We start from the raw sequence: 57,671 nt of genomic DNA, 5'->3' as shown, positions 1-57,671 counted from the left end.
GTCGTTATGACGTCGTTCTGTTTGTAGGCATGCGGGCTGATGTGATTTTGAGCAATGGCGAGCCAGCAATCGATATTCACCAACAGATTGGCGCGAGTTGCAGCCAATAAAATCCCCAACGCAACTGCCGAACCATTCATATCCTCATGCATGCCGTGCATGTGGCGGGCAGGCTTCAGATTATGGCCACCGGTATCAAAGCAGATGCCTTTTCCTACCAGCGCCACGGTTTTGTTCGCCTTCTTCACGCGTCGTTGCAAATGCACGATGGCGGCATCTTCGGGATCGCTACCCTGCGCCACGGCAACAAACGCCCCGGCACCCATTTTACGCAGCGCCTTGACATCGAATTCCTGATACTTCCAGCCTTCGGTGCCAGCGAGCTTCTTGACATGCCTGCGATAGAGCTCCGGCGTTAATTCGTTGGGTGGCAGTATCGTAAGTTCACGCGTAAGCAGATTACCTTCCGCTTTGGCGGCTAATAGCGCAAAATTATCCGCTTCCTTATATCCGTGCACGACAATTCTGGCGAGCGGCCGCCGCCGCGTGTTTTTTTTGTCCGTTTTCCGGGAGGGCAGCACCGGGCCATTAATCCAGGCCGCATATATCGCCAGGTGCGCGAAAGCGCGCCTTTGGCCATCATCGCCATAGACCGCAATATTTATTTCCGCAGGGGTTTCCTCCAGCAATAATTGCACGGCTTTGCGTATGGATGTTTGCTGCTCGAATACAGATTTGCTCAAATCCACCGCCACCCAAACGCATAAAGAACCGCTCTCGATATTGGCCGCCACTGGATTACCCGTGATCTCCCCCAACTGTATTTTTCGACGTGATAATAAAGTTTCCAGTACGTTTTTCCCCAAAAAATCAGGCTTATTCCGAAGCTTATCCGATGGGGCGGACTGCGCCAGTACGACCAGAATATGCGTTGCCTTGGTAGACGAGCTTATGGATGAAGCGTTTTGTGTCAATGATGCAAGCATTGGCTGTCCTCGAAATAAGTTATAAGCGATACTAGCAGCAGCCTGTCGGACTCAAAGGAAATCGGCTGCAAAAGCGTCTGGCGGGTTCATATTTCGCTGCTTTTTCGACCAATAGAATAACTATTGGTCTTCAAAATCCCCAAAATCTGCCCTCACCCAGTCACTTTTTCGCTGCGATTCTTCAAGTCCGACAGGCTGCTAGGTATGAATGCTATTATAATACAGGGAATTCTCTTGAATTCTCTATGCAGGTTCCGTTGATCCGGACTTTCTCCTATCATTCCCACCGTTCTATCGTTCGCCCGTAATGCGCCAATATCTTGAACTCATGCAGCACGTGCTCGAGCACGGACACAAGAAATCGGACCGCACGGGTACGGGCACGCTTTCCGTATTTGGTCACCAGATGCGCTTTGCGTTATCGGAAGGCTTTCCGCTGGTGACGACCAAGAAATGTCATTTGAAGTCCATCATTTATGAACTGTTGTGGTTTTTGCGCGGCGATACGAACATCCGGTACCTCAACGACAACGGCGTTTCCATCTGGAACGAGTGGGCTGACGAGAATGGCGATCTGGGCCCGATATACGGCCGCCAGTGGCGATCCTGGCCGATCGAGGGCGGAGGCCATATCGATCAGCTTACGCAGGTGATCGAGCAGATCAGGCGTACCCCTGATTCGCGGCGCATGCTTGTTTCTTCCTGGAACGTGGGTGAACTGCCTGAGATGAGATTGGCGCCGTGCCATGCCTTGTTTCAGTTCTACGTGGCTGACGGCATGCTCTCCTGCCAGCTTTATCAGCGTAGCGCGGATATCTTCCTCGGTGTGCCATTCAATATTGCGTCGTACGCTCTGCTGACCTTGATGGTAGCGCAAGTCTGCAATCTAAAACCCGGTGATTTCGTGCACACCTTGGGGGATGCGCACCTTTACCTCAACCATTTGACACAAGCCCGGGAACAATTAAACCGGAAGCCGAGGCTTCTGCCCGTAATGAAATTGAATACGGCGGTCAATAGCATTCTTGATTTCAGGTATGAGGATTTTATGCTGGAAGGTTATGACCCTTATCCGGCCATCAGGGCGCCAGTCGCGGTATGAGCGTTCGACTCTCCGCTTTGGTGGCAATGGCACAGAACCGAGTCATCGGCAAGAACAACGAAATGCCGTGGCGGTTGCCGCCCGATCTGAAGCGCTTCAAGACGCTTACCATGGGGCATCCCATTATCATGGGGCGCAAAACCTATGAATCCATCGGCAAACCTCTGCCTGGGCGCACCTGTATCATTGTTACAAGCCAAACCGGGTACGAAATTCAGGGCGCTATCGTGGTGCATTCAATAGCTGAAGCGTTGAGAGCCTGCCACGATGACAAAGGAAACGAAGATAAGCCTGTAACGACAGGTGATACGGAAATCTTTGTTATCGGCGGGGCCAAAATATTCCAGCAAATGTTGCCGCTGTGCGACCGATTGTATATTACAGAAATTCAGAGGGATTTCGATGGCGACGTGCTATTTCCTGAATTCAATCACGAAGAATGGAAGGAAACGTCTCGGGAGAAATACCGCTGGGATGACAACGGCCTGGAATACCATTTTGTGGTATTTGACCGAAAAACAGGCAAGGGAACTTTGCCCGGCGGTTATGACTGGATGATGCTGAAACAATGACGGGACCACTCGTTGGGTCCCGTCATTGTTTACCCGACAATCAGTAGTTAGAGAACAACCACATCCGGTAGTGGAAAACCATTGAAATTGCTGGCGTAGGCAGTCGTGTAAGCACCGGCGTTGGGAATATAGATGAAATCCCCTTCCTGGATATCTTCCGGCAGCATTTCATCACGCATCAGAATATCCACCGAGTCACAGGTCGGCCCGGCGACACACCATGGAATGTCGTGCCCGCTGCGGTCAGAAAGAATTTCATAGCGTAGACCTTCGGTGACTTCGATCACGCCGCCAAACATACCCGCGTCCCAGTACATCCAGCGCTTACCATTGCGGGTGGCTGTGCCTACCACGCGGCAAACAAAATAAGCTGCATCGGATACCAGATAACGCCCCGGCTCGGCCATGATACGAATTTCCTTCGGCAGATCCGCGATGGCTGCATTCACCACGTCACCTATTATCTCTATTGACGGGATGGGCTTGATATGACGAACGGGATAGCCGCCGCCGATATTGAGCAGACGGGGCGATAAGCCAACCCGGCGCATGTCCGCAAAAACCTTTTTGGCCCGCTCGATGCCCACTCGCCAATTCTGCGGATTACGGCATTGTGAACCGACATGGAAAGTCACGCCCGCAAGATCGGCCTTGAGTTTTACCGCTTCATTGATGATGCCCTTGATCTCGGCGGCGTGCGTACCGAATTTGCCGGCCAGTGGCCAATCGCTGCCGATGTTCGGCGTGTCTATGCGCAGATACATCTTCGCGTCAGGCTTGACGCTCACAATCTTGCGTAGTTCCTCGACACTATCCAGCACATACCATTCCACACCTTTTGATGCCGCATATTCCAGATAGGCGCGCGACTTCATCGGATTACTGTAATAAATTTCCGCAGCGGGAACACCCAGGCTGAGCAGAAGATCCAGTTCCGAGATAGAGGCGATTTCAAACCCGACGCCTTCCTCGATCAGGGCGCTGAGTACGCGCGGATCCGGATTCGCCTTCACCGCATAGTGCGGCTGCACCTGTGGCATGGCAGTTTTGAATCGGCGGGCTTTAGTGCGGACAATATGGCTGTCAACCAGCAGAAACGGCTTGCTGTAGCCTTTTTTCAAGGCTGCCTGGACATGTTCAAAATCCAGTCTGACTTCGGGATGGGTGTCGAATATTTCTTCGGCGTCTACTTTGCGCCGTAGGGCCGTGGTACGCATTTGCATGAGAGTCTTCCTTCTTTAAAGACGCTACGTGACGGGAGTATGAATATTTACCAGGTCAGCCGGGACGAAGTAGTTTGCTTTGCTTTTCATGATGACCTCCTATTCCTGATTACACATTCGTAAAAAAGCGGATTATAAACTTCATTCCGCTGGAATCAAGCGTTTTTTTCGGCTCGAAAAAAAATCATATACCCATCGGGAATGGTCGCAAAAGAACCACCTTGGCAACTCGTCATAATTGACGGCGCCAGGAGAGAATTCACACGCCACATCAGGGTTAAATATTTATTTATAACAAAGACTTGCGATTTTTATGGGACACATCGGGCATAAAGCGGGTTGATCGACCCCTGCTGCATTTATTGCAGGTATCGGACAATTGGCCGAGGTGCGGCCATTGCTGCAAAAAATCAGATTTTCGGTAGCGTCACACCATGCTGCCCCTGATATTTTCCACCCCGATCTTTATACGAAACCTCGCATACTTCATCGGACTCGAAGAAGATCACCTGAGCCACTCCCTCATTCGCATAAATCTTTGCGGGAAGCGGTGTCGTGTTGGAAAATTCCAGTGTGACATAACCTTCCCACTCCGGCTCAAATGGGGTGACGTTGACAATAATGCCGCAACGCGCATAAGTGGATTTGCCGAGGCAGATGGTAAGCACATTGCGCGGGATGCGGAAATACTCAACGGTGCGCGCGAGTGCAAAGGAATTGGGCGGGATAAGGCAAACGTCGCCCTTCACGTCGACAAAAGAATTCGAATCAAAATTCTTGGGGTCGACAATAACGGAGTTTATATTGGTAAACAGCTTGAATTCATCCGAGCAACGGATATCGTAGCCGTAACTTGATGTCCCGTATGAAACGATCCGATGGCCATTGGCGTGCTTGACCTGATTGGGCTCGAAGGGCTCGATCATGCGGTGTTCCGCCGCCATGCGGCGAATCCACTTATCCGACTTTATGGTCATTTTTAAAAAGAAGAAGAGAATGCCGGGAGAATGTCAGTCGGGAATGGGATGAGCGTACGCAGACGCGCGCCCTCATCCATTTCGTTGGTTTTCCTGGGTAATCAGGTATCCTCGATTACGATCTTCGCAAACAGCGCTGAATGATCCAGCGATAATTCATCGACCTTGACTGCGATGCGGCGCGCAATGCTGCGATAAGTCCCCGCTATTTTCCCGCCCGGATCCGCGACAACCGTCGGGGTACCGGAGTCGGTATGTTCGCGGATTTTTATGTCGAGCGGCAAGGACCCAAGAAATTCGACCTCATAATCCTTGCACATTTTCTCCCCACCACCGGCGCCGAAAATATGCTCCTCGTGACCGCATTTTGAACAGATGTGAGTACTCATATTCTCGACAATTCCGATAATGGGAATACCCACTTTCTGGAACATCTTCAGTCCTTTGCGTGCATCGAGCAACGCAATATCCTGAGGGGTGGTAACGATGACAGCGCCCGTAACCGGTACTTTCTGCGCAAGCGTCAACTGGATGTCGCCGGTTCCCGGCGGCATGTCCACGATAAGATAATCCACATCTTTCCACCGGGTATCGTTCAACAACTGTTGCAACGCTTGCGTAACCATCGGTCCGCGCCACACCATCGGCGTTTCAACGTCAATCAAAAAACCGATTGATATGGCCTGAATGCCATGTGCCTTCATCGGTTCCATGGTCTTGCCGTCGAGGGATTCGGGACGGCCGGCAATACCCAGCATCTGGGGCTGCGAAGGGCCGTAAATGTCGGCGTCGAGGATGCCGACGGAAGCGCCCTCCGCGGCAAGCGCCAGTGCCAGATTGACCGCCGTGGCAGACTTGCCCACCCCACCCTTTCCGGACGCTACCGCGATGATATTCTTGACCCCCGGAATGAGCTTTACGCCACGCTGCACGCTATGAGCTACGATCTTGCTCGTGACGTCGACATGCACGTTACCAATACCGGGAATACTTTTGAGCTTGTCAACCGTCTGCTTGCGTATACTTTCCACCACGCTTTTTGCCGGGTAACCCAGCACGATATCAAGCGAGACGTTATCGCCCTCTATTTTGATATTACGTGCTTCATTGCCGGTTACGTAATCCTTACCCGTGCTGAGGTCGATAATTTCCCTGAGGACAGACTGTATTTGCTGTTCCGTGATAGGCACGTCTGCATACTCCTTTATCTGCGGCACAAATGATGACTTCGAATATTAACAAATATCCAGGTCGAGAGTCTGCCGAGATGAAGATAAAGCGTCCACCCGTCATGCAGAACCGACCGGAACCAATTCTTATGGCTTGAAGAAAACAGGGCTCACTCCGCCCTGGTCAATAAACAACTGTTTCCTTCAGTTCAACAGGTTGCCGGGCTTACAGTTTGTTACAATCACGTTTGGTGCAATCTCTATAGGCAATTGATGAACAAGCGAAAAATTCTGGTTACTTCAGCGCTACCCTATGCTAACGGCAGCATCCATCTCGGGCATCTGGTGGAATACATTCAGACCGACATCTGGGTCCGTTTCCAGAAAATGCAAGGCCACGAGGTACATTACGTGTGTGCCGACGACACTCACGGCACGCCGATCATGCTGCGCGCCGAACAGGAAGGCATTACGCCCAAGCAGCTGATAGACCGCGTATGGCAAGAGCATAAGGCCGATTTTGATGGCTTTCATGTTGATTTTGACAATTATTACACCACGGATGCGCCCGAGAACCAGGCATTTTGCGAGGATATCTATCGTCAGCTCGAAGCAAAGGATCTGATCGTCAAGCGCTCCGTCGAGCAGTTTTATGATCCGGTGAAGCGGATGTTTTTACCGGACCGGTATATCAAGGGAGAATGCCCGAATTGCCATGCCAAGGAGCAATACGGCGATTCGTGCGAGGCATGCGGGGCCACATATTCGCCAACCGATTTGATCGATCCTTACTCCGCCGTTTCGGGAGCAAAACCGGAACGCCGCGCTTCCAAACATCACTTCTTCAAGCTTTCGGATCCCCGTTGCAAGGCTTTCCTCAATGGTTGGGTTTTTGAATCATTTTCGAGCCAGTCCGGCGCCAACCCCGAAATGAAGCCACGACTCCAACCCGAAGCTGCCAACAAGATGAATGAATGGCTTTCAGCGGGCTTGACGGACTGGGATATTTCCCGCGATGCGCCCTATTTCGGCTTTCCGATACCCGGTACCGCCGGCAAGAAATTCTTCTATGTCTGGCTGGATGCACCCGTCGGCTACTTCGGCAGCTTCGAAAATTACTTCAAACAGAAGCAAAAATCTCAAGCCGAGATCGATGAATTTCTTCGGCCCGGCGGCAACACCGAAATGGTGCATTTTATCGGTAAGGATATTCTCTACTTTCACGCGCTGTTTTGGCCCGCGATGCTGGAATTCTCGGGTTATCGCACGCCTACCCAGATTTATGCTCATGGATTCCTTACCGTCAACGGGCAAAAAATGTCGAAGTCGCGTGGGACGTTCATTACTGCGGACAGCTATCTGAAACAGGGCTTGAATCCAGAATGGCTACGCTATTATTACGCTGCCAAGCTCAACGACAGCATGGAAGATATCGATCTCAATTTCGATGATTTCATCGCGCGGGTCAACAGCGACCTGGTAGGCAAATACATCAATATAGCCAGTAGATGCGCCGGATTTATCACCAAGAAATTCGATGGGAGGCTTACACACACTATCTCCGAAGCGAACCGAAAATGGTTCAATCAGTTTCTTTTCTGCCAGCTTGGCGAAGGGGATACGTTCCTGGGGCGTCATATCTCCATTGCGAATTTTTATGATCGCAGGGAATTCGGCAAAGCCATAAAGGAAATAATGCTGGCAGCGGACGTTGCCAATCAATACGTGGATCGAACGAAGCCATGGCTTCTGGCAAAAAATGATGAAAACGACCGAGAATTGCATGAGGTGTGCAGTGTTGCGTTGAACATGTTCCGCATTCTCACCGTTTACCTGAAACCGGTCCTGCCGAAACTTGCCGCACAAGCGGAGCAATTTCTGGGGATAAACCCTCTCATCTGGAAGGATGCAAATTCGCAGAACAGACTGTTAGCGGACGGGCACCGGATCAACGACTACAAACATCTGATGACTCGCCTCGACGCCAAACAGATCGAAATGCTTATCGATGCCAATAAAGAAAGCCTGAAGCCAACAGTACAGCCACAAACCACACAAACTGTGCAAGCGGTGGAAAAAAGCCCAGTCGCTCCCTCCATCCCTGCAACGAATGGAACGGGTATCAAAAGCACCGCAGCGGCATCGATTACAATTGATGATTTCGGCAAGATCGACCTCAGGGTGGCGAAAATCATCAATGCCGAACACGTAGAAGGCGCGGATAAACTATTGAAGCTCACGCTGGATATCGGAGCAGAACAGCGTACCGTCTTCGCAGGGATAAAATCCGCCTACGATCCTGAACAGCTCACAGGCCGCCTGACTGTCATGGTAGCCAACCTTGCGCCACGCAAGATGAAATTCGGCATATCCGAAGGGATGGTGCTGGCCGCGGGTGATGGCGATGGGCCTTATCTTCTCTCTCCCGATGAAGGCGCACGGCCGGGAATGAAAATAAAATAGCGCTGCAGCTGGCGATAAAGAAAAAGATCAAGCGTCGAGATTGAAGGTCATACGCTCGAGCGGAATCATAGGGCGCGCATGATACCCGAGCGCGTCCCTTATGCCATATGATCTTTAGTAACGACGTGACGAACATCGCTTCACTCCGGCTGATTCACAAAAATCCCAAAAATTCGGCCCACTGACCCAATCCGCTGATTCATTCCCAAGCGGGATCGCACTCCCCTGCTTCTAGCAGCCTCTCGGACTTAAAGGAAATCGGCTGCAAAAGCGTCTGGCCGGTCCATATCCTCACCCAGTCACTTTTTCGCTGCGATTCTTCAAGTCCGAGAGGCTGCCAGGACATCCCAAACCCATAAAGTCACTCTTGGCCACGGCTATTCCCGGTAATACCCATTTGAAATTTTTGAGTAAAGCATAGCGCTAGAACGCATGTCGCCAGCAAGTGCGGCAATATGCCACATGCGACAATATGCCACATTCCTAATTTCATAAATTTGTTTTACATTTCCCATCAGCACGCATATGAGCGTTTTGCGGTAGCGCTCCGGGAGGCTGGGATCAGCCCGGCATATGGCGCTTCTCGGCCTCGCCGCCGTAAGCTGTTTTTCTGGCACCGCGAAAAGTACATTCCAATTGATGACGATGACATACTATGAGTCATTACAGGATATGGTAATGACATTAGCTGGCTGCGGCTTTTGACGCAGCCATTCAAGAAAAAGAATAAAAATGAGAATGAGAAAGATTGCATCGACCATAACATTCATAACAATAAGTTTTTCAGGGTTTACGATGGCACAGACTACGACGCAATCCTCAACTACCGCGCTGACTCCCGTCGTTGTGACGTCCAATCCAATCATTGATCGCGTGCGCATCGATCCGTTTTCAAGCACATCCGCGGTGGTCACCGAAAGCCAGCTTCGCGATCAGAATGCGTTCGATCTCGCGGCCGCGCTGCGCCGCACCCCAGGGGTGCAAATATCACGGTACAACCCGGTGGGTGCTTTTGGTGGCGATCAAGGCGGCGCGGTCTTTATACGCGGAATGGGTGTCAGCCGGCCCGGCAGTGAAATCAAGACTTACATTGACGGCGTTCCATTTTACATGGGCGTCTGGAACCATCCATTGCTCGATCTGTTGCCGGTCAATGGCATGCAATCCATTACCGTCTACAAAAGCCCCCAACCTCAAATCAACGGTAATAACTTTGCGTCGATCAATCTGGAAACCAAGCGCGCAACCGAGGATGGCATACAGGCAGGCGCAAGGATTTCCGGAGGCTATTTCAATACCTTTATCGAGCAAGCGGATCTGGTTGGCCGCAAAGGTGATGTGGATTTCATGCTGGCGCAAGGTCACGCCCAGTCGGATGGCCAGCGACTCAATGCGAGCGGCGAACTGAATAATGTGATGGGCCGCATCGGCATGCGGCTGGGTGCAAACTGGTCGGTTGGCACAAGCTTTCTTTTTGTCACCAACACCGCGCGCGATCCAGGCGATAACCGGTTGCCGAGACCCGCCGTGGCACCGCAATACAACACCCAGGCAGGATTGGTCTCCGCTTTTATATCGCATCGTCACAATGACTGGCGCGGTGACTTACGTTTTTATTACAGCAAGGGAGAAGGTAACTGGCTGCATCAGTCCGGCCTGGATGGAGATACGCTCACCAATTTCGAAACGATAGGCGTGCGCTGGAAGGAGCAATTCTCTCTATGGAAGGGCAGCGCCATTGTTGCCGGACTGGACAGCGACTGGATTTCGGGCAATGCGCGATTCAATAGAGTAGCCCCGGCGCCGCAGGATAGTTTTAATGCACCCGCTTTCCGCGTCACGTCCCCTTACATGGCGTTGAGCCAAACGATAGAGCTGGGTAAAGGCTGGTCGCTTGTGCCGGCGGTTGGCATCCGGGTCTATGACCACAATATGTTCCGGACAAAGACGTCGCCACATGCGGGTCTCTCTCTGATATCAGACTGGATCACCCTCTTCGGCAATGTATCGCGCGGCATCAATTATCCGGGATTGGAGGCCCCCGTACTTTCCTCCGTGATACCCGCACTGGGGCAAAGCTGGAGACAGCTTGCCGCGGAAGAGCTCGATCACGCCGAAGTCGGCTTCAAGCTGAATCCTTTCGAAACAACACAGATTGATGTCAGCGTATTTGCCGATCAGGTAAAAAACCGCTACATCTTCGGCTTCCCGCCCAACGTTCCGCCACCGCCGCAGTTTCTGAATCTGGGTACCTATACCATACGCGGCACTGAAGTTGCGATTCGACAAAACATTACGGCCAACTGGACGGTTTTTGGTGGAATGACATTGCTTGATCCCAGCATCGATAATTTGCCGTATACGCCAAAGAGAGCCGTCACGGCCGGCTTGAATGGGCAAATGGGGCCCATTCGCCTGACAGTCGACACCCAGTACCAATCAAGCGTACTGGCGCTCAATCGGCCGCGTGCGGCGGGAGCTGTCAACAGCGAGAGCGTTCATTCATTTGCGATCATGAATGCCCGCGTCTCTTACCAGTTGCCGCAGCTTGGCAAAAGAGGCGAAATTTTCGTGGCTATGGAAAATCTTCTGGATGCCCGTTACGCCTATCGTCCAGGGTATCCGATGCCGGGGCGCTGGGGGCAGATCGGCTTTTCCGCAAGCTTCTGAATGGCAAGAGTAATGGATTCCTGTTGAACCTGTCGAATGTTGGTGATGAGCTTCGTGAATTAAACGTGGAGGTTTTTATGCAATTACTACCATTAGTACACCCTTCGGAAGAATTAACCAGAGATGAAGTTTCACGGTACAGCCGCCATCTGCTGATCCCAGATGTCGGCGTGGAAGGACAAAAACGCCTCAAGAACAGTAAAGTTTTAGTGATAGGTGCCGGTGGTTTAGGGTCACCCGTGCTGCTGTATCTCGCGGCAGCCGGCGTCGGAACACTGGGAATCATCGACTTCGATGTCGTCGACGAATCCAATTTGCAAAGGCAAATCATTCATGGGCAATCGGATATCGGCAGGCTCAAGTCCAGGAGTGCGAAAGACTCGGTTAACGAGTTAAACCCCCATATTCATGTCCAGCTCCATAACGAACGCCTTGAAGTGACAAATGCCGTTGAGATAATTTCAGGGTACGACCTGGTTGTAGATGGGACGGATAATTTTTCTACCCGGTATCTTGTCAACGATGCCTGCGTGCTTGCGAAAAAACCATATGTATGGGGATCCATTTTTCGATTCGAAGGACAGGCCTCCGTCTTCTGGGAGGATGCGCCGGATGGAGTGGGCTTGAACTATCGTGATCTGTACCCCGAGCCACCCCCATCGGAGATGGCGCCCTCATGTGCCGAAGGTGGCGTGTTAGGCATTCTCTGTGCCTCGATCGGCGCGATCATGGCGACAGAAGCCATTAAATTGATCACCGGCTTAGGCGAAACCCTGCTTGGAAGACTCGCTGTCTATGACGCCCTGGACATGACATACAGGTTTATTCCCTTGCAGCGCGCACCTGCGAGAACGCCTATAACCGGATTAATGGATTACCAGGAATTTTGCGGAGTGAAGCCGGTAGCCACGGAAAACATGACGAACCCCTTCATAATCAGTCCGCTGGAACTCAAGAAGATGCAGGACAGCGGTAAGGATATGCGGCTCATCGATGTTCGTGGAATCGAAGAATGGAACATTGTCCGCATAAAAGGCGCCAACCACATTCCCAAAAATAAAATCATGACCGAAGAGGTTTTATCTCAGCTCAACAAAGAGGATTTCATCGTAGTGCATTGCAAAATGGGCATCCGTTCGAGAGATGTTCTCGTGGAGATGAAAAAGCAAGGCTTCACCAACGTCAAAAGCCTGGACGGTGGAATTCTAGCGTGGATCAGGGACGTCGATCAGTCGTTGCCCAGTTATTAGCCGAGCGGCCAGCAGAGGGGCTGACCGCTACCCCAGGCTGGTATCCAAACCATAAACAAAACAAATCGTTATTGGTTTTAGACCGGATTTCGGGCCCAAGCCTGGAATAACCAATCCTCGTGTTTTCCCGCTGCCTGAATAAACAATGTCATGGAGGTTAAAAAAATATGCTGACCATACACACCAAACTCGTTGAGGCAATGATTGCTCAAGCACATAAAGATCACCCCATCGAGACCTGTGGAATCATCGCTGGTCCCCAGGGATGCAATCTTCCATTGCGCCTGATCCCGATGCGTAACGCGGCTCGGTCGGCGGTATTTTTCAAGTTCGACCCCAATCAGCAATTGCAGGTCTGGAGAGAAATGGAGGCGCGGGACGAAGAACCTATCGTTATCTATCACTCCCACACTGATACGCAGGCCTATCCAAGCCGAACCGACGTCAAGTTTGCAGCCGAACTTCGGTCCCATTACGTCATCATTCCAACAAATCCCATTTACGGGGACGAAATTCGCAGTTTCCGGATTTGTGACGGCATGGTGACCGAGGAGCGGGTCAGAATGCTGGATTCATATAAATCGGAATGGGAACTGGCAATGGTGGCTTGAGCAACCTGCCTGGCAGCCTGCCTGGAATAACCAATCCTCGTGTTTTCCCGCTGCCTGAATAAACAATGTCATGGAGGTTAAAAAAATATGCTGACCATACACACCAAACTCGTTGAGGCAATGATTGCTCAAGCACATAAAGATCACCCCATCGAGACCTGTGGAATCATCGCTGGTCCCCAGGGATGCAATCTTCCATTGCGCCTGATCCCGATGCGTAACGCGGCTCGGTCGGCGGTATTTTTCAAGTTCGACCCCAATCAGCAATTGCAGGTCTGGAGAGAAATGGAGGCGCGGGACGAAGAACCTATCGTTATCTATCACTCCCACACTGATACGCAGGCCTATCCAAGCCGAACCGACGTCAAGTTTGCAGCCGAACTTCGGTCCCATTACGTCATCATTCCAACAAATCCCATTTACGGGGACGAAATTCGCAGTTTCCGGATTTGTGACGGCATGGTGACCGAGGAGCGGGTCAGAATGCTGGATTCATATAAATCGGAATGGGAACTGGCAATGGTGGCTTGAGCAACCTGCCTGGCAGCCTGTCGGACTTGAAAGAATCGCAACGAAAAAGCGGCGAAATATAAACCGCCCAGACGCTTTTGCAGCCGATTTACTTTAAGTCCGACAGGCTGCCAAGTTCCGCAATACGCTTTAATTTCAATGCTGAAAGGCAACATCCAGCCGCACCACATCCAATTGCCGTTTCTTCAAAATCATAAAATCAGAAAAAGGAAAAAGCATGCAAATCACCGTAAATATCCCAACCATATTAAGGCCACTTACCGACAATCAAAAACGTCTCACAATTACCGGTTTCAGCGTACTCGAAGTTATCGAACATATGGAGCAGCGGTATCCCGGCGTCAAAGAGAAACTGATCGCCGGAGGAAAGGCACACCGCTTCATCAATATATACGTGAACGACGATGACATTCGTTTTGCCAACGGCCTTTCAACCAGCCTGAGCGACGGCGACTCGTTAACCATTTTGCCTGCGGTTGCCGGTGGGTGCTGAACCGGCCTTGCTCCACACATGAGGAATGAGTATGAATCGCCCATTAACCAGTTGTGCAATAACGGGCCCGCTAAAAAGCGCTGCCCCGGATTTTGCCGAGATAGCGTCCTCACTTCTTTACCAGTCCGGTGCGCTGGGCATGAAAATCGAGACAACCGAAAATTGCTCGAACAATGCAGCGCTTTCTTTTGAATTCAAGACTCCGCATACCACACCCATAACATGTAATGTAACCAGATGGGGTGATAGCTCCAAACAAGCTTCTGTGACAGAAAATATAATGCAGGCAGCTTGCGGATTGATGTCCGTCCATGGGCGGGCCAGCGGTGGATCCCAACCGCTGGGGTTGAATTACATTTCCACCCTGACCGCCGCTTTGGCGCTTCAGGGCGGGATTAGCGCTTCCATTGGCCAACTACGCGGCCTTTCGGTATCGAACAGTGACGTCTCGATGGCGTCCGCAGCCCTGTTAAGCATGGGGCAATATATCGCGGGTGCAACGGCTTCAGAGTCTCACGAGAGCCCAAGGCCAAGCCATGTCCCACAGTCGGCCTGTCTCCCTTTCATTTCGCTGGATGGCGTCATCTTTGAACTTGAAACACTTGACGCCGGGCCTTGGCAAAAATTCTGGTCCGAGATCGGTGTAAGTTCAACAGTCGCCGGCAAAGGATGGACTGCTTTTTTGCTGCGATATGCCAAAGCCATTTCCCCTCTGCCTGATGAGTTATTCAACGCTATATCAAACATTACGTATCACCGCATCTCCCAGATATGTGCCAGAACCGGTATGGCTATTTGTCCCGTGCGATCCATAAATGACAGAGCCCAGGACGAAGACAGCCGGCATGTATGGCTTCAAGGCCCGTGGGAGTTCCTTTTCGAGACGCGTCTCAAGAACGGATGGGACGGATGGTCAAGTCGTTCCACGGGTAATTTACCGTTAAGCGGGCTCACCGTCATCGAATCGTGCCGGCGGATCCAGGGCCCTCTTGCCGGGCACCTGCTGGCGCTGCTGGGCGCGGAGGTCATCCGGATAGAGCCACCGGGCGGAGACCCTCTGCGAGGCATGCCACCAATGGCAGGTGATTGTTCAGCACGATTCGATGCGCTCAACCGTTTTAAAACTATTCGAGAAGTCGATATCAAATCCCTGGCGGGACAAACAGAAGTCAAGGAACTGGTGCAACGTGCCGACGTCTTTCTGCATAACTGGGCACCTGGCAAAGCGGTACTGTTAAATCTCGACCATGAAGATCTGGCTGCAACCAATCCATCCCTGATTTACGCCTATGCCGGCGGTTGGGCAACGGACAGCGCGACACATTCTCCCTCCAGCCAGATGCCCGGCACAGACTTCATGGCGCAAGCCTACTCCGGGATTGCCAAAAAGATCGCGGAAACCTCCGATACGCGTGGCGGGTCCTTATTTACGATACTCGATGTGCTCGGAGGCGTTGTTGCAGCACAAGGGATCACTATCGCGCTGCTCAATCGATGTATGAATAATATGAGCGCGAAGGTCACGTCATCGTTAATGAGCGCGGCAACGCTTCTGTGTGCGGATGATTTTCAGCGCCTATATGCGTTGCCGAACTCCGGTCCAGCTTCAAAAAGCATTATTGACGCCATCTATGCCACTAAACGGGGGGAAATTGCGGTTGAATGTCGCGATTTAAAGACTGCGGTGCGATTAGCCGAAGCCCTGGGTGCCGCTATCGTTATTGAAGAAGACAATTTTCAGGATTGCTTGAGCGACTGGTTCCTTTCAAGAACGGCGGATGAGTGGGCAGGTATCCTTGAACATGCAGGCGTCCCCTCAGCCGTTGTCATTGAAGACCTTGCAGACCTGCAAACCATGGCACATCTGCAGTCGACCCTGACCCCCGGTGCTTATACGAAAGTCAACTCCCCCTGGAGCTTCAAATGAACCATTCCGGGATCACGGATCTGGTTCCTGCCGAGGTTCGCAGCCTGTGGGCCCGGAATGGAACCTATCCCAATAAATCGTTGTACGAGTTGTTCCGCGAGCATGTGAGGCAGCATCCCGACACCCCGGCGGTGATGTCCCTCGACCACACCATCACATACGAAGGGTTATCGAACAAGGTGCTTCGCCTTGCTGCAAGTTTCAAGGCGCTCGGAATCGTTCCCGGAGATGTCGTTGCGTACCAGCTCCACAACACCTGGCATAGCTGTGCCATCGATCTCGCCGCTGCCGCGCTGGGTGCGATCGTAGCGCCCTTCCCGCTCGGTCGCGGTCGCCTCGATATCCAGTCTTTGCTGAGAAGGTGTGATGCACGTGTAATTATTATCGAAGGGCAATATGCCAAGATCGACCTGTGCGAACTTATCGAATCGCTGCGCCCCACCCTGCTGTCACTTCGTATTCTCATCGTTGACGGTAAAGTCACCCGGGAAGGCTGGCACACGCTGGATGATCTATTTCTAGCCGAGCCCATTGAAACTGATAAGTTGCCGACGATTTCCCCCGATTCGCCCGTTCGCTTCCTGATCTCATCCGGGACGGAATCCGAGCCAAAATGGATTGCTTATTCTCACAACGCGCTGGCTGGTGGACGAGGACGCTTTCTACAACACATACATCCTGACGGCAGTTCTTTCAGAGGCCTTTACCTGATGCCGCTAGGCACGGCATTTGGTTCAACCGCGACATTCGGTATTTTATCCTGGCTTGGCGGATCCGTTGTCGTCATGCGGCAATTCGATGTCGCGGCTGCCATTCAAACTATTGCGGAACTGAAGCCTACCTATATATTTGGGGTTCCGACAATGTTTCAGCGCATCGCCGCCGACCCGGCATTATCGAAAACCGATACTTCCAGCCTGATCGCCATCATCAGCGGTGGCGCGAAAATCGATTCCGCCTCGATTCGCCGCTGTACCGAGGCGTTTGGATGTGGTTTTATCAGCCTATACGGTTCAGCGGACGGCGTTAATTGCCACACCACGCTTGATGACGATCTGGAAACCGTTTTTTTCAAGGCGGGCCGGCCTCAACCCGACGTTTGTTCCATCCGGATAGTGGATGACCAGAAACAGGAAGTTCCGCAGGGTTGCGTGGGGGAAATCACAGCCAGGGGGCCGATAAGCCCAATGCAATATGTCAATGCTCCCGATCTGGACGCCCTATATCGAGACAAGGATGGATGGGTTTATACCGGAGACCTGGGACTTATTGACGATGACGGGTATCTGGTGCTTTCGGGGCGTAAAAAAGACATCATTATTCGCGGCGGCGTCAATATCAGTCCTGCACAAATCGAAAACATCGCCGTTTCCCATCCGGCTGTCGTGAGCGCTGCCTGTATACCGGTTGCCGATCCGGACCTGGGGCACCGCGTTTGCCTCTGCCTCGCATTGCGGGATGGAGCAGAACGTCCCTCGCTGTCGCAATTCACCCGCTACTTGTGCAACCAGGGTCTGGAGACCGCCAAGCTTCCGGAATACTTGCGCTATTACCGGCAGTTACCGCTCAGCCCAGCGGGAAAGATCGATAAAAAACAGTTGACCGCGGAAATAGAATTTACCCGGCCTATTGCTGACCCGGGCGTTACTCATGGAACGAACCAATGTTGAGCGCACGTGAAAAATCAACTCATACGGAGTCGGCGAGAGCGCTGTCGAGCAAGGTGAGAAAGTTTGTCGATGAAATGATTATCCCGAACGAATCACGATTGGCTCAAGATGGCGAAGGGTCAACCCGGCTGCAATCGGAACTGACTGAAAAGGCAAGGCATGCCGGACTATGGGGTTTATTTTATCCGCTCTCGCATGGTGGAAAAATAGCTTCACTTGAAGACTACCTGATCGTTGCTGAACAGGAGGGACGAACGGAATTCTCCCCGGCAATCTTCGGCAACCACTCCGCGCTTGATGCGCATATGCTCCTGAAATTCGGAACCGATGAAGTCTGCAAGCGCTTCCTCGAACCCATGGCCCTCGGGAAAGCCGTCCCCAGTTACGGCATGACGGAACCGGGGCATGGCGGGTCCTTTCCCGGCCTGATAACGACATACGCATATCTGTCAAACGGGAGCTGGACTATCAATGGCAGAAAATGGTTTGTCAGCAATACGGACCGGGCGACATTCATCACTGTGCTGGCACGTACTGACGGGGAAGACATCGCACTCGGCAAAGCGCTATCGATGATTATCGTCCCGACTGATTCGCCGGGATTCAGGATCGAACGCAGGATCACCATGATGGGCCGCTCTCTGGATCAAGGCGAGATTTCTTTTAGCGACGTACAGGTCCCTGAGCATAATCTGTTGGGAGCCTGCGGCAGCGGTATCGAATTAATGGGGCAGCGGCTGAGCATCGGCAGATTGCTTCGTGCGATGAACTGGGTGGGGCTGGCACAGCGATGTTTCGATTTGATGGGGGCTCGAATCAATTCGGAGCGTGGCAGATCCGCTCGATTACCTGAGAAACAGCTGGTGCGCCAACATATTGTCAACGCGTATCAGGCTATTGCGAGTGCGCGTGAACTGATTCGGGTCGCCGCGAGAGGCGTCGACGCCCAACGTTCAAATAATGTCGAGATCAATGTCGCCAAAATAGCAGCATCACAAGCTTTGTGCATCGCATCGGACTCGGCGGTACAGATTCACGGTGCTGAAGGCATCAGTGATCTGACCCCGCTTTCCGGTATTTATAGAATCGCACGCACGTCACGCATTCTTGACGGTACAGACGAGTCGCTTATCAGTTCCGTGGGCCGCCGACTCATCAATTTATATAAAGAAGAGGGCGCATATCATTTTGCCTGATTCAATCTTGGTAAATCCGTCAAATTTCTCCAGCGACTTACTGTGCGGGTGCAGCATGCAGCGTGAGTGTCATTACCCGCTTGTATCAGCATATGGGGGTCGATATCCATTCGGCAGCGCAAGGTGCGAACCATGTCGGTAACGACCCGCGACGCTCGTCATGCAAGCATTGCGGGCATTTGGCTTCGAGTAGTCCTGGTGTTCGCGATGACCTTGCCAATGCTGATTTTATATGCCATCAGCACGCTTGGGCCCCTCATTGGCCATGACTTGCGCTTTGAGCCCGCATTACTGGGTTATCTGGTAATGAGCTCATTTGGCCTGGCAGCAATTTTGTCGCTATGGGCGGGAATTTTCGTAGACCGTATTGGTTCACGTTATGCATTGATAGCGCTTTTCTTCACCATCGCATCGGCTTTTACGCTGATGGCATCGGTTGAAAATTTTTATGGCTTGGTCGCGGCCGCCGCTGTTTGCGGCATCGCCCAGGCCCTTGCAAATCCGGTCACGAATTTATTGATCGCGCAGCAGGTTCCGCCGGAAAAAAGAGCACAGGTCGTAGGACTCAAGCAATCCGGCGTTCAGGTCGCGGCCCTTTTCGCCGGCCTGGTGCTTCCCGGCATCGCAATCCAGTATGGCTGGCGTGTCGCATTAGGCATGATTGTGCCGGCGGCAATATTGTTCGGGATAACGGCACCTTTCGTCACCCCTAAAATACATGCAAGGACGGGCAGGAGATTCATGTTTTTGCCACCGAATTCGCTGCTGCTGCGGCTGATGGGCATTCAGTTCTGCGTGGGCATATCGCTCTCCGCCTTCGTCACATTCTTGCCTACCTTCGCTACCCAGCAAGGCATGCCGCTATCCATGGCCGGCACCTTGATCGCCGTTTTCGGTGTAATGGGAATAATCTCGCGCATGGTATTGACTCCGATGGGCGCAAAACTTGCAGACGAGTCGCTACTTTTACTCGTACTGATCGCTATTGCGGCTTGCGCGGTGATGGCGACGATGCAAGCGGGGCCGGCAAAGCTTTGGTGGCTGTGGGTTGGTGCAGCGGGCATGGGGCTCACCGCGGTAGGCACTAACGCGATCGCAATGAGCATGCTGATCAGAGATCCAGCTTTTGGTCCTGTAAGTGCCGCGTCTGGCCTCGTTTCGGCTGCTTTCTTCGGCGGTTTCGCGCTGGGCCCGCCGCTTTACGGTGCCTTGTCCAATTATTCCACCGGCTTGCCGCTTGGCTGGAGCATGCAGGTTAGCTCCCTTTTACTCGCATGCGCCCTATCTTTGGTATTGGCGTCCGCCCGTCGCCGCAAAGTACAGGCACCCACTTGCTGATCCTTCATCAACCGGAATCCGGTAGTACCGATATGGCTTACGAACCGCTATTAAGCCGTAAAGAATTGATAAATGCGCTTGAATTGATGATGCACCGTATGGAGATCATTGACTCTCACGTTATGGGCGGCTTTCCCCTTTATTCACCGGGACATACTGATCGCTGGATTGTCTCCCCGGGGGGTTCCTGGACCGGAGGATTCTGGGGGGCATGGTGGTGGTTGCGATCGCGACTAACCGGATCAACCGCGGATCAACGCAAAGCATCGGATATCTGTCAGCGCTTATCCTCGAAAATCAGCGTCGATTCCGTTAATCGAAGCCTGATTTTTTGGTATGGCGCATCCCTGGGAGCGCTCTGGTTTGACGATACCAATGCACACAAGCTTACAGGAGAAGCCATCGCCGCACTTGCGGCTTCCTATGATCCGGAAATAAATTGCATACCCCTTGGTACCGGTATGGGCGGCGGAAAAGACGGAAACAAACTCATTACGACGGATACCTTTGCTTCCTTAACGCAGCTTCTCGGCCACAGTGATCGTGATGATTACGCACACATCTCGCAATGTCATGCAAATACGATATTGACGGCATGTCATGCAGATGATGGCGTATTTCATTCCGTCGCACATTTTGAACAAGAGCGTTTTTGTCCCTCCGATCGAGCAGGCATGTGGTCTCGTGGTCAGGCTTGGGCCATGTTGGGATTGAGCCGGGCGGCGGCGCGATGGGGAGAACCTTACTTGACCCATGCCCAGTCTGCCTGTGAATATTGGAAGCGTTCTCGTCTGGAACCTCTGCCTCCAAACCGGCTCGACAATCCCTTGGGTCTTTCCGATCCATCGTCTACCGTGATCGCGTCTCTGGCAATGCTGTCGCTGGCTGATATCGTACCGGATGGCACTTCATGGCGCATTCATGCCCATCAGCAGATCGCTGCAATCGTTCGCAGCCGATATTTCACGGGTCTTGACGAAAGTAAAACAATTTCACGCAGGACCGCGCCGGGAAAATTCTGGGGCTGCTGTTACAAAACCAATGAAGGAAAGGATGCGCTGGTCGAGTCGGCCTGGGGCAGCTTTTTTCTCATGGCGGCACTCTGCGTGCTTATTGGCGCCATCGAACCGAACCACTGTTAAAGGATCTGAAATGGGATATGAAATGATGAAATACATGCGCTTCCGCTTGATCAGCCACATGATGTCCTGTTTATTGCTGATCCTGACAATCTCTGTTTCGTCTGGAGCCGTCGCCGAGAAAACGGAGCACGAATCTGTTCTGCTGCACGCAGCAAGAGTTTTCGATGGCTATAACATCAGAACCAACACGTCGGTATTAGTGATAAATGGGCGAGTTGCACGAATTGATACGCGTGAATCACTTGAGTCCAGTCATGTGAGGGTCATCGATCTGGGCGATTCAACGATACTACCCGGCTTTATCGAACTGCATGCGCATCTTTCATTTCAAAATATTCCGGCCGATACTGTCCTGAAGCATGGCATTACGACCATCCGGGACGTCGGCGGGCCCCTACATAAGCCATATGGCGGAGATGGCGCTTTACGTGTACTCACCTCCGGACCAATAATTACCGCACCGAACGGCTACCCTATCCCGATGTTGGGAGATACCAACATCGCAACAGCGGTTTCAACGGAAGAAGAAGCACGCGCAACCGTCCGCGATCTTATCAGGGGGGGCGCTGTCGTGATCAAAATCGCGCTGGAACCCGGCGGTGAAGCGGGCGCTCCGTGGTCCTCCGGTCACGGCCATTCCAGTCACGGCCATGATTCCAGTCATGGTCATCATGATCCAGCGGTTATCGAACATGCAGAGGCCCGGCATCCACATGCGCATGATTCTTCCCATGCAAAACATGCATGGCCACTGCTACCGGAAAATATCGTCAGAGCGATCGTGGATGAAGCACATAAAAACAATCGTCAAGTGACGGCACATATTGCTGAGGTAACAGGCGCGCAAATTGCAATCAATGCAGGTGTTGACGAGTGGGCTCACATGCCATGTAACGTTATTCCCGAATCGCTGCTAAAGCAGGCAGTGGCGCAGAATGTAAAAATAGTCGGTACGCTGGATACGCTATCGAAATGTTCCGGGATTGCAGGTAATGCCCGCAACTGGGCAGCGCTTGGAGGAGAACTTTTATACGGCGCCGAGGTTGCGCATCCGGATATTCCGAGGGGTATCGATGCGCAAGAGCTTATGTACATGATGCAAATGGCGAAGCTGGGCGTAATGGACGTGTTGCGCGCTGCGACTTCGAAAGCAGGCCAGCATCTGGGTTTACCGCTGCTGGGTACACTGCAAAAGGATGCGCCCGCGGATATCATTGCAGTCCGGGGAGATCCTGCTCATAACCTGAAAATCTTGGAATATCCTGATCTCGTTATGTCCGGCGGTCAAATTGTAGTAAATAACTTCAAGAAGCCGCGTGTTTCGCCATGATCGTCATCAATTTTTTCTGATGCCCGATTCCTGATCCCCATCGAGCTTAAGTGGTCCTTCGCCGGAAAAACGGTCCAGATAAAGATAGATCACCGGCGTAATGAAAAGCGTGATTACCTGCGAAAACAGCAAGCCTCCTACCACGGCAAGTCCCAGAGGTTGACGCAACTCCGCACCCGCACCCAAACCAAGCGCGATAGGAAGCGCGCCCATCAGTGCTGCCAGCGTAGTCATCATTATCGGCCGGAAGCGCAGCAGACACGCGGTCCGGATCGCCTCATACGGCTTCAGGCCGTCGTTGCGCTGGGCATCGAGCGCAAAATCGATCATCATGATCGCGTTCTTCTTGACGATGCCGATCAGCATCAGGATACCGATCATGGCGATAATCGACAGTTCCATATTGAACAGCCACAACATCCCCAGCGCACCGACGGCAGCGGAAGGCAAGCCGGACAGGATCGTGAGCGGATGGATATAGCTCTCATATAGCACACCAAGCAACACGTAGATTACCAGCAATGCAGCGACAATCAGGACCACCTGGCTCGTTTGGGAAGACTGGAACGCCGCAGCGTCTCCCGCATAACTGGTGAGAATGCTGGCTGGCAGATTCAGCTCGTGTTTGAACTGGTCGATATGGGCGGAAGCGTCGCCCAGGGATGCGCCGGGAGCCAGGTTAAACGATATCGTCATCGCTTCGAGCTGACCCGCATGATTGATTGCAATCGGCCCCACTTCACGCTCGACTGTCGCAACGCTTGATAATGGCACCAGCATGTCATTTTTGGCGCGAAGATAGATTTTGCCGAAAGCGCTCTCGTCGAGCTGATGCTCAGCGGCAACCTGCAAGATAACCTGATAGCTATCGCTGGAGGTATAGATTGTCGAGACCTGGCGTTCACCGAAGGCGCTATAAAGGGCGGAACGGATATCGGCCATTTGCACGCCCAGCAGATTGACCTTGTCGCGATTGATATTGACCCTGGCTTCCAGGCCCTTCAGTTGCGCATCGCTGGTCACATCCCGGAAGATGGCATCCTCGCTCATGCGTGCAATAAGACTATCGGCTGCGGCGCGCAGTTCCTCGGCTCGAACGCTACGCATGACGTATTGATAGCGGCTCTTGCTCATGCGGCCGCCGAGCCTGAGATTCTGGATGGGGTTGATAAATACGTTTACGCCCGGGATCGCGCGCACATCCCGCCGCAGCTCTTCCGTTATTTTTTCAATGGACGAGCGTTCGCTGCGCGGCTTGAGCGTCATGTACAGCCGCGCGCTATTGCTTTCGCTGGCGTAAATAATCAGCGTATCGACCGCGGGATGGGCGCTGATCACCTCGCCGGTACGTTGCAACAACTTGGTCATGGCGGGGAAGGAAATATCCTCGACAGCATCCACTGTGATCAGCGCCTGACCAATATCCTCATTAGGGAAAAAACCCTTGGGCAAGACCATGAATAATACGCCGGTGGCGAAGAAGGTGCCAAATGCAATGCCCAGCACCGTGCGCCGGTATATCAACGCCAAATCGAGCAGACGCTCATAGGTCGCCAGAACTTGATTGAATCCACGATCGAACCATTCAGTCCATCTCAGGCTGAAACTTTCGGCTTCGTGCCGGGCAAGGTAGCGGCTGGTCATCACTGGCACTAACGTAAGCGATACGACAGCCGACATCAGAACAGCGATTCCCACAACAGCGGCAAACTCATGAAAAAGCAGACCAATCACGCCGGGCATGAAGAAAATAGGAATAAAGACGGCAACCAGCGAGAGTGAAATGGAAATGATGGTAAAGCTGACTTCCTTTGAACCCTGCAAAGCTGCCTGCACAGGCGAAAGGCCCTTCTCGATGTGGCGAACGATATTCTCGAGCATCACGATGGCATCGTCCACCACTAACCCGACCGCAAGGGTGATCGCCAACAGGGAAATGTTGTCCAGGCTGTAATCGAGCACGCGCATCATCGCTACGGTTCCCAGCAGGGAAATCGGGAGTGACAACGCAGGGATCAGGGTGGCGGAAGCCTTGCGCAGAAACAGGAAAATCACCAGCAAGACCAGGAAAATAGTGATTGCCAGCGTAACCTGAACATCATGTATGGAATCGCGAATAGAAACCGAGCGATCGGTGGTAAGCTTAAGCTGAACGGACGACGGCATCTGGGCAACCAATCGGGGTATTGCTGCCTTGACGGCATCGACAGTCGCCACGGTATTAGCGCCCGGCTGGCGCTGCACCGAAAGCGTAATTGCGCGCTCTCCGTTAATCCAGCTTGCTGTCTTGAGCGATTGGACGCTGTCTTCAACCTCCGCGACTTCCGAAAGCCTCACGGGATTTCCATTGGGTGACGTCGCAACAATCAGTCTCGCAAATGCAGCCGCATCGCTGAGCTGGCGATTGGCCTGGATGGTGAGCGCCTGGCGCGGCCCCTCCAGTGTACCAATCGGAGAATTGGCGTTGGCGGTTTGCAGTGCGGCAGCAATGTCATCAAGCGTCAAATTGCGTACCGCCAGGGCTTCGGGGTTCGCGAGCACGCGCACAGCATATTTTTTCTGGCCGTTGATTTGCACCTGTGCGACACCGGCGAGCGTCGACAACGTTGGAGAGATAAGGTCCTCAGCAAAGCTGTTCAGCTCCGGCAATGACATGGAAGGCGACGTCAGGGCCAAAAAAATGACAGGTGAATCAGCCGGATTGATCTTGCGGTAGGACGGCGGGGCGGTCATTTCAACTGGAAGCGATCGCTGGGCACGCAGTAGCGCTGCCTGCACGTCTATGGATGCACTGTCGATATCACGGTTCTGGTCGAACTCCAGTGTGATCGTGGTATTGCCCAGCGTACTCGTCGAACTGATTACCGAAAGGTCGGAGATCGTGGCAAATTGACGCTCGAGCGGAGCCGCCACCGACGAGGCCATTGTCTCCGGGCTCGCCCCAGGCAGCACTGCGCTGACGGAGATGGTGGGTGAGTCGTAACTCGGCAGTGCGGCGATGGATAAGCCACCGTAGGCGATAATGCCGGCCACGACCGCGGACGCTGACAACAGCACCGTCATTATCGGACGGCGAATACATAATTCGGAGAGATTCATTACTTACTTATGCGCCCGCTTTAACGGCCGGCCAGATAAGCTCCTATACGCTGACTTGCTCATCTGGCCTGTGGAACGGTTGACACCATGGCCGACCTCCTGGCCGCGGCCTCAGCTACCAGACCGCCCGGCCTGAGATTCTGTGCGCCTTCCACGACAATGCTGGTGCCGGGAGCGATGCCTTCCCCTTCTATTACCGCGAGCCCATCCTGGACTAGCGCCACGCTGATTGGAATGGAATTCACCTTGCTATCGCCGCCGACCACATAAATGAATTTTCCTTCCGGTCCATTCTGCACCGCCTGGACCGGAACCGTCAGTGCGTGCTCCAATGTGCGCGGAGAGAGCGCCACCGTGACGAACATGCCGGGCCACAGATGTTTGTCCGCATTGGGGAATTCCGCCTTGAGGGCAATTGTGCCGCTTGCCGTATCCACGGCGTTATCAATAAATATGAGCCGTCCCGTTCTTGTCTGCGTCCCCGCGGGATCAAGTTTCACAGTCACAGGTACTTCAACTTTTGCGCGCGCTTGTTGCAGGGGAACAAGCTCCCGCTCCGGCAAAGTAAAATTGACATTGATCGGATCGATCTGCGTGATGCTCACTAACGCATCGGTCGGCTGCACCAGACTTCCCTGGTAAACAGAGATAGCTCCGGTCCGCCCGGCAATGGGCGCAGTGATCACGCTGAAACCGCGCGCAACGAGATTAGCCTGCACGGTGGCCTGATCAATCGCAAGCTGGCCGCGCATCGCATCAGCCTGATTCTCTGCCACGTCGAGCGCAGCCTGCGAAATGAAGTTTTGCCGATACAGCTCACGCTGGCGTTCAAGGTTGCGCTCGGCATTTCTCAGGTCAGCCCTGGTTTTTGCGAGTTGTCCCTCGGTCTTGCTGAGATTGGCATCCTCGGTACGTGCATCAAGCGAAAATAGCGTCTCACCCTTTTGCACGAATTGTCCTTCCTTGATATGCACTGCCTTAATGACCGCGCTAAGCTGAGGCCGAACCACAACCGTTTGCTGCGCGGATACCGTGCCGTTTGCGGTAAGTCTCACCGGTACATCGCTTTGCGCAACCACTGCGGTCACTACAGTCGTCACCTCCGCCGGCTTGCTCTTCGCTTCAGTCGCAGCACCGTGGTTACGCCAGACCCAGGAACTGGCGATCAATGTCGCCAGCACAAGGCCGGATATCATCACTTTCCGGCGGGACCTGGCCGGTCTTGCAGGCTTTGTTCGAGCAATAGTTTCCATCGGCGATGTCTCACTTACCTGCAATTGAACCAGCAGCAAAAAGCGAAGCAGTATGCCATAGTCCCATTATTGTTTCCCTATGCCAATCATGCGCCCTGCTACATTCCCTCAATCCACGACCCTCCCCCCAGCCAGGCGTATCCGCCACGCACAACGGCTTGAAATAGCTTCGTCATGCGTCACGAGAACCAAAGTGGTGCCACGCTCGCGGTTCAGCTCAAACATGAGCTCGATGATTTGCGCCCCTGTGGTGGAATCGAGGTTACCGGTCGGCTCATCAGCCAGCAACAATTGCGGTTGCGTCACGAAGGCGCGTGCAATAGCGACACGCTGTTGCTCACCGCCGGACAGTTGCCGGGGGTAGTGCGTCAGACGCATTCCGAGGCCGACTCGTTCAAGCAGCTTCAGCGCGGCAGCCTCTGCATTGCCTGTACCGATCAGTTCCAGCGGCAGCATCACGTTTTCAACTGCGGTCAAGGCAGGTAGTAACTGGAATGACTGGAATACGAACCCCAGCATGCGCCCACGCAGCGCCGCTCGCGCATCTTCATCCAATAAAAAAATATCTTCTCCGTAAAGATGAACCTTACCGCTGGAGGGCGTATCTAATCCTGCGAGCAGCCCCAGTAGTGTCGACTTACCCGAGCCTGACGCCCCCACCACAGCAACCGAGTCACCTGCATTTATCTCCAGATGGATATTCTCCAGAATGGTAAGCTGTTCACTGCCCGTACTTACTTGCTTGGTCAACCCGATTGCCTGCACAATAGGCCGCACAATAAAATTATCTGTCATGAAAAATTTCCTGGTTATTCTGTATATCCTGTCAAGTATCGGAGTTACTGGCTCAGGCGCGGCAGCACCGCCGGAGCCTGCGACCACAGCCGGAACCACTACTATCATGGTATTTGGGGACAGCTTGTCTGCTGGCTATGGCCTGCCGCACAATGCGGGATGGGTCAGTCTGCTGAAGAGGCAGCTGCAAACAAAATCGCAGGCAACGCTGATCAACAATAGCATCAGTGGCGAAACGGCGGCAGGAGGACGAAATCGGATCGTGCAAGCGATCAAGACCCATCGACCGGACATCGTAGTCATCGAACTTGGTGGCAATGATGGGTTGCGAGGGGCGCCTATCGAATCCATCCGTGATGATCTCGAAGCCATCATTGAAGCGTGTTTGCGAAATAAAACCGCGGTACTGCTGGCCGGGATGCAATTGCCGCCTAATTATGGCATAGCCTATACGCAAAAGTTTCAGGATATATACCCGCAACTGGCTAAACGCCATGGGCTCAAACTGGTGCCTTTCCTGCTGGATGGATTTGGCGACAAACGGGAATTTTTTCAGGCAGACGGGATACATCCAAGTGCCCAGGCGCAAGAAAAAATTGTGGATAATGTGTGGAAAATTTTAAGAACGATGATCAAATCCCCCGAAGCCGTTGCTTATGAAGAACCTGGAACTTCACGCTGATCAGCTACTCGGGTTACCAGCAATTATACTTTCAATAATCCAAATCCGCATCATGCTATTCCGGGTATTGCAACCGTTTGACCAATTTTAATGTAGTTTTCCTCTCTCCCCGGCTCGCACCATGAATAATGGAAACTATCGGCATATTTTACTCGCAGTGGATTTTTCGGAGCACGGAAACCATGTCGCGCGGAAAGCAGGCCATCTAGCAGCACTGTTCCACGCCAAATTGAGCATGATTCATGTGCTGGATGATATACCCATGCCCGATACAGCGTATGGAACCGAAATCGCCCTGGATGAATATTCAACATATGAATTGCTGGAGGCGGAAAAATTCAAGCTGAAGCAGGTCGGTAACCAGCTGAATGTGGATCCTGCCCGTCGATGGATGGTTTGGGGCGTGCCTGGACAGGAGATTGTACGGATTGCCGAGCGGGAGCATATCGATCTAATCGTCGTGGGGTCGCATGGCCGTCATGGCCTTGCCTTATTGCTGGGATCAACAGCAAGCAGTGTGCTGCATCATGCCGGATGCGACGTCCTGGCAATTCGTTTGCAGGACGAAGCTGCGCATGAACGCCCATCGGAGGATGTGGCGTTTAACCCGTTAGGCTAACAGCCTGTCGGATTTAAAGGAAATATCCAGGACTGCCCGCCTGCCGCCTATGCCTGGTATTACCAGAATCTCCACCAGGGTTCAGCGCTTTTTCCAGTTGAATCCTCGAAGAATCGGCTATCGGGGAAATTTTTTTTCATCACGCGATGCGCATCGTCACGCAAATCGGTCATGCCCAGCGCATCGTACGATTTCATCATGATGAATAACGCTTCTTCCGTGGCCGGAGTCTGCGGGTATTCCTTCAGCGCATATTGAGCACGGTTGGCAGCGGCAACGTAACCGCCCCGCTTGATGTAATAACGTGCCACCTGGACTTCATTCAAAGCCACTACATTAACCAGATGCTTCATTCGCTGCACCGCATCGGCCGCGTATTTGCTTTTGGGATAGCGGGACACTAATTCCTTGAAATTTTCAAATGATTCGCGTGACGCTTTCGGATCACGCTCGCTCATATCCTGATTGAGAATTTTTTCCGACACGATGCCCATCAATCCGAGATCGTCGTTGAAATTCGACAGGCCCTTGAGGTAATACGCATAATCGACATTGGTATGATTGGGGTGAAGCTTGATAAAGCGGTCGGCAGCCGCAATAGCCGTGGCCGGTTCGCCATCTTTATAATAGGCATACGCGACTTCAAGCTGCGCCTGCTGCGCAAAGCGGCCGTAGGGATAACGTGCCTCCAGCGCTTCGAATAGCTTGATGGCGCCTCCATAATTCCCTTCGTTCAATTCCGACTTTGCTTCAGAGTAGTACTTGCTTGCGGACCAATTCTTGGAGTCCTTCACCTCTTTGGACAACAGCCCGCATGCGGATAGCAGCAACACCAGAAATAAAGCTACACTACGTGACATGATGAGTTATTTGGAAACCAAAAATGGATTTGGCCATTATAGCGCAAAGCCCATACGGTCTGAATCGACTGAAACCACGATCGAGCTGATAATCCCCCGGCATTTTGCCGGAGCGCGGCTTGACCAGGTTCTGGCGCAATTGCTGCCTGATTGGTCTCGCAACCGCCTGCAGGCATGGATACGGGAAAAACGTATCAGCGTTGATGGTAGAGATGCTATTCCCAGACAAAAAGTGTGGAGTGGAGAAAAGATCGAGGTCAAGCCAGCGCATTGCTTCATCGAAACCAGCCACGCAGCCGAGGCTATCTTGCTGGATATCGCCTATGAGGATGACGAACTGATTGTCATCAACAAGCCAGCCGGGCTGGTAGTTCACCCCGGCAGCGGCAATTGGCAGGGAACCATGCTGAACGCGCTGTTGCATCACGCCGCGCAACTGGCCGCAATACCCCGCGCCGGCATTGTTCACCGGTTGGATAAGGATACCAGCGGCCTGCTGGTCGTGGCGAAAACGCTTGAAGCCCAGACCAGTCTGGTGCGGCAACTGCAAAAGCATACTGTAACGCGCAATTACCTGGCGCTGGTGCTGGGCCAGGTGTCGGTGGGGGGATGGGTCGATGCCCCGGTAGGACGGCATCCGGTACAGCGGACGAAAATGGCTGTGATTGCGAGCGGCAAAGAAGCGCGCACCCATTACCGCGTACAGGAAAAATTCGACGAAAGCACTTTGCTCCAGTGCAGCCTGGAAACCGGACGCACCCACCAGATTCGCGTGCATATGCACTCCATCGGTCACCCACTTATGGGAGACCCCGTATATGGCGGCAAGCCCAAAAAAAGCATTCTCGAGGCCATGCGGCTGATTGGTTTTTCGAGGCAGGCACTGCATGCGCAAAAACTGGAACTCACCCATCCACAAAGTGGCATGAGGATGGGCTGGGACGCGCCATTGCCCGAGGACATGAGCAGCCTCCTGCTGAGGCTGCGGCAACACCAATGATCAATTCATGAGCGGTATGAGCGATTGGATCACCCCTGGCTGGCCCGCGCCGAGCAATGTCAAAGCACTGTTCACCACGCGTAATGGCGGGGGCAGCAGTGCACCTTATGCCAGCCTCAACCTGGGCGATCATGTTGGCGATGATCCATTAATCGTCAAACAAAACCGTGCCCTGCTACGCCGGTTTTTGCCAGGCGAACCCGGATGGCTCAAACAGGTGCACGGCACAGAATCGATAGACTTTGATGAGCATGATTGCACATCCTCATGTGAGAGCGATGGAGCGTTCAGCCGGCGCCCGGGAGTTGTCTGCGCGGTACTCGTGGCAGATTGTCTGCCGGTACTATTGTGCGACCGCGCGGGCACCACGGTTGCCGTAATTCATGCAGGGTGGCGCGGAATGGCCGAGGGAATTATCGAACGCACAGTATCGGCGATAGGTACGTTGAACAGTCCGCTCATGGCCTGGCTCGGCCCGGCAATCGGACCCGATCATTTCGAGGTCGGTGAAGAGGTACGCAAGGCCTTTATCGAACGTGATGAAACATCCGCTTTCGCCTTCATTTCCCGCAATAATGGCAAATGGTTAGCCGATCTTTTCCTGCTGGCGCGACAGCGACTAACGGACGCCGGCGTGGCGGAAATTTACGGTGGCGGAGAATGCACTTTCAGCGACCCGGCGAGATTTTTTTCTTATCGTCGCGATGGCAAGACCGGGCGCATGGCGGGACTGATCTGGCTGGAGCAGTAGGTCAGCGTTGGAGCACCAAGGAAGCGCGGCTGAAGCGGCATTATGAATATGCCATCGCAGGTTCGTTGCAGCCCTACCGCGCTAACGCCTGAATTCACGTCTTGCAAAAGCGTATAATCCCGCATTTTTCACGAATCGCAGTAAATGTCCATTCTTGCCTGGATCATAGTCACCAGCCTTTTCGGCGGTATGTTGAGCGTGCTGTTCGCCGCCGCGCTGACGCTTAATACCCGCGCCTCGTGGGTACAAATGCTGGTCTCATACGCTATCGGCGCGCTGCTGGGGGCCGCTTTTCTCAATGCGCTGCCGGAGGCGCTCGAGCTTTCAAAAAATCCGGCGCAGATGACCGGCACAGTGCTGTTCGGTATCCTGTTATTCTTCATTCTGGAAAAACTGGTATTGTGGCGCCACTGCCACGCGGAGGAATGCGAGGCCCATGATCGTCTGCCCGGCGCTGCCATCGTTGCAGCACCGAGCCCTGATCAGCATGATCATGGCCGTAGCGGTATGATGATCATGCTGGGCGATACGTTTCACAATTTTGTCGACGGCATACTCATTGCCGCGGCATTTATGGCGGATGTGCAATTGGGCATTGTTACATCCATTGCCATCATTGCCCACGAAATCCCGCAGGAAGCCGGTGATTTTCTGATTCTGCTCAATTCGGGCTATACTCGCCGGCAGGCACTTCTCTTTAATCTTTTTTCCAGCGCCGCCACTTTGCTCGGGGGATTGTCGACCTATTTCATGTTGCAAGACATGAACCACTTCATCCCCTCGCTGCTGGGACTGGCTTCGGCCAGCATGATTTATGTGGCAATGTCGGACTTGATTCCCGGGTTGCATAAGCGCCCGGAAATCGGCGCGACTGTCCAGCAGGTCGCACTCATCACGCTGGGTATCAGCTCCATTTGGCTGGCTGGCAGCCTCTTCACTCACCCAGCATAATTTGTAAATACTTGGAAAGTCTTGATGCCGACCTTCCGGCGTGGACATAATTCTTCCGACTGTTTTTCCTGTTTATCTTGAATTTCATTTATTCTTAGAAATCCCTCACATGGCAGCTCTCAAGCAACCTCCCCCCAAAATCGGCTTTGTCTCGCTTGGTTGTCCCAAGGCGCTGGTGGATTCCGAGCAAATTCTTACTCAACTACGCGCGGAAGGCTATGAAACTTCCTCTACGTATGAGGACGCCGATCTGGTGGTCGTCAATACCTGCGGCTTCATCGACAGCGCAGTAGAAGAATCGCTGGATGCCATCGGCGAGGCGCTGGCGGAAAATGGCAAAGTTATCGTCACCGGCTGCCTCGGCGCCAAAGGCGGCGGCGAGGTGGTAAAACAAGCCCATCCACAGGTGCTGGCGGTTACCGGTCCCCATGCTCTGCCGGAAGTCATGGCAGCGGTACACATGCATCTGCCGCAACCGCACGATCCTTACACCAGCCTGATTCCCCCGCAGGGAATAAAGCTCACGCCCAGGCACTATGCGTATGTCAAGATATCGGAAGGTTGCAATCATCGCTGCACTTTCTGCATCATTCCTTCCATGCGCGGCGACCTGGTCAGTCGCCCCATCAACCAGGTCATGCAGGAAGCGGAGAATCTGGTCAATGCAGGCGTAAAGGAATTACTGATAATTTCGCAGGACACCAGCGCTTATGGCGTGGATGTGAAATACCGCACCGGCTTCTGGCAAGGCAGGCCGCTGAAGACCCGCATGACCGAACTGGTTCGCGCATTGGGCGAATTTGGCGTTTGGGTACGGTTGCATTACGTGTACCCCTACACGCACGTCGATGAAGTGATCCCTCTGATGGCCGAGGGGAGAATCCTTCCCTACCTCGACGTACCGTTTCAGCACGCCAGCCCGCGCATTTTAAAGGCCATGAAACGTCCTGCCAGTGCTGAAAACAACCTGGAGCGTGTCAGGCAGTGGCGTGAGGTATGCCCGGATATCACACTGCGCAGCACCTTCATTGTCGGCTTTCCCGGTGAGACTGAAGAGGAGTTCGAACAGCTTCTGGCGTTTCTCGAAGAAGCGCAACTGGATCGCGTCGGCTGCTTTGCCTACTCTCCGGTGGAGGGTGCTGTGGCGAACGCGCTACCCGGCCATATTCCGGAAGAGATAAAAGAAGAACGGCGCGCCCGCTTCATGGCGGTACAGGAAAATATCAGCACCGCGCGCCTTGCCCAAAAGATCGGAAAACATATGACCGTGCTGGTAGATGAGGTGCAAAAAAATAAGGCCGTCGCCCGGAGCACTGCCGATGCACCTGAAATCGATGGCGTGGTTTACATCGATAACGCGAAAAATGTGAAGCCCGGTGAATTTATGGAGGTTGAGATCATCGGCTCCGATGAGCATGATTTACGGGCGAAAGCAGTAGATACATAATTCTGAATCCGTCAGTTGACTGCTCGTTTTTTCAGCTCATTTGTTAACTGAACGCTACAACCGAAAAGGATTTTCCGTACCTCTTTCGTACCTCGCAAGCTTCGCGTTCTTGAATTCGGGTTAATCGGTTTTTTGCGTGTTAAAAAACCTGACAAAACTTGGCCATCATTGGCCGGGTTCGAATCTTATACGTTACCGGAGATGAATTTTGAGAAATATTCTTGCCATTACGCTGATCCTTATCGCCTCTACTGCAACGGGAAATGAGGTCGATACGCGCCGAATCCTTCCGCTTACCGAGCATCAACGAGACCACGTGCTCACGGAAATGCGCGCCCTGCTAGCGGGAACGCAGAATATCCTGGATGCGCTTTCCAAAGAGGATATGACCGCGGTGGCGCGAGAGGCACGCTCGCTTGGTATCGGTATGGCGCATAAAGGCGAGGATCATCTCAAGGCTGTATTGCCGAAGGAATTCATGCAGATGGGTATGTCGGTCCACAAGGCCTTCGATCAAATCTCTGCTGACGCAGAGTCCATGCAAGATCCCAAGCATACCCTATGGCAAATGAGTAAAGCGATGCAAACGTGCAATGCGTGCCACGCCAGTTATCAGATTCGCCTGAAGGGGCATTCGACGGGGCAGGAAACGCAATCCTCCCATCATCAGCATTAATGAAGACTGCTTAGTCAAAGGGGTTTCGGACTGTTGAGTATCTCGCTCCCAAAGCGAGGCCTGACACGGAAAACAATATTTCCGCCATGCTATCCACTTCAGGACAGTGATGAGGCAAAAAAATAATCAGAGTCAGAGTACGATTTCATTACTAAAATTCACTCCAAACCCTGATTATGCGATTGTTATTATTGTTGAATTATTGTTATTGTTGTTAACTGCCCCTTTTCACTTCTTTACTGCTGCGCTGCTAAAAAGTCCAGCCAGATTGACTGGCCTCGTCAGAGTCCGGCAAACCTTCGCATTACCTACCGACTTGATCTCTCGCTCTATCTAAGCATTTTTCATGCCAGATGCTATAGCCAAAATAAAACAGAGGGTTATACACACAATCCGAACAGTGTAAATATTAGTGTAAGAATTTTCGGCATCTATCGCGTTGGCGTCGTATCGTGGTAATGTGACTGGACGTCATGATGAGCACTGGCGAATGGGCTGAAAACCTCGAATATTTTACTGACGCTAACTCGCACAGTTCCGCACAGTTCAGATAACGGATTCATGCAGACGAACGATTCGCTTTGCTTTTACAAAGGGCTAGAATAGAAAACAATAAGCAGGGCTGCGCAAGCCCGATATTCTATCATTAGCATTGTCCAAGGACAGTCACCATGCCGGAGAATGAGGGCAGCAATTCATCGATAGTATTGCGCCGCGTAACCGGTGAGGATGGCGCGCCGCGTTTAATGCTCACGGGGAACTGCACTCTGACGGCCCTTGGAAAATGGCTGCAGCCGCTATCCGCCGAACTTGACAATGAAGCAGCCGATCCGGAGCTACGCTGGGACCTCACCGGAGTCCGGCAAATGGATGACGCAGGTGCGGTTCTGCTGTGGCGAGCCTGGGGCAATCGACGCCCTCGGCATTTGCGGTTGCGGCGCGAGCATGAAAGACTTTTTGATCGACTGGAAAAAATACCCGCCCCGCCCGCGCCTGTGCCGCGCGATTTACTGTGGCCGATCACAGTCCTCGGAAATGCAGTTTTTCTGCTGTGGGAGCATTTGACCGGCCTCATCATTCTATCCGGCCGATTATTGCTGGACGCGATTTACCTCACCCGCCATCCTGCACGGATCCCCTGGCGTGAAATATCCGCGAACCTGTATCGCACCGGCGCCCAGGCGTTGGGTATCACCGCGCTGGTAGGATTTCTCATCGGTATCGTGCTGAGCTATCTTTCTTCCAAACAATTGCAGATGTTTGGCGCGGACATATTCATCATCAATATTCTTGGCATCAGCATCGTTCGCGAGCTCGGCCCGGTGCTGGCCGCAATATTGGTCGCAGGACGCTCCGGTTCATCCATGACCGCGCAACTGGGTGTCATGAGGGTTACCGAGGAGCTTGATGCGCTGACTGTGATGGGTATACCTCACAGTCTGCGCCTGGTGCTGCCCAAAGTCATGGCACTGGGTATCGCGATGCCACTCGTAGTGTTATGGACGAGCGCCATCGCTTTGATAGGGGGAATGGTGGCTGCCGAGATTCAGCTAGGGCTTGGCTATCAGTTTTTCTTAAGCAAGCTTCCTGATGTGGTGGCCATTGCCAATTTGTGGCTGGGGCTGGGCAAAGGCGTTGTGTGCGGCATGGCGATCGCGCTGATCTCCTGTCATTTCGGCCTGAGAATCAAATCCAATACGGAAAGCCTCGGCGAAGGAACGACGAATTCAGTCGTCACGTCGATTACCGTTGTTATTATTATCGATGCGATTTTTGCTGTCGTTTTTTCCAATGTTGGAATAGGGTAAGGCGATAATTGATGACGAATGGAAACTACGTTATCGCGGTTGAAGGACTGTATACCCGTTTCGGCACGCATGTAGTGCATGAAAACATTAACCTGTGCGTACGTCGCGGCGAGGTCCTTACACTGGTTGGCGGCTCCGGCAGCGGCAAAACCGCTTTGATACGACAGATGCTGGGCCTGGAAACACCCGCGCAAGGTACAGTCAGGATTTTTGGCGAGCCCGTGCATGGTCGACGGCACGAACAGCTGCAATATATGCGCAACCGCTGCGGGGTATTGTTTCAGAAAGGCGCCTTATTCAGCGCATTATCGGTATATGACAATATTGCATTGCCCATGCGCGAGCTGCGGACACTTGACGAGGACATGATACGTAACCTGGTTATGCTCAAACTTAAAATGGTGGAAATCGACACAAAACATGCGATCAGAATGCCTGCCGAGCTTTCCGGCGGCATGATCAAACGCATCGCGCTGGCACGGGCCATGGCACTGGATCCCGAATTGCTGTTTCTGGACGAGCCTACCGCGGGACTTGACCCTGAGCTGAGCGATGGTTTCGTCAAGCTGATCCAGACGTTGCGTACCGAATTGACGCTGACCATCGTCATGGCAACGCATGATGTGGAAACGCTGGTTGCCCTTTCCGACCGCGTGGCGGCCCTGGATGAACAGCGCATGGTAGCGCTTGGAACGCTTCGGGAAGTAGTCAATACGAGACACCCATTTATTACAAAATTTTTCTGCGGTGAGCGTGGCAAGAAGATACTGGAAAATAATCGCAATAATTTATAGGGGATTATTATGGAAAACCGTGCCCATGCCCTTGTGGCGGGTTTATTCGTAATTTTTCTGGGTGCAGCCATAGCCGCCGTGGCCATGTGGTTAAGTGGCGACACACTGACGCGTGATAAATACTTGCTGGTATCGGCGTTTCCCATTACCGGGCTCAACTCCCAGGCAACGGTACGTTACCGTGGATTGACTGTGGGCAAAGTGGAGGATATCCGTCTGGACCCAAAAGATTCCCATACCATTCTTATCCGTATTGCCGTGGACAAGGATCTCCCGCTGACCAAAAACGCATACGCGCAGCTTGGCTATCAGGGACTGACAGGCCTTGCGTTTGTGCAATTGAATGACGAAGGCGGCGAAGCGGAGAGGCTGAAAACCGATTCGGACAATCTGGCACAGATTCCCTTTCGCCCCTCCGAGCTGGATAGCATAACCACTTCCGCGCAACGTCTGCTCAGCAATGCCAACGGGCTGGTAGAGCGTCTGAATCTCGTTTTTGACGATCAGAACCGGGCGCGGTTTACACGCATACTGGAAAATACAGAGGGGGCGACCGGCCAGATGCGCCACCTCATCACGCAACTGGAACCCGGAGTCAGGAAATTGCCGGGGTTGGCCGCCGATGCAAGCTCCGTACTGAATCATACTGACCAACTGGTAATCGGGCTTAACCAGATCACAACCAAATTGAATCAGCAGGGGGGGGCTATCGACAGCCTTTCTCAAACGGCCGGCGAGCTTACCGGCACCATGCATAAACTGCATGGCGTGGCTGAAGGAATCACGCGTAACTCCCGCAACGTGGATCGCGTTCTTCTGCAACTGGAAGAGCAACCCGGGAGTCTTCTGTTTGGCAGATCGCCGCCACCTCCCGGTCCGGGAGAAGATGGTTTCGTATCTCCTGGGGGAAATTAAAATGAAAAAAATCCTGGTTCTGGCAATAGTAACGCTCACCGGATGCGTCGCACCTCGGACGCAAGCACCCACGGCGATATATGATTTCGGCTTGCAACAGTTTACGATTCCAGCCAATAATGCCGACGCATCGAGCAATGTACGGCTACAGGCAAGTCTGCTGGTGGCGGAAGCGGCAGCGCCAGCCTGGCTGGACAGCACAGCGATTCATTATCGTCTGGCATATCATGATCCAGCGCAAGCTTATGTCTACGCCAGCAACCGTTGGGCTTCCCCTCCCGCAACATTGCTCACCCAGTGGATCAGGAGTCGAATTGCCGGGATCAGCGATGGCGGAGTGATGAGCACCGCCGATAACGTGCAGACGGATTATATTTTGCGCGTGGAACTCGAAGAATTTACCCAGGTATTCGACACCGCCGACCAAAGCCGGGCGGTGGTAAAATTGCGCGCCAGCCTCATCAACCGTGATACGCGTTCGCTGGCGGCGCAACGTAGTTTCCATATCGAGCAGGTGGCACTCACACTCAATGCCGCAGGCGCAGTGCGGGCGTTAACGGAAGCGAGCGATAAGCTGATCGGGGATCTACTTGGCTGGCTTGTCAAGGAACTGCCGGAGGAAAAGAATATCGTGACGTCCTGAAAACCTGGACGTCGAAAAAGCTTGGCGGATTTGAAACGCAGAAGATTTTTTTAAAATAATTTTCGGTAATCTTCTACAAGGCTGAATTATTTCAGCGACCCAAACACTCGCTGGAGTAACTTACTGCCCTGGCCCATCGGGTCGTTGCGGATGGCGCGTTCCTCCTCGGCCATCATCAGATAGAGCCCGTCCAGCGTTTTTTGTGTAACGTAGTTTTCAATATTCGCGTCCTTTTCCCCAATCAAACCCAATTTCGCGCCCTTTCCCGCGAATTCATTGTATTTCTTGATCAATCCTACCTGATCCGTTGCATTTTTTACGATCGGCAAAAATTTTTGAGACAACGCGTCTGAAGTCGTTGTACGAAAATACTGTGTTGCCGCGTCGTCGCCACCAGTCAATATGGCTCTGGCATCTTTCACGGACATCTTTTGCACCGCGTCCATCAGCAGCGGCCTGGCTTCGGCTGCTGCTGTCTCCGCCGCATGATTCATTGTCACGATCAAGCCGTCGGCATATTTACTCATGCCCAGAGTGCGCATGATGCCCTCCACTTTCTGCAGCGCCCCGGGCAGCGGTATTTTAACCTTGGGGTTATTGAGAAACCCATCCGCTACCCCGAGCTTGTCCACTGCCACATCCGCACCCTGAGTGAGTGCTTGCTTCAGCGCACCCGTCGTATCTTCATCGGAAACGGGACCGCTTCCCGTAGCACAGGCGGGAATAAAAACGACAAGCCAGATAATAAATACAGTGATGGTACGCATTTGGGCAACTCCTGTTGGGTGCGCGCTACTTGCTGGCCGTAAAGTATCCTGGTCGTTTACAAAAAAACACCGTGGAATTATCGATTATCGGTTATCGGTTATCGGATACCGGCTTCATGCGCCTGCTGGTCGGCATGGTAGCTGGAGCGTACCATGGGGCCGCACGCCGCATTGCTGAAACCCATTTCAAGGGCGGCGCGTTCCAATTCCTTGAATCCTTCCGGCGGCACGTAGCGTAATACAGGTAAATGTCCAATGCTGGGTTGCAGATATTGGCCGATGGTGAGCATCTCGACATCGTGTTCGCGTAAATTGCGCATTACCTCAAGAATCTCGTCGTCGGTTTCCCCCAAACCCAGCATCAAGCCGGATTTTGTCGGAATATCCGGAAAATTCACCTTGAAGTCTTTCAGTAATTTGAGCGAATGTGCGTAATCGGCGCCCGGGCGGCACTGCCGATAGAGCCGCGGAACAGTTTCCAGATTATGATTCAACACGTCCGGAGGACAGGCAAACAATTTTTCCAGGGCAACTTCCAACCGACCGCGAAAGTCCGGTACGAGGATTTCTATTTTTGTCCGCGGCGAATGGGCCCTGACCTCACGTATGCAATCTACAAAATGCTGAGCGCCACCATCACGCAGATCATCGCGATCGACGCTGGTGATGACGACGTATTTCAGCTTCATGGCGGCGATGGATTGCGCCAGGTGTAGAGGCTCCTGCGCATCCGGTGCCAGCGGCTTACCGTGCGCCACATCGCAGAACGGGCAACGGCGAGTACAGAGGTCACCCAGGATCATGAATGTCGCAGTGCCTTTGCCGAAACACTCGCCGATGTTGGGGCAGGAAGCTTCTTCGCATACGGTATGCAGTTTCTGTTCCCGCAGGATACGTTTAACCTCGTAGAACTCCTGACTATTGGACGAACGTACCCGTATCCATGAGGGTTTACGCAACACCTCGTCGGCGGATTGCGGCAGAATTTTGACGGGATTACGCGCGGTCTTGGCCGCACCTTTCTGGCGAGTTTCGGTTGTCATGGGTAAAACGAATTATTCCTCTTGGTGGGGTATATAAAAAACGCACATCCGGCGGATATCCACTGCAGGTTTCCGATATGCGTTCCGCCTCCGGATTCCGGCGCTATCAATTACTTTCTTGCGTGTAATCAAATGCTGCACGAACATTTTCCGCATCTATCGTCACGCATTGGCTTGTGCCTGAAATATCGAATTCTCCATCCCTGCGAGTCTGGCCTGTAATTTTTCGGCGAGCTTCCCGCACAGGATTTCCAATCCATCGGTTACGCCAAGGTCTCTGGTTTGAGTTACCCGTAATCCCGAATAACCGCACGGATTGATCGCCGCAAATGGAACCAGGTCCATGTCGACGTTGAGAGATAGTCCGTGATAACAACAACCATTTTTTATTTTCAGCCCCAACGCTGCGATTTTTGCGCCATCCACATACACGCCGGGCGCATCCGCGCACCCTACTGCGTCTATGCGATAGTCCCATAGCAAGTCCACCACCGCACTTTCGATTTTCCTGACCAGTTCGCGCACGCCAAGTTTGAGGCGACGCATATCCAGCAGCAGGTAGGCGACAATTTGACCAGGACCATGGTAGGTGATCTGGCCGCCGCGATCTGTCCGAATGACGAGAATACCGTCGTTATGCAGCAGGTGTTCCGGCTTACCTGCCACACCCTGAGTGTAAATCGGCGGGTGTTGCAGCAACCAGATTTCATCAGGCGTATTTTTCGTGCGAGAACCGGTAAAGTCCTTCATCGCTTGCCAGGTGGAAAGGTAATCCGTCAGGCCGGCATATCTGATTTTAATGTTTGAGCTTCCCGGTTCAAGCCGTGGGGGAAGCATGCTCGAAAAAGTATTCGGGGTTTCCAGAACGCGCGGCCTCGTTAAAGTACCATTAATACCGACGGATGATCGCACAGTTCCCGATATAGCGCATCCAGTTGTTCGCGGGAAACGGCACGTATCGTGCAGGTGAGGCTCAGATAGGTATTTTTCTTGCTGATCCTGACCTCCAGATTCGCCTCATCATAATCGGGCGCGTGGCATTTTACGATCATCAGTACTGCCTGAGTAAACTCCTGCCGGCCATGTTCCAGCGATGCCGCGCCGGATAGGGAACCCGGCAAAGACCCGACGCGCCCTATGATTTTAATGGGAAAATCACAAGGGTATTCGATTAGCGTGGTTTGCTCGGACGCGCTCATAGGTTGCGGCTTTCTAGCCGGGATGTTTCATAAATTTGCGTGATGATTGCGCAGGATTTTGTTTTGTAGGGGAATTTTGTGAAAGAGTGGCGTAGTTATTCATACGCCCGACTGAACGAAATTTTCATACGAAATAAAAGACCAGCGAGGGCGCGCGTCAATTTATGAAACATCCGGGCTAGATGTTGGAAGATTGCCTCGCATCACATTGTGCTTATAGCGCTGGTAGAGCCGGTACAGTAATGCGAACATCGCGCCCGGTTTTCCCTCGCCCACCGGTTTACCGTCGAGGCGGGTGATCGGCATGATTTCTTTAGTCGAGGAGGTAAGCAAAAGTTCCTGGGCGGTACGTACTTCATATTCAGAAATTGCTCGCACTTCATACGGAATTTTTTCGGCCGCCACCAGCTCAAGTACGACGTCATAAGTAATGCCCGGCAGCATGAGATGATTTTTCGGCGGAGCCAGCAGAACACCATTTTTTGCCACAAAGATGTTGCTGGCCGCCCCCTCCGTCATAAAGCCTTCCCGCAACAGCACTGTTTCCATTGCACCCGCATCCACCGCCATTTGGCGCAGCAACACGTTGGGTAACAGTGAAATCGCCTTGATGTCACAACGTAACCATCGGTTGTCATTGGCTGTGATAGCGGCAACGCCGGCAGCGAGCAATTCCGCCGGTGGCGCCAGCAATGGATTACTCATGATGAACACGGTGGGCGCCACCCCTTTTGGAAAAGCATGATCCCGCCTCGCGACACCGCGCGTAACATGCAAGTAGAGATATTGATCGTCATGTTCATTGCCAGCGATGATTTGCTCCAGCAAGCTGCTCCATTCGCTGTCCGAATGCGGGTTTTGCAGCCGAATCCCATCAAGGCTGTGCTGCAAGCGGAGCAGATGCTCGGCCAGGCGAAAAGCTTTGCGAGAATAGACAGGAATTACTTCATATACACCGTCGCCAAAAATGAAGCCCCTGTCCAGCACAGGAACACGGGCTTCCTCGATAGGCATGAAATCACCGTTCAGATAAATCATGATGAGCCTTGTTCGTAAAATCTGCTGCGGAGCGCACTCGTCCAACGCTAATTAAAGATCAACCGCATACTATCCCAGGCGCGGCCAAAAATATTCGCGGAATTCACCGTTTCCAACGCCACCAGCGGATGTTCAGCTACGGGTTTGCCATCGAGCGTAAATTTCGCCCTGCCCACTTTTTGTCCTGCAGTGATGGGAGCAACCAGAGGCTGTTTATATTCCACCCTGGCTTTCAGCTTATCGGCCTGATATCTGGGGAGCGTGAAATAAACATCATACCCGAAACCTGTCCTGAGTTTGTCCTGCGCACCTTTCCACAACTGGATGGCAATCACTTCCTTCTCCTTCGGATACAGCCGGACGGTATCGTAGAACTGGAAGCCATGATTCAACATACGCTGGCTTTCCATGGCGCGCGCACTATCGGAGGCCGTTCCCATCACTACCGAAATCAGCCGCCGCTCGCCACGCCTGGCTGACGTAATAAGGCAATAGCCCGCAGCTTCAGTATGTCCGGTTTTCAGTCCGTCCACGTTGGGATCAAGCCACAGCAGACGATTACGATTAGCTTGAGTGATTTTGTTGTACGTATATTCACGCAGGGAATAAAGCGGATAGTATTCAGGAAAATCCCTGATCATGGCAGCCGCCAGCAGGGAGAGATCATAAGCCGTGCTGTAATGCTCGGAATGCGGCAAACCGGTTGAATTGGCGAACCGGGTATTTTTCATGCCCAAACGGCTCGCCTCCTTGTTCATTATCTGTACGAAGGCACTCTCTGAGCCCGAGACAGCTTCGGCCAACGCTATGCAGGCATCGTTGCCGGATTGAACGATCACGCCGCGCATTAATTCATCAACCGTTACCGTCCTGCTGGGTTCGATAAACATGCGGGAACCCTGCGTGCGCCAGGCTTGCTCCGACACTGCCACGCTCTGCGTCAGAGTGATGCGTTTCTGGTGGAGCGCGGAGAAAACCACATAGGCTGTCATCAGCTTTGTAAGCGACGCGGGCTCGACACGTTCGTGAACATTCTGACCGAACAAAGTCTGCCCGCTTTGAAAATCGGTGAGAATATAGGATTTGGCAGCCACCGATAAGGCCTGCGGGGCCGTGGAAAGCTGAGCTTGCTGTGCCGTAGCAGGTAAGGCCAACACGCACAGCAATAGAGGAAGTAAACGTCTCATTGATAGCGGCAAAAAACGCTATTATATCCCAGCCACATCGATCGCGTTACCGGGGTACGGATTGCTGGCAATTTCGCGGCATCCGACTCTATCGTCGGCCGCCGCAAATGCTAAAACCGTCGTTCCAACCCAATTTATATTGGGTATCGACTGCAAACCGGCTTTTGTTCTTGAATCCGAAACGCGTTTTTTTTGCAGTCTCGCAGCCATCGATATAGCCGTCCTTGAAAGCTGGCGAGTAACCCGTGAGGTTATAGACGGGCCGCGTGGTCGCAGGCATGGGTCCCGGCGGGCGCTCGCCCTGTCCCGTGGCCGCACAGCCTGCGAATGCGGTAACCAGAAAAACCGCCACGATCAAACGCATCGTCCGCTCCCCTTTAATTGACAGAGATAGGATCATCCCTCCCAGGCTAAAGATAGCATCAGGGAAACGACAGAATCCTGCATTCCTGCTCGTTCGTATCTCGGGCAGTCTTTGTACCAAGCAACCTGCCGGACTACGCCATGCCAAAACCGACCTGCTTTTGGCGGTTCAGGATACGGTTGTAATCGTCAACGCCTGCGCCCGCCCCCGAAGATACCACCCAAAACGCCTCGAAAGATCTCGCGGCCGACCTGCGAACCCGCAGAGCGAGCTGCGCTTTTGGCAAGCGTATCGAGAATGCCGGGGTGACGGCCCCCGCGCGGACCTGTCTTGCCGAGCAGCATATCGCCCAGCATATCCATCACGCCTCCGCCGGCATCCGTTGAGCCCGTCCTGGCCGGCTGTGGATCTGCCTCACTCTCGGCATGCTGTTTTATGGCTGTACGGCTCCTGATAATCTCGTATGCCGATTCGCGATCCACTATCTGTTCGTAATGACCGAAAATAACCGACGACCTGATGATGGCCGCACGCTCCGCATCGGTAATGGGGCCTATTCTCGATGCCGGCGGCAAAATAAACGCACGCTCAACCATGGTGGGACGGCCCTTCTCGTCCAGAAACGACACCAAAGCTTCGCCGACAGCAAGCTCGGTGATTACCCTTTCGGTATCAAAATCAGGATTGGCACGCATGGTTTGGGCTGCGGACCTGACGGTCTTCTGGTCTCTCGGGGTAAACGCGCGCAATGCATGCTGCACTCGATTGCCAAGCTGGCCTAAAACGCTTTCGGGGATATCCAGCGGACTCTGCGTGATAAAATATACCCCTACTCCCTTGGAGCGTATCAATCTCACCACCTGCTCAATTTTCTCCAGCAATGCCCTGGGCGCTTCGCTAAACAATAAATGGGCCTCGTCGAAGAAAAACACCAGCTTCGGCTTCCCTTCATCGCCAACTTCGGGAAGGTGCTCGAACAGCTCCGATAATATCCACAGTAAAAAAGTGGAATACAACTTGGGCGAGTTCATCAGCTTTTCGGCGGCAAGAATATTGATCGTGCCACGCCCATTGCTGTCGGTTTGTATCAGGTCACTGATGTCGAGCATCGGCTCGCCGAAGAAGTTATCTCCTCCTTGTTGCTCGATCTCCAGCAATGCACGCTGAATAGACCCTATCGAGGCCGCTGAAACGTTGCCATACTGGACGGTGAAATTCTTCGCGTTTGTGCCGATGAATTGCAGCATCGCGCGCAGATCCTTTATGTCAAGCAGTAGCAGTCCGTTGTCATCCGCTATCTTGAACACCATTGTCAGCACGCCCTGCTGCGTGTCGTTCAGGTTCAATAGCCGCCCAAGCAACAACGGCCCCATATCTGAAATCGTTGTACGGACGGGATGGCCTGCTTTTCCGTAGATGTCCCAGAATGTAACCGGGCATGCCTTCCATTGCGGCTCATCAAGTTGGAGATGCGAAAGCCGTTCCCTCAGTTTGGGCGAACCTTCGCCTGGAGCGGAAAGGCCCGCCAGGTCTCCTTTGACATCAGCCATGAATACCGGCACCCCGATTGACGAGAATCGCTCGGCCAACACCTGCAGGGTGACGGTTTTGCCGGTGCCGGTCGCGCCGGTAATCAGCCCATGCCGATTGGCGAAGTTGGGTAGCAGCCCAATCGCATGGTCAGAACGGGCAATTAATAACGGATTCGTCATGAAAACCTCGGAAATTGGCTTAAGAATTGGTTCGGCATTACTTCAATGCATCAGCAATGTTGTTTTTAATACTGCTTCTGCAATCTGGCAATCGGCTCTTTTTTCTTACCCTGCCCAACCGGCAATATCGAGCATCAGAAGCAGCAGAAGCCACAACACCAGGGTACGCCAGACCAGGCCTACCGTACTTTGCAGAAAATCCACATCGGCTTCTTCGCCTACACCCAGTTCGGGACGATAATGTGTACCACCGGCTTCTTCCGACGGATCACCCAGGCAAACCCCAAGGGCACCCGCGCCACTGGCGAGGATGATGCCCTGGTTTTGGTCTACCCATGATGCCGCCTGCGCACGCCAGCAATAAACCGCATCCTCAAAATTACCTGCAATGGCGAAGCTCAACGCAGTCAACCTTGCCGGGAGCCAATCGATTATCTGGAATGCTTTTGCGGCAAAATCCCCAAAAGCATCCGGGCGGTCGCTCCAACGTTCATCCAATAATTCCGCCAGGCGATACAACACCGGGCCCAGCGGTCCCGGCAGGACGGCAAAGCAAACAATAATCCCAAATACATAACGGTGCGAATAGACAAGCCCCCTCTCGATGGTAACCCGCGCGATTTCCTGGCTATCGAGCTTGTCCGCTTTGACTCCATGCAGTTCCTTCAGTAACTTGCGAGCGAGGAGCAAATCCCCATTTTTGAGCGCATCCTTGATTTCGGTGAATGAATAGCTGAACTGGCGAAATCCCATGGTGAGATAAAGCGTAATTACATTCCACGCCCACGCCAGCAAGGGGTTAAGGCCATGCAATAAATAGTAGACCCAACCCCAGAGTATCAGTACCGGCGTCATTGCGGCGATCCAGGCCGCTATGCCGTGGCGGCGCGCACCGGTATTGAAATATTGCTCCAGCCAATCCGCATAGGAGAGAAAGAGCAAAACGAAACGATTGCGATCGCTGCCTGGACGCCACTGGTCCAGCAGGAAAGCGGAGATCAAGGAGAAAAAGGTCATTGCGAAAAAATCATACAGGTTCCTGCTACTCCGTTCTTATCCCGGATATTTCATAAATTTGCGTGATGATTGCGCAGGATTTTGTTTTGTAGGGAAATTTTGTGAAAGAGTAGCGTAGTTATTCATACGCCCGACTGAACGAAATTTTCATACGAAACAAAAGACCAGCAAGGGCGCGCGTTTATGAAACATCCGGGTTATATATCATCGCAACACTGATTTGAGCAACTTGCCCATCTCGGCAGGATTTCGCGTTACTTTAATCCCGCACTCTTCCATGAGGGCGAGCTTTTCCTGTGCTGTGCCCTTACCACCGGAGATGACCGCGCCGGCATGCCCCATGCGCTTGCCTTGCGGCGCGGTAACACCTGCAATAAAGCCCACCAATGGTTTCTTCATATGCTCCTTGGCCCAACGGGCGCAATCTTCCTCATCGGAGCCGCCGATCTCACCCACCATCAAAACCGCATCGGTGTCATCGTCGTCATTGAACAATTTCATTACATCAAGGTGCTTCAGCCCATTCACCGGGTCACCGCCAATGCCGATACAGGTGGACTGGCCCAATCCCTGCTCCATCAGTTGCGCCACAGCTTCATAAGTGAGCGTGCCGGAACGCGATACCACGCCCACGCGTCCTTGCTTATGGATGTAACCCGGCATAATGCCAATCTTGATTTCGCCGGGGGTGATAATGCCCGGACAGTTGGGGCCGATCAGCCGGGTTTTCCGCCCCTTCATCTTGTGGCAGGTACGCAGCATGTCGCGGACCGGAATACCTTCTGTAATGCAGATTACCAGGTCCAGCTCCGCATCCACGGCCTCGTCAATAGCGGCGGCGGCGAATGGCGGTGGCACGTAAATAACGGAAACCGTCGCGCCGGTTGCCTGTTTTGCTTCCCGGACGGTAGCAAAAACTGGAATGCCTTCAAAATCCTCGCCTGCTTTCTTCGGATTCACGCCCGCGACAAAACAATTTTTTCCGTAGGCATAACCCCGGCACATGCGAGTATGAAACTGCCCGGTTTTACCGGTAATACCCTGAGTCATGACACGGGTATGGCGGTCGATGAGGATAGCCATACTACACCCCTTTTGTTGCAAATTCTGTTGCCGGCGCCGTCGACTGTGCGGCCATGACAGCCTTCTCCGCAGCGTCCGCCATATTTCCTGCGGAAATTATCCGCAGTCCGGATTCACTCAGGATTTTTTTGCCCAGATCCACATTGGTTCCTTCGAGGCGCACCACCAGCGGAACGTTCAGCTTCAGCTCCCGCGCCGCCGCCACCACACCTTCCGCGATCACGTCGCACTTCATGATGCCACCAAATATGTTTACGAGTATGGCTTGCAGCTTGGGGTTGCATAACATCAGCTTGAATGCTTCCGCCACCTTTTCGGCAGTAGCACCCCCGCCGACATCCAGAAAGTTGGCCGGATTTCCGCCGTAGAGCTTGATGATATCCATGGTTGCCATCGCCAGACCCGCGCCGTTAACCAGGCAACCGATGTTGCCGTCCAGGGAGATATAGGAGAGACCATGCTGGGATGCCTCAATCTCCGCCGGGTCTTCCTCGTCCAGATCCCGCAGGCCAGCAATATCAGGGTGGCGGAAGAGCGCGTTGTCGTCGAAACTCATTTTCGCGTCGAGCGCGACGATATGATCCTCGGCGGTAAGAATCAACGGGTTGATTTCGACCAATGAGGCGTCCGTGCTGTCATAGGCCTGGTACAAGCTCTGTAAAAGAACCCGTGCTTCTTCCACTGCTGTTTCCGCGATCCCGATCTTGCCGGCAATGTCGCCAGCCTCCTGGGCGGTTAGCCCGATGATCGGATCGATCAACACCTTGTGAATCTTTTCCGGGTTCCTGGCCGCGACCTCCTCGATATCCATTCCCCCTTCGGAACTGGCCATCAGGCACACGCACCGGCTACTTCGATCAACCACCAGGCCGATATAAAACTCTCTTCGGGTATCAATCCCCTGCTCTACCAGAAGACGCCGGACAACCTGGCCGCGCGGGCCGGTCTGATGCGTAACCAGCGTCATACCCAGTATTTTTTCAGCGAACTGCTTTACCTCATCAAGCGACCTGACTACTTTTACGCCCCCCCCCTTGCCACGCCCGCCGGCGTGAATCTGTGCTTTAACCGCCCACACGCCACCACCCAGCTTTCTGGCAGCCTCGACCGCTTCCTCAACACTAACACAACCGATTCCCGGGGGCGTGCTAACGCCAAATTCCCGCAAAATCTGTTTAGCCTGGTATTCATGGATTTTCATGGCCTCTCCAGTAACGCGGAAAACCAAGTATATCCTATTCGTTTAGCGACGTTGCATGAAGAAGGCAGCAGTTTCGAATGAGCTAACACGAATACCGAACTTCTCACAGGGTTATCCCTATCGAATTGTCCGGCTATATGCCAAAATCATCAATCGGCGTGATTGCCGTCTTGCTTAATGGATGAATCCGCTGAATCCTGATCGATATTTACTTCACATAGTATTACCGTGACATTATCTCTTCCCCCTGCAGCAATAGCCGCCGCGATCAGCTCTTTGACCTTGTGCTGGATCGATATCGAGGAAAGCAGGATCTCCTGGATCGCTGAATCCGCGACCATATCCGTTAGCCCATCCGTACATAGCAAAAAAATGTCATGGCTGAATCCCGCACCTTCCAGAATATCGAACGACACCGATGGATCTATCCCAAGCGCTTGCAGGATGATATTTTTCCGCGGGTGATGTTTCGCTTCCTCCGGCATCAGTGTTCCACTGTCCACCAGGCGCTGCACCAAGGAGTGGTCTTTGGTCAACTGCCGCAAGATGCCATCCCTCAGCAAGTAGATCCTGCTGTCTCCGACGTGACCGATAACATACCTGTCCCCATCAAACACCAGAAGATCGCCGGTACATCCCATCCCTTCGTCATCTGGATACTGTGCGGTATGTTCGAATATCCGTTCATTTGAACACCTGAAGACTTTTCGGGCAAGTTCATGGTTTGTTTCACTGAATGAAGAAGCACGGCTGCGAAAAACAGCCTGCGCCGTTTCAATAAAATAACGACTGGCAATCTCACCCGCCGCCGCGCCGCCCATCCCGTCCGAGATTGCAAAAAGCCCGGCTTCAGGCATGACCAGGTAGGCATCCTCATTATTGTTGCGTAACAGTCCGATGTCAGTTGCGCCTGCCGAAATCAGCTTGACCATATCGTATCCAGGTGATCAAAATCCAGGGAATTCACAGGTCCGGGCAAAACATCCGATAGCACATGATCAATTACTCATGCCATTTGACATACCGGACGGATATACAGTTCTGATTAAAGCAGGTATTCTTATCAGGAAGGCAAGCTTCATGGAAGCATCCCACAGTACGGGTACTGCCATAATGTCTAACTTGTCAAAAGAGAAAGCATGCGGGCACTGATTTTTCTGTTGGCGACGGTTTATATATCGAGCTTCAGCTCGATATCGTTTGCCGCCGAACACAATCATGGCGATGCCGTTACTTACACGCCCGATGTTACCTTTACCTTGCGCACCGACATCGCGGACGGCAAACTGGTCTTTATCGGTGAAACCGATGCCATTTCGAGCAAGATCAACCCAGATCTGAAAGTACCCGAAGGCGCGGTTGTCCAGATCAACCTGATCAATGGCGACGGCGCCGTTCACGACATCGCCATTCCCGAGTTCAGTGTGAAGTCCGGCAATATCACGGCAAAAAGCGCAGCCACTACGATAGTATTCCGTGCAACGCGCACCGGCAAGTTTGAATACCTCTGCACGCTGCCTGGCCATAAGGCCGCCGGAATGTTTGGCCAACTCATCGTGGGTACCCCGGAGGAGCAGGCAAAAAGCAATGCAATAGATGTTGCACAGGATCCCCATGCGGTAGGCGAACCTGTCGGTAACCGCGGGCCAAAACACGTGATGCTGGATCTCGAATCCACCGAGATCGAGGGTCGCCTCTCGGATGGCAGCACCTATAAATACTGGACCTTCAACAACAAGGTGCCGGGCCCATTTGTGCGCATAAGGATGGGCGACACAGTTACTGTCAAGCTGCGCAATGCAAAAGACAGCGCCCATATCCATTCGATAGATTTTCACGCGGTTACGGGTCCGGGCGGAGGCGCAACAGTCACCCAGGTTGCGCCTGGTCAGCACAAGAGCTTCACTTTCAAGGCACTGCACCCGGGACTATTCGTTTATCATTGTGCGACTCCCATGGTCGCTCAGCACATCGCAAATGGCATGTATGGAATGATTCTGGTTGAACCGGAAGGCGGTATGCCGGAGGTTGACAGGGAATTCTACGTAATGCAGGGCGAGCTCTACACCGCGCAACGGCATGGCGCCCCAGGCTTGCATGAGTTTTCGCTCGAAAAACTTCTCGCCGAGAATCCGGGTCACCTTATGTTCAATGGAACCATGGATGCGCTCACGAAAACGTACAGAATGAAAGCCAACGTGGGCGAAAACGTGCGAATATACTTCGGCGTGGGTGGTCCCAATCTAACCTCGAGTTTTCACGTCATCGGAGAGGTGTTCGATAAAGTATATGACCATGCCTCGCTGACCAGTCCGCGGCTAACCGACGTACAAACCACGCTTGTCCCGCCTGGCGGCGCCACCATAGTAGAGTTCAAGGTGGATTATCCGGGTCAATACATACTGGTCGACCACGCGCTGTCGCGCATGGAGAAAGGGCTGGCAGGTTTCCTGACGGTCAATGGCAAGCCAAACCCGGCAATATTCAACAGCAGCGAAAAGACCGGCGTTACCTCCGGACGTCAGGAATAATGCCGACGGCGACGGCAGGAACGAAATAGCTTCAAACCGTACTGCTACGCATCGGCTCGAAGCTTCTCACGCCACGCCACTACACAGTCCAAAAAGAGCTGCAGCCAAGAATGGTTTCGATCAGCGAAAGGTTCCTAGAAAACCATGCGTGTGATCGAAGGAGTCAACATATTCCCCTACGATCTCTCCAGCGTCATTGATGCCAAACGCGCGTGTATGCTTTGCTCGCGGAACGTTAAATGTTTCCACGCCGCGCGCTTCCGTAAATATAAATCCCCGGTCGATCCCGTCCTTGGTATAGGTTCCAACGTGCCTGACCTCATCCGGCGCATCGGCATCGTTGATGCCGTAAGCATCGCTTCTGGTAGCGCCTGGGATAACGATGCGCTCGGCGCTCGCAATGTCAGGTCCCGACAAATAAAAAGCGTTGAATTCACCGGTGGCCTCCTGTAGGGTTCCTACCATTCTTCGCGTGTTGTTAATGCCGAAGGTTTGCGTCGACAGGTCGTTGAATACGCTGATGGGACCGCTGGGGCCGGGCGGAAAGGTAAAGCCGTAATTCCTGCCCGCCATGTCCGAGAAGGTGCCGACTATGAGCCCGCCATCGTTAATGCCATAGGCAGTGGGAATCGGGGGATTACCGGGAAAGGATATAACGCCGCCATCCAACAGAAACGCGCGCTGCCCGAATGCGTCGCGAACGGTGCCCACAATCTCGCCGGGGCCGGAATTATTAATGTCGAAAGCTTTAACCTCAATGGCTCCGTCAACGACAAGCGTGACAAAACTGGTTTGAAGATCTCGCTGGAACCCATTGATATTTCCTGCTTTATCGACATAGTACCCAACAATGGAGGCGGACCCCGCCGAGCTGGCGTTGTTTATGCCACGCGGATGAGTGGATACAGCCCCCGGAACGTCAATATCGGTAAAGACAGTGGGTATACTGGAGCAACCGGCAATTCCGCTTACCAATCCGAATCCAGCGATCCAGACGATTAATTTGTTTTTCATCTTCGCCTCCTCTAGAAAGACCCGTTCCTCGAAACGCTGCGGCCCAACGCAAGCTGTCACCAGGTTTGCGCATCGAAATTGCATGGTCAGCTATATTAACGATAGCCAAGATTCTGAAAAATGCAAGGAAGGCTGGAGGTTTCGCTCAGGGGAGGATATATAAAGTATCGCTCAAATACGCCGGTATCAATCCGGTTGCTGGAAACGCCTGATTATCCCCAAACCTCTACCATTTAATTTGACATGGTACGGGGGCGCCGTATTGCGTATCTATGCTCACCATTGCAGAAACTGAAGTCTTCAGCCAGTAACTGTAACTAGTCGCTCCTGAAATACCTTCCAAACCCGCACAAATATTGACGTTTTGGGTATTAAAAAGGCGTGGGATTTGCCAGAATCAGGTTGTTACCCCCTGATTTCTGGTGAATTGAGATGAAGCCAAAGAAGCAAGAACGCAGTGGTTGTGATGATCTTTTCCGGATGCGGCTGGAGCAGATACTGGATCAGCGCCATGCGCTGTACCGGCTGGGTGGGAAGATAGACTGGACGGTAGTGGAAGATCACTTTGGTGCCCTGTATTCAGAGGAAGGCCATCCCGGCATCCCGATCCGGTTGATGGTTGGACTGCACTACCTCAAACACACCTTCAACGAATCGGATGAAACCGTGGTGGCACGTTGGGTAGAGAATCCCTACTGGCAATACCTTTGCGGAGAAGAATACTTTCGTCACGAGATCCCGATCAACCCCAGCCAGATGACACGGTTTCGTGAGCGCATAGGAAAAGAAGGTTGCGAATTCATGCTGGGCCTCACGGTAGTGGCGGGGCTCAACACCAAGACAGTATCCAGGGCATCCGTTGCAATCGTCAACGTCGACACCACGGTTCAGGACAAGGCGATTGCCTTCCCGACCGACGCCAGGCTGTACCACAAGGCCAGAGGTGCATTGGTACGGCTGGCGAAACAGAGGGGAATTGACCTGCGTCAAAGCTACGAGCGGGTATCGAAACGCGCGCTCATGATGAATGGGCGCTATGCCCATGCCCGGCAGATGCGGCGCGCGAAACGGGAACAGAAGCGGCTCAGGACCTACCTGGGGCGGGTGATTCGCGACATCGAGCGCAAGGTGGGGTTGCAACAGACAGAAGCGGGACAGGAACACCCTGGACTCAAGCGGTTATTGGAGATTGCCAAGAGGATTCATGCGCAACAGCGCCACGACAGAAGTGGCCCCAAGAGTTTGAACAAATCCATAAGTGGAAAATCTGCTACCTTTTGATGGTCCCTGCGGGGCTTCGACATGGAGCAGAGAAAATGGCAAAAAGATCGAGACGAACCCATTCAGCGGTGTTCAAAGCCAAAGTGGCACTGGCAGCGCTAGCTGGCGATAAGACGCTGGCTGAACTGGCACAGCGGTTTGAAGTGCATCCCAACCAGATTACCGAGTGGAAACGGCAACTCAGCGAGCGAGCGGCCGACGTATTTGGTGGGACCGCTGTGGCTGAGCCGCCGGTTGATCTGAAGGTATTGCATGCCAAGATTGGGCAGCTGACGCTGGAGAATGATTTTTTAGAAAGTGCGCTCACCAAGCTGGGATTGCTGAGCGCAAAGCGATGATAGACGGCAACCACGCACTTTCAATCAGTCGTCAGGCCCAACTGACCGGCATCAGCCGGGGCAGCGTGTACTATCTACCCAGACCTGTCAGCCCTGCCGATCTGGCGCTCATGTGCCGCATTGACGAATTGCACCTGGAGAATCCCTTCATGAGTGCACGGATGCTGCGTGACCAGCTTAATCGGGCGGAGTACGATGTTGGACGCAAGCACGTCGGCACGTTGATGAAACGCATGGGCATAGAGGCGCTATACAGAAAGCCGGGCACCAGCAAGAAGCACCCTTTATCCTGCTGCGGGGCCTTGCCATCAATCGGGCCAACCAGGTTTGGGCACTGGACACGACCTACATTCCGATGGCCAAAGGCTTCGTCTACCTTACCGCCGTCGTGGATTGGGCCTCACGGCGTGTATTGGCAGCAAAGGTAGCGATCACGCTGGAGGCCTGCCATGCAGTCGATGTGTTGCAAGAAGCATTCAGCCGCCACGGTAGGCCGGAAATTGTGAACACCGACCAAGGCAGGCAGTTCACCACCCATGAATTCTTGCAGGCGGTCAAGGAACAGGGGTGCAAACCCAGCATGGATGGGCGCGGGGCCTGGAGAGATAAAGTGTTCGTCGAGCGCCTGTGGAAATCGGTGAAATACGAGCGGGTGTATTTACATGCCTATGACTCGGTCACCGAAGCCAGATCATCAATTATGCAATACATGGATTGGTACAACCGATCCAGACCACATTCGAGTCTGGGCAAGAAAACACCTGATGAAGCTTATGCCGTGATGCTGCCGACGGTCGAACTGGCAGCGTGAAAATCAGCAGAGATTCCACTTAAAATACTCCGGTCGTTGTTCAAACAATCGGGACCACTTCTGTCTACCTAGCCAGTCACAACCGCCCCGTTCATGAAGTCCTGTTTCCGACACTGCGCGATATTGACCAGGAATACCAACGCAACTTCAAAGGGATGACTACCCATCCCGTGGAACTGTCCGCCTTGCTTGCCGCACGTGAACGGATGGTGCACAAACTACAAAGGCTTGGCTAGAAGGCCAGCCAGCGTATCAATTCCTTATTTTCTGCATACAACACTGGGGTTTGTATGCTCAGGTCAGTTTGCAATCGTCTTATTAATCAATATCTTATAAATAATCCTGACATAATTCGGATCGCCTCGTCTATTTCTACGTAAGGCAGAGATTTCTGTAGACCGATAATCTAAAACGGAGGGAATTATGAAATTGCACCAATTATTTTCATGGAAGTCGCTTCATTCGATATTTAGTACTCCCCCCAGTGAGAATTCCCCTACATCCCCACAAGGGCAGACCAGCAGAGTAGAGCTAAACAGCCCATCCGTAGGGGAGGTGGCTCACTTACCTGCATCTGTCATAGGTGACTATAACACCGCGCAGATTTTAAATACAGAAGCAAATTATGAAAGAAGCGATGGATTAATAAATGCGCCCGAGTTAGTTGCTTTCTTTAACGTGGACTACCACGCCGTCGGCCGTCACGATGGCGCGACGCTTAAGTCGCATGCAGCATTGGAGCTTGGGAGAACTTTAATCATCGCAAAATTTGAGATTACTCTCATGGCACTTATGGAACAAAAAGACGCAAATATATATAAGTTACAAGATCAACTCATAGAAATTGAAGGAGTCGATCCTCGTCTGAGCAATCGACTGAGGTTAGCCCAAGAGCGTATGGGGAAGGACATAATAGACTTGAGGGAGCAATCCGAAAAAGCTGCAAAGGGCACCGGCTGGGTACTGGGATCCCTAAATCGGTATCAAATGGGCTTTCACGATGGGTTACGCGCAACCACTCTTCCAAAATATTAGCTTAAGAAGGAGCCAAATCATGAATTTTGCTACAAGGTATATGTGTTATGTCGTCGGTGAAGAACCGGCAATAGTAAAGTTGTGGCAACCTGCCACCGTTAGGCGCATGAAAGCATTTGCCATTGCCCTCCATATCCCCGTAACAATCTGGGCGGTATCCAGCTACGCAATAGCCTCCATGATATTCGAGTTGGGAATGGTGACCTCTGCATTGATTACACTTTTTTGGGCAGGATTGATTTACCTGGTTGAGCGGCTAATTCTGGTCGCACCTAAGGTCTGGTATGTGAATTTTAGCCGCATATTGATCGGTGTAATAATTGCTACTTTAGGTTCTGGCATGGTTGACTTGGTTATATTCAACAAAGATATAACGCAGCAACTGCTTAGAGATAAAAGAATCGATATAAGTGCTAAATATGAAAGGTTAGCTTCTTCTCAGAAGGAAATTTTGGATAAGGCGAGAATTGGCTGGTTAGACAAGCAAGAAGAAGCCAATTGTGAAGCTAATGGCAAGTGTGGTAGTGGAATCCCCATCCTTGGACCAAGATCCCGTGAACTGTCTCGGCAAGCCGAAGTCTTCCGCCAAGACTATATTGATGCGCAGCATAAGCTCGAAGAAATTTATAAAGATAAGACTCAGGAATTGGCAAATTCTTTAACTTCTACTTTTGAAGAAGAAGGATTGCTTACGCGTTTAAAAGCCTTGCATAGCTACGTATCGAACAATAACGCTGCTCTGATTGTATGGTTACTATGCTTTGCGCTAATCTTATTTTTTGAGCTTATGGTTGTGTTGACCAAATTGTTTTTCGGGGAAACCGTTGATGATCAGATCGAAAAACTTCGTGAGGATGTAATCCGGCATAATGCCGAGCGCCTCAAGGATGCAGAAACATCTCCAACTGCCAATGCCAGAAAGCTCCTTAAAAACATTTACTCAAATAGTGTAAGCTCTACGGTTTAGGAAGGAATATGCAATCTGGGCAAGAAAGGAGCGGACCTGGGAATGATAACTGAAGAAGAAATAATAAGATTAATTCGTAGCGGCGGCAAAGAAACACAAGCAGGATGCAAGGCCCTTTACGACAACCATGCACAACACAT

Annotated in this window: 53 protein-coding genes and 1 pseudogene (2 of these 54 only partly in view); 33 read left to right on the top strand and 21 right to left on the bottom strand. The window is 52.8% G+C overall.

The features are described from left to right. Positions 1-986, bottom strand: partial view of a M17 family metallopeptidase gene (locus F822_RS12590; RefSeq protein ID WP_025041637.1) — the 5' portion only. It extends 484 nt beyond the left edge of the window; only the first 986 of its 1,470 coding nucleotides appear in the window; it begins with the start codon at positions 984-986; its stop codon lies off the left edge, out of view. A gap of 307 nt (positions 987-1,293) precedes the next feature. On the opposite strand from F822_RS12590, the gene F822_RS12585 reads away from it, so the two are divergent. Both F822_RS12585 and F822_RS12580 read left to right on the top strand, forming a co-directional pair. Next, positions 1,294-2,088 carry a thymidylate synthase gene (locus F822_RS12585; RefSeq protein ID WP_025041638.1) on the top strand — a complete coding sequence of 265 codons (795 nt, stop codon included), beginning with the start codon at positions 1,294-1,296 and terminating at the stop codon, positions 2,086-2,088. After that, entirely contained in the window at positions 2,085-2,660 is a 576-nt protein-coding gene (locus F822_RS12580; RefSeq protein ID WP_025041639.1) for a dihydrofolate reductase, read from the top strand. Before F822_RS12585 ends, F822_RS12580 begins: the two co-directional genes overlap by 4 nt. Positions 2,661-2,707: 47 nt before the next feature. On the opposite strand, the gene F822_RS12575 is transcribed toward F822_RS12580, so the two are convergent. The 3 genes from F822_RS12575 to apbC all read right to left on the bottom strand — a co-directional run bounded on the left by F822_RS12575 (position 2,708) and on the right by apbC (position 6,050). Next, positions 2,708-3,883: a type III PLP-dependent enzyme gene (locus tag F822_RS12575; protein WP_053111352.1), complete on the bottom strand. Its 1,176-nt coding sequence runs from the start codon at positions 3,881-3,883 to the stop codon at positions 2,708-2,710. A 410-nt stretch (positions 3,884-4,293) separates the two neighbouring features. Beyond that, complete coding sequence (gene dcd / locus F822_RS12570; RefSeq protein WP_025041641.1) at positions 4,294-4,860, bottom strand: dCTP deaminase; 567 nt, start codon at positions 4,858-4,860, stop codon at positions 4,294-4,296. Positions 4,861-4,961: 101 nt separating this feature from the next. Further along, positions 4,962-6,050, bottom strand: a complete 1,089-nt coding sequence (apbC, locus tag F822_RS12565; protein WP_025041642.1) for an iron-sulfur cluster carrier protein ApbC — start codon at positions 6,048-6,050, stop codon at positions 4,962-4,964. A gap of 252 nt (positions 6,051-6,302) precedes the next feature. Between apbC and metG the strand changes: the two genes are divergently transcribed. From metG to F822_RS12500, 12 genes are all read left to right on the top strand, one after another. Then, complete coding sequence (gene metG / locus F822_RS12560) at positions 6,303-8,492, top strand: methionine--tRNA ligase (RefSeq protein WP_025041643.1); 2,190 nt, start codon at positions 6,303-6,305, stop codon at positions 8,490-8,492. A gap of 795 nt (positions 8,493-9,287) precedes the next feature. Then, positions 9,288-11,162 carry a TonB-dependent receptor gene (locus F822_RS12550; RefSeq protein WP_231623513.1) on the top strand — a complete coding sequence of 625 codons (1,875 nt, stop codon included), beginning with the start codon at positions 9,288-9,290 and terminating at the stop codon, positions 11,160-11,162. A 77-nt stretch (positions 11,163-11,239) separates the two neighbouring features. Next, positions 11,240-12,412: a molybdopterin-synthase adenylyltransferase MoeB gene (moeB, locus tag F822_RS12545; protein WP_025041646.1), complete on the top strand. Its 1,173-nt coding sequence runs from the start codon at positions 11,240-11,242 to the stop codon at positions 12,410-12,412. A 167-nt stretch (positions 12,413-12,579) separates the two neighbouring features. Next, positions 12,580-13,023: a M67 family metallopeptidase gene (locus F822_RS12540; protein WP_053111351.1), complete on the top strand. Its 444-nt coding sequence runs from the start codon at positions 12,580-12,582 to the stop codon at positions 13,021-13,023. 87 nt (positions 13,024-13,110) lie between these two features. Continuing rightward, positions 13,111-13,554, top strand: coding sequence for a M67 family metallopeptidase (locus tag F822_RS12535; protein WP_053111351.1), 444 nt, complete (start codon positions 13,111-13,113; stop codon positions 13,552-13,554). 217 nt (positions 13,555-13,771) lie between these two features. Beyond that, on the top strand, positions 13,772-14,047 hold the full coding sequence (locus tag F822_RS12530) for a MoaD/ThiS family protein (RefSeq protein ID WP_025042033.1): 276 nt from the start codon (positions 13,772-13,774) through the stop codon (positions 14,045-14,047). Between the two features lie 31 nt (positions 14,048-14,078). Next, on the top strand, positions 14,079-15,974 hold the full coding sequence (locus F822_RS12525; RefSeq protein ID WP_025042034.1) for a CoA transferase: 1,896 nt from the start codon (positions 14,079-14,081) through the stop codon (positions 15,972-15,974). Further along, complete coding sequence (locus F822_RS12520) at positions 15,971-17,644, top strand: class I adenylate-forming enzyme family protein (protein ID WP_025042035.1); 1,674 nt, start codon at positions 15,971-15,973, stop codon at positions 17,642-17,644. Before F822_RS12525 ends, F822_RS12520 begins: the two co-directional genes overlap by 4 nt. Continuing rightward, entirely contained in the window at positions 17,638-18,840 is a 1,203-nt protein-coding gene (locus F822_RS12515; RefSeq protein WP_025042036.1) for an acyl-CoA dehydrogenase family protein, read from the top strand. Before F822_RS12520 ends, F822_RS12515 begins: the two co-directional genes overlap by 7 nt. Positions 18,841-18,972: 132 nt before the next feature. After that, positions 18,973-20,178 (top strand): MFS transporter, encoded by a 1,206-nt coding sequence (locus F822_RS12510; RefSeq protein ID WP_025042037.1) that lies wholly within the window; start codon positions 18,973-18,975, stop codon positions 20,176-20,178. Continuing rightward, a complete protein-coding gene (locus F822_RS12505) occupies positions 20,172-21,320 on the top strand; it encodes a hypothetical protein (RefSeq protein WP_025042038.1) in 1,149 nt (382 codons plus the stop codon). Before F822_RS12510 ends, F822_RS12505 begins: the two co-directional genes overlap by 7 nt. 22 nt (positions 21,321-21,342) lie before the next feature. Next, positions 21,343-22,650 (top strand): amidohydrolase family protein, encoded by a 1,308-nt coding sequence (locus F822_RS12500; protein WP_197272825.1) that lies wholly within the window; start codon positions 21,343-21,345, stop codon positions 22,648-22,650. A gap of 6 nt (positions 22,651-22,656) precedes the next feature. Here the strand turns inward: F822_RS12500 and F822_RS12495 are convergent, their stop codons facing one another. The 3 genes from F822_RS12495 to F822_RS12485 all read right to left on the bottom strand — a co-directional run bounded on the left by F822_RS12495 (position 22,657) and on the right by F822_RS12485 (position 27,797). Then, a complete protein-coding gene (locus tag F822_RS12495; RefSeq protein WP_025042040.1) occupies positions 22,657-25,749 on the bottom strand; it encodes an efflux RND transporter permease subunit in 3,093 nt (1,030 codons plus the stop codon). Positions 25,750-25,808: 59 nt separating this feature from the next. Continuing rightward, the gene (locus F822_RS12490) at positions 25,809-26,945 is read right to left on the bottom strand and encodes an efflux RND transporter periplasmic adaptor subunit (RefSeq protein ID WP_025042041.1); all 1,137 of its coding nucleotides are present in this window, start codon (positions 26,943-26,945) and stop codon (positions 25,809-25,811) included. Positions 26,946-27,110: 165 nt separating this feature from the next. After that, positions 27,111-27,797 (bottom strand): ABC transporter ATP-binding protein, encoded by a 687-nt coding sequence (locus tag F822_RS12485; RefSeq protein WP_025042042.1) that lies wholly within the window; start codon positions 27,795-27,797, stop codon positions 27,111-27,113. Between F822_RS12485 and F822_RS12480 the strand changes: the two genes are divergently transcribed. Both F822_RS12480 and F822_RS12475 read left to right on the top strand, forming a co-directional pair. Beyond that, positions 27,796-28,479, top strand: a complete 684-nt coding sequence (locus tag F822_RS12480) for an arylesterase (protein ID WP_025042043.1) — start codon at positions 27,796-27,798, stop codon at positions 28,477-28,479. The genes F822_RS12485 and F822_RS12480 overlap by 2 nt on opposite strands. A 121-nt stretch (positions 28,480-28,600) precedes the next feature. Continuing rightward, positions 28,601-29,098, top strand: a complete 498-nt coding sequence (locus F822_RS12475) for a universal stress protein (protein ID WP_025042044.1) — start codon at positions 28,601-28,603, stop codon at positions 29,096-29,098. Between the two features lie 59 nt (positions 29,099-29,157). Here F822_RS12475 and F822_RS12470 read toward each other — a convergent pair whose 3' ends face one another. Next, entirely contained in the window at positions 29,158-29,958 is an 801-nt protein-coding gene (locus F822_RS12470; RefSeq protein WP_025042045.1) for an outer membrane protein assembly factor BamD, read from the bottom strand. A gap of 1 nt (position 29,959) precedes the next feature. Between F822_RS12470 and rluD the strand changes: the two genes are divergently transcribed. The 9 genes from rluD to F822_RS12425 all read left to right on the top strand — a co-directional run bounded on the left by rluD (position 29,960) and on the right by F822_RS12425 (position 38,943). After that, on the top strand, positions 29,960-30,958 hold the full coding sequence (gene rluD, locus F822_RS12465) for a 23S rRNA pseudouridine(1911/1915/1917) synthase RluD (RefSeq protein ID WP_231623608.1): 999 nt from the start codon (positions 29,960-29,962) through the stop codon (positions 30,956-30,958). A gap of 16 nt (positions 30,959-30,974) precedes the next feature. Next, positions 30,975-31,709 (top strand): peptidoglycan editing factor PgeF, encoded by a 735-nt coding sequence (gene pgeF, locus F822_RS12460; protein WP_025042047.1) that lies wholly within the window; start codon positions 30,975-30,977, stop codon positions 31,707-31,709. 144 nt (positions 31,710-31,853) lie between these two features. Beyond that, on the top strand, positions 31,854-32,660 hold the full coding sequence (locus tag F822_RS12455) for a ZIP family metal transporter (RefSeq protein ID WP_025042048.1): 807 nt from the start codon (positions 31,854-31,856) through the stop codon (positions 32,658-32,660). Positions 32,661-32,769: 109 nt separating this feature from the next. Continuing rightward, positions 32,770-34,107 carry a 30S ribosomal protein S12 methylthiotransferase RimO gene (gene rimO, locus F822_RS12450; protein ID WP_025042049.1) on the top strand — a complete coding sequence of 446 codons (1,338 nt, stop codon included), beginning with the start codon at positions 32,770-32,772 and terminating at the stop codon, positions 34,105-34,107. 208 nt (positions 34,108-34,315) lie between these two features. Continuing rightward, entirely contained in the window at positions 34,316-34,783 is a 468-nt protein-coding gene (locus F822_RS12445) for a hypothetical protein (RefSeq protein ID WP_025042050.1), read from the top strand. A 671-nt stretch (positions 34,784-35,454) separates the two neighbouring features. After that, positions 35,455-36,591 (top strand): MlaE family ABC transporter permease, encoded by a 1,137-nt coding sequence (locus F822_RS12440; protein ID WP_025042051.1) that lies wholly within the window; start codon positions 35,455-35,457, stop codon positions 36,589-36,591. A gap of 11 nt (positions 36,592-36,602) precedes the next feature. After that, positions 36,603-37,385: an ABC transporter ATP-binding protein gene (locus F822_RS12435; protein WP_025042052.1), complete on the top strand. Its 783-nt coding sequence runs from the start codon at positions 36,603-36,605 to the stop codon at positions 37,383-37,385. Between the two features lie 9 nt (positions 37,386-37,394). Further along, positions 37,395-38,300 carry an MlaD family protein gene (locus F822_RS12430; protein ID WP_025042053.1) on the top strand — a complete coding sequence of 302 codons (906 nt, stop codon included), beginning with the start codon at positions 37,395-37,397 and terminating at the stop codon, positions 38,298-38,300. Between the two features lies 1 nt (position 38,301). Continuing rightward, positions 38,302-38,943, top strand: coding sequence for an ABC-type transport auxiliary lipoprotein family protein (locus tag F822_RS12425; RefSeq protein WP_025042054.1), 642 nt, complete (start codon positions 38,302-38,304; stop codon positions 38,941-38,943). Between the two features lie 86 nt (positions 38,944-39,029). On the opposite strand, the gene F822_RS12420 is transcribed toward F822_RS12425, so the two are convergent. The 12 genes from F822_RS12420 to F822_RS12365 all read right to left on the bottom strand — a co-directional run bounded on the left by F822_RS12420 (position 39,030) and on the right by F822_RS12365 (position 50,486). Continuing rightward, the gene (locus F822_RS12420) at positions 39,030-39,710 is read right to left on the bottom strand and encodes a DUF4197 domain-containing protein (RefSeq protein WP_025042055.1); all 681 of its coding nucleotides are present in this window, start codon (positions 39,708-39,710) and stop codon (positions 39,030-39,032) included. Positions 39,711-39,808: 98 nt separating this feature from the next. Beyond that, positions 39,809-40,753, bottom strand: a complete 945-nt coding sequence (gene lipA, locus F822_RS12415; protein ID WP_025042056.1) for a lipoyl synthase — start codon at positions 40,751-40,753, stop codon at positions 39,809-39,811. A 162-nt stretch (positions 40,754-40,915) separates the two neighbouring features. Next, the gene (gene lipB, locus F822_RS12410) at positions 40,916-41,590 is read right to left on the bottom strand and encodes a lipoyl(octanoyl) transferase LipB (RefSeq protein WP_025042057.1); all 675 of its coding nucleotides are present in this window, start codon (positions 41,588-41,590) and stop codon (positions 40,916-40,918) included. 41 nt (positions 41,591-41,631) lie between these two features. Further along, positions 41,632-41,952, bottom strand: a complete 321-nt coding sequence (locus tag F822_RS12405; RefSeq protein ID WP_025042058.1) for a YbeD family protein — start codon at positions 41,950-41,952, stop codon at positions 41,632-41,634. Between the two features lie 162 nt (positions 41,953-42,114). Further along, complete coding sequence (locus F822_RS12400) at positions 42,115-42,990, bottom strand: D-amino acid aminotransferase (protein WP_025042059.1); 876 nt, start codon at positions 42,988-42,990, stop codon at positions 42,115-42,117. A 47-nt stretch (positions 42,991-43,037) separates the two neighbouring features. After that, complete coding sequence (locus F822_RS12395; RefSeq protein ID WP_025042060.1) at positions 43,038-44,177, bottom strand: D-alanyl-D-alanine carboxypeptidase family protein; 1,140 nt, start codon at positions 44,175-44,177, stop codon at positions 43,038-43,040. 88 nt (positions 44,178-44,265) lie between these two features. Beyond that, positions 44,266-44,541, bottom strand: coding sequence for a hypothetical protein (locus F822_RS12390; RefSeq protein WP_025042061.1), 276 nt, complete (start codon positions 44,539-44,541; stop codon positions 44,266-44,268). Positions 44,542-44,729: 188 nt separating this feature from the next. Next, a complete protein-coding gene (locus F822_RS12385; RefSeq protein ID WP_025042062.1) occupies positions 44,730-46,253 on the bottom strand; it encodes a helicase HerA-like C-terminal domain-containing protein in 1,524 nt (507 codons plus the stop codon). 105 nt (positions 46,254-46,358) lie between these two features. Beyond that, a complete protein-coding gene (locus F822_RS12380) occupies positions 46,359-47,270 on the bottom strand; it encodes a CobD/CbiB family protein (protein WP_025042063.1) in 912 nt (303 codons plus the stop codon). A 204-nt stretch (positions 47,271-47,474) separates the two neighbouring features. After that, positions 47,475-48,353 (bottom strand): succinate--CoA ligase subunit alpha, encoded by an 879-nt coding sequence (gene sucD / locus F822_RS12375; protein WP_025042064.1) that lies wholly within the window; start codon positions 48,351-48,353, stop codon positions 47,475-47,477. Position 48,354: 1 nt separating this feature from the next. Further along, positions 48,355-49,554: an ADP-forming succinate--CoA ligase subunit beta gene (sucC, locus tag F822_RS12370; RefSeq protein ID WP_025042065.1), complete on the bottom strand. Its 1,200-nt coding sequence runs from the start codon at positions 49,552-49,554 to the stop codon at positions 48,355-48,357. Positions 49,555-49,703: 149 nt separating this feature from the next. Then, positions 49,704-50,486: a Stp1/IreP family PP2C-type Ser/Thr phosphatase gene (locus F822_RS12365; RefSeq protein WP_051536771.1), complete on the bottom strand. Its 783-nt coding sequence runs from the start codon at positions 50,484-50,486 to the stop codon at positions 49,704-49,706. A gap of 207 nt (positions 50,487-50,693) precedes the next feature. On the opposite strand from F822_RS12365, the gene nirK reads away from it, so the two are divergent. Then, positions 50,694-52,085, top strand: coding sequence for a copper-containing nitrite reductase (nirK, locus tag F822_RS12360; protein ID WP_025042067.1), 1,392 nt, complete (start codon positions 50,694-50,696; stop codon positions 52,083-52,085). 120 nt (positions 52,086-52,205) lie between these two features. On the opposite strand, the gene F822_RS12355 is transcribed toward nirK, so the two are convergent. Then, a complete protein-coding gene (locus tag F822_RS12355) occupies positions 52,206-53,099 on the bottom strand; it encodes a hypothetical protein (RefSeq protein WP_025042068.1) in 894 nt (297 codons plus the stop codon). Positions 53,100-53,531: 432 nt separating this feature from the next. Here F822_RS12355 and F822_RS12350 point away from each other — a divergent pair, with 432 nt between their 5' ends. The 7 genes and pseudogenes from F822_RS12350 to F822_RS12325 all read left to right on the top strand — a co-directional run. Continuing rightward, positions 53,532-54,380, top strand: a complete 849-nt coding sequence (locus F822_RS12350; RefSeq protein WP_025042069.1) for an IS5 family transposase — start codon at positions 53,532-53,534, stop codon at positions 54,378-54,380. A gap of 35 nt (positions 54,381-54,415) precedes the next feature. Further along, positions 54,416-54,718 carry an IS3 family transposase gene (locus tag F822_RS15805; RefSeq protein ID WP_025042070.1) on the top strand — a complete coding sequence of 101 codons (303 nt, stop codon included), beginning with the start codon at positions 54,416-54,418 and terminating at the stop codon, positions 54,716-54,718. Then, a pseudogene (locus tag F822_RS15925) lies at positions 54,715-54,921 on the top strand (IS3 family transposase); the annotation flags it as partial. The gene F822_RS15805 and the pseudogene F822_RS15925, both read left to right, overlap by 4 nt. Positions 54,922-54,968: 47 nt before the next feature. Then, positions 54,969-55,529 carry an IS3 family transposase gene (locus F822_RS15795; protein WP_231623607.1) on the top strand — a complete coding sequence of 187 codons (561 nt, stop codon included), beginning with the start codon at positions 54,969-54,971 and terminating at the stop codon, positions 55,527-55,529. 423 nt (positions 55,530-55,952) lie between these two features. After that, complete coding sequence (locus F822_RS12335) at positions 55,953-56,564, top strand: hypothetical protein (protein WP_025042071.1); 612 nt, start codon at positions 55,953-55,955, stop codon at positions 56,562-56,564. A gap of 19 nt (positions 56,565-56,583) precedes the next feature. Beyond that, positions 56,584-57,531 carry a DUF4407 domain-containing protein gene (locus tag F822_RS12330; protein WP_025042072.1) on the top strand — a complete coding sequence of 316 codons (948 nt, stop codon included), beginning with the start codon at positions 56,584-56,586 and terminating at the stop codon, positions 57,529-57,531. Positions 57,532-57,573: 42 nt separating this feature from the next. Continuing rightward, positions 57,574-57,671: the start of an RNA polymerase sigma factor gene (locus tag F822_RS12325; protein ID WP_025042073.1), read on the top strand. The gene runs 697 nt beyond the window's last position; only the first 98 of its 795 coding nucleotides appear in the window; its start codon is at positions 57,574-57,576; its stop codon lies beyond the right edge, outside the window.

The organism is Nitrosospira briensis C-128 (assembly GCF_000619905.2).
In the GTDB taxonomy this organism is placed as follows: domain Bacteria; phylum Pseudomonadota; class Gammaproteobacteria; order Burkholderiales; family Nitrosomonadaceae; genus Nitrosospira; species Nitrosospira briensis.
This window is presented reverse-complemented; position numbering and strand designations above follow the sequence as displayed.

Excerpts from the sequence above, each read along its gene's own strand:
- F822_RS12535 (WP_053111351.1), top strand. The coding sequence starts at position 13,111 with ATGCTGACCATACACACCAAACTCGTTGAGGCAATGATTGCTCAAGCA.
- F822_RS12350 (WP_025042069.1), top strand. The coding sequence starts at position 53,532 with ATGAAGCCAAAGAAGCAAGAACGCAGTGGTTGTGATGATCTTTTCCGG.
- F822_RS12420 (WP_025042055.1), bottom strand. The coding sequence starts at position 39,710 with ATGCGTACCATCACTGTATTTATTATCTGGCTTGTCGTTTTTATTCCC.
- F822_RS12330 (WP_025042072.1), top strand. The coding sequence starts at position 56,584 with ATGAATTTTGCTACAAGGTATATGTGTTATGTCGTCGGTGAAGAACCG.
- F822_RS12455 (WP_025042048.1), top strand. The coding sequence starts at position 31,854 with ATGTCCATTCTTGCCTGGATCATAGTCACCAGCCTTTTCGGCGGTATG.
- F822_RS12585 (WP_025041638.1), top strand. The coding sequence starts at position 1,294 with ATGCGCCAATATCTTGAACTCATGCAGCACGTGCTCGAGCACGGACAC.
- F822_RS15805 (WP_025042070.1), top strand. The coding sequence starts at position 54,416 with ATGGCAAAAAGATCGAGACGAACCCATTCAGCGGTGTTCAAAGCCAAA.
- F822_RS12490 (WP_025042041.1), bottom strand. The coding sequence starts at position 26,945 with ATGATATCCGGCCTTGTGCTGGCGACATTGATCGCCAGTTCCTGGGTC.
- F822_RS12575 (WP_053111352.1), bottom strand. The coding sequence starts at position 3,883 with ATGCAAATGCGTACCACGGCCCTACGGCGCAAAGTAGACGCCGAAGAA.
- F822_RS12380 (WP_025042063.1), bottom strand. The coding sequence starts at position 47,270 with ATGACCTTTTTCTCCTTGATCTCCGCTTTCCTGCTGGACCAGTGGCGT.
- moeB (WP_025041646.1), top strand. The coding sequence starts at position 11,240 with ATGCAATTACTACCATTAGTACACCCTTCGGAAGAATTAACCAGAGAT.
- F822_RS12520 (WP_025042035.1), top strand. The coding sequence starts at position 15,971 with ATGAACCATTCCGGGATCACGGATCTGGTTCCTGCCGAGGTTCGCAGC.
- rluD (WP_231623608.1), top strand. The coding sequence starts at position 29,960 with ATGAGTTATTTGGAAACCAAAAATGGATTTGGCCATTATAGCGCAAAG.
- F822_RS12365 (WP_051536771.1), bottom strand. The coding sequence starts at position 50,486 with ATGGTCAAGCTGATTTCGGCAGGCGCAACTGACATCGGACTGTTACGC.
- F822_RS12335 (WP_025042071.1), top strand. The coding sequence starts at position 55,953 with ATGAAATTGCACCAATTATTTTCATGGAAGTCGCTTCATTCGATATTT.
- F822_RS12495 (WP_025042040.1), bottom strand. The coding sequence starts at position 25,749 with ATGAATCTCTCCGAATTATGTATTCGCCGTCCGATAATGACGGTGCTG.
- F822_RS12400 (WP_025042059.1), bottom strand. The coding sequence starts at position 42,990 with ATGATTTATCTGAACGGTGATTTCATGCCTATCGAGGAAGCCCGTGTT.
- F822_RS12405 (WP_025042058.1), bottom strand. The coding sequence starts at position 41,952 with ATGAGCGCGTCCGAGCAAACCACGCTAATCGAATACCCTTGTGATTTT.
- F822_RS12355 (WP_025042068.1), bottom strand. The coding sequence starts at position 53,099 with ATGAAAAACAAATTAATCGTCTGGATCGCTGGATTCGGATTGGTAAGC.
- sucC (WP_025042065.1), bottom strand. The coding sequence starts at position 49,554 with ATGAAAATCCATGAATACCAGGCTAAACAGATTTTGCGGGAATTTGGC.
- F822_RS12390 (WP_025042061.1), bottom strand. The coding sequence starts at position 44,541 with ATGCGTTTGATCGTGGCGGTTTTTCTGGTTACCGCATTCGCAGGCTGT.
- F822_RS12510 (WP_025042037.1), top strand. The coding sequence starts at position 18,973 with ATGTCGGTAACGACCCGCGACGCTCGTCATGCAAGCATTGCGGGCATT.
- F822_RS12480 (WP_025042043.1), top strand. The coding sequence starts at position 27,796 with ATGAAAAATTTCCTGGTTATTCTGTATATCCTGTCAAGTATCGGAGTT.
- F822_RS12540 (WP_053111351.1), top strand. The coding sequence starts at position 12,580 with ATGCTGACCATACACACCAAACTCGTTGAGGCAATGATTGCTCAAGCA.
- nirK (WP_025042067.1), top strand. The coding sequence starts at position 50,694 with ATGCGGGCACTGATTTTTCTGTTGGCGACGGTTTATATATCGAGCTTC.
- F822_RS12475 (WP_025042044.1), top strand. The coding sequence starts at position 28,601 with ATGAATAATGGAAACTATCGGCATATTTTACTCGCAGTGGATTTTTCG.
- F822_RS12515 (WP_025042036.1), top strand. The coding sequence starts at position 17,638 with ATGTTGAGCGCACGTGAAAAATCAACTCATACGGAGTCGGCGAGAGCG.
- F822_RS12430 (WP_025042053.1), top strand. The coding sequence starts at position 37,395 with ATGGAAAACCGTGCCCATGCCCTTGTGGCGGGTTTATTCGTAATTTTT.
- pgeF (WP_025042047.1), top strand. The coding sequence starts at position 30,975 with ATGAGCGATTGGATCACCCCTGGCTGGCCCGCGCCGAGCAATGTCAAA.
- F822_RS12550 (WP_231623513.1), top strand. The coding sequence starts at position 9,288 with ATGGCACAGACTACGACGCAATCCTCAACTACCGCGCTGACTCCCGTC.
- F822_RS12525 (WP_025042034.1), top strand. The coding sequence starts at position 14,079 with ATGAATCGCCCATTAACCAGTTGTGCAATAACGGGCCCGCTAAAAAGC.
- metG (WP_025041643.1), top strand. The coding sequence starts at position 6,303 with ATGAACAAGCGAAAAATTCTGGTTACTTCAGCGCTACCCTATGCTAAC.
- dcd (WP_025041641.1), bottom strand. The coding sequence starts at position 4,860 with ATGACCATAAAGTCGGATAAGTGGATTCGCCGCATGGCGGCGGAACAC.
- F822_RS12470 (WP_025042045.1), bottom strand. The coding sequence starts at position 29,958 with ATGTCACGTAGTGTAGCTTTATTTCTGGTGTTGCTGCTATCCGCATGC.
- F822_RS12500 (WP_197272825.1), top strand. The coding sequence starts at position 21,343 with ATGATGAAATACATGCGCTTCCGCTTGATCAGCCACATGATGTCCTGT.
- sucD (WP_025042064.1), bottom strand. The coding sequence starts at position 48,353 with ATGGCTATCCTCATCGACCGCCATACCCGTGTCATGACTCAGGGTATT.
- F822_RS12580 (WP_025041639.1), top strand. The coding sequence starts at position 2,085 with ATGAGCGTTCGACTCTCCGCTTTGGTGGCAATGGCACAGAACCGAGTC.
- F822_RS12385 (WP_025042062.1), bottom strand. The coding sequence starts at position 46,253 with ATGACGAATCCGTTATTAATTGCCCGTTCTGACCATGCGATTGGGCTG.
- F822_RS12485 (WP_025042042.1), bottom strand. The coding sequence starts at position 27,797 with ATGACAGATAATTTTATTGTGCGGCCTATTGTGCAGGCAATCGGGTTG.
- lipB (WP_025042057.1), bottom strand. The coding sequence starts at position 41,590 with ATGCTTCCCCCACGGCTTGAACCGGGAAGCTCAAACATTAAAATCAGA.
- F822_RS12530 (WP_025042033.1), top strand. The coding sequence starts at position 13,772 with ATGCAAATCACCGTAAATATCCCAACCATATTAAGGCCACTTACCGAC.
- F822_RS12435 (WP_025042052.1), top strand. The coding sequence starts at position 36,603 with ATGACGAATGGAAACTACGTTATCGCGGTTGAAGGACTGTATACCCGT.
- F822_RS12440 (WP_025042051.1), top strand. The coding sequence starts at position 35,455 with ATGCCGGAGAATGAGGGCAGCAATTCATCGATAGTATTGCGCCGCGTA.
- lipA (WP_025042056.1), bottom strand. The coding sequence starts at position 40,753 with ATGACAACCGAAACTCGCCAGAAAGGTGCGGCCAAGACCGCGCGTAAT.
- F822_RS12395 (WP_025042060.1), bottom strand. The coding sequence starts at position 44,177 with ATGAGACGTTTACTTCCTCTATTGCTGTGCGTGTTGGCCTTACCTGCT.
- rimO (WP_025042049.1), top strand. The coding sequence starts at position 32,770 with ATGGCAGCTCTCAAGCAACCTCCCCCCAAAATCGGCTTTGTCTCGCTT.
- F822_RS12425 (WP_025042054.1), top strand. The coding sequence starts at position 38,302 with ATGAAAAAAATCCTGGTTCTGGCAATAGTAACGCTCACCGGATGCGTC.